The organism is Persicobacter diffluens (assembly GCF_036244895.1).
In the GTDB taxonomy this organism is placed as follows: Bacteria; Bacteroidota; Bacteroidia; order Cytophagales; family Cyclobacteriaceae; genus Persicobacter; species Persicobacter diffluens.
This window is the reverse complement of sequence record NZ_BQKE01000003.1, coordinates 749,731-803,428: the sequence shown is the minus strand read 5'-3', so window position 1 is coordinate 803,428 and position 53,698 is coordinate 749,731. Positions and strand designations below refer to the sequence as shown.

The window sequence follows — 53,698 nt, the reverse complement described above, 5'->3', positions numbered from 1 at the left end:
TTAATTTTTGGCATAAAATGTAAAACGGATTATCTATAGTTTATGCTTTAATTATAGTTTTAAGTTATGGGAAGAAAATACCAAATAGTAAATGATGAGTATTTTTACTTTCTTACCTTTACTACGGTTTATTGGCTAGATATTTTCAGTCGGGAAATTTATAGTCAAATACTTATTAATAGTCTTCGTTATTGTCAAAGAGAGAAGGGGCTTAAGATTGGTGCTTTTTGTGTGATGCCTTCTCATGTTCATTTTATTTGGGGATGCCAGGAACAAGGGACATTAAGTGGGATAATAAGGGATTTTAAAAAATATACCAGCAATAGGATTTTAAAAGAAATTCAACTTCACCCGCAAGAGAGTCGACGAGAATGGCTTTTGTGGATGATGGAAAGAGCCGCAAAAAAGAATAGTCGTAATAAGAATTATCAATTTTGGCAGCAACATAATCATCCAATTGAATTGAATACGAATGATAAAATAGATAGTCGTTTGCATTATATTCACAATAATCCGGTTGAAGCGGGTTTGGTGTATGAAGCGACAGCTTGGAAATATAGCTCCGCATCGGCTTATGCCGGTAGGGAGTCACTTTTAGACTTAATATATTTAACATAAAAATATTGAACATTTGATGAATGATTTTTTGAATAGTAGACTAAACAGGGGTCTAAACACTGGTCGTAGTCTTCGCTTGCGGAACTCAGCGGTTTGGTGTGGAAAGTCCAGCAGCGACTATGACCGAGTCCATGGAACTTAGTGGTAGTAGGTCTTAGTGATGCTCGCACGGCTCGCTGTAACACTAAGACCAGGCCTAAGACTAAACAGGGGTCTAAACACTGGTCGTAGTCTTCGTTTGCGGAACTCAGCGGTTTAATGGGAAAGCCCCGCGGTGACTACGACCGAGTCCATGGAACCGAAAAATTCAGTGGTTGGTCTTAGTGATGCTCGCACGGCTCGCTGTAACACTAAGACCAGGCCTAAGACTAAACACTGGTCGTAGTCTTCGCTTGCGGAACTCAGCAGTTTAGTGTGGAAAGCCCCGCGGCGACTACGACCGAGAGCACAGAATGAAAAAATTCAGTGGTTGGTCTTAGTGATGCTCGCATGGCTCGCTGTAACACTAAGACCAGACATAAGATGGAACACTGGTCGTAGTCTTCGCTTGCGGAACTCAGCAGTTTAGTGTGGAAAGCCCCGCGGCGACTACGACCGAGTCCATGGGACTTAGTGGTAGTTGGTCTTAGTGATGCTCGCACGGCTCGCTGTAACACTAAGACCAGGGATGAGCTCGCTGTAACAAAAGACCAGAGATTAGGCGGCGACCAAATTCACCGAATCGATTCAAAAAAATATTAGACAAATAAAGAATTAATAACACTATAGAGAATTGTAGAAAAGAGAAATGGATTATCAACGGTAGAGGTTTTAATGACCTTTCCAAAATGTTAATCCCATGAATCTATTTTGACAATTTGATTAATCCGTTTTACAATTAAATTTTAATGCCATGAAACTTCATGAATTAAAGCCTTTTGCAGCCGGGCTAATGGCCGCAGCGATGATGTTTTCTTCCTGTGGAAGTGATGATGAGCCGGTTAATCCAACTCCTCCTCCGGTGGATGAGGAAAAGGTAGTGCCGACCTTAGCAGTTGCTATCCCTGAGCATATGCGTTCTGGTGATTTTGACCAGGAGTTGACGCATGTTTATTTATATGCTGATTCTGCTCGTTTAGAGTTCAGTTGGGTGCTGGAGGATGAAACTAACTACTATGAAGTTGGAGACGAATTGAGCCTGACCATTGGCGATCAGGAATACACACTGAATGAGGTGGATGGGAAATTTACTACTGACCTTCTAATGGCCGAGTTCAATGACCAGTATTTGGAAGATATTACAGCTTCTGCTAGCGTAGAGATTACGGATGCGAGCTATGAAGAGGAAGGTGATGCTGTGGTGCCACTTGACTTTACGATTACTACGGGTAAGTTTGGTTCTGTGGTGTTTGATTTTCAAACGGACTACCGTTATAGCACAGTGCAAATCTGTGATGCAGCAGGTGAAAATTGCCAGGTTTGGATGGCCGAGAATTTGAGATGGGAAGGAAAAGACGGCAGTATTGGAAGAAGGCTTTATAATTTAATGGGAGAAACAGAGGCAATCCCTAACTATGTGGAGCAATTTGGACATATGTATAGCTTTGATGAAAAGGCTGAACTGCTACCTCTTTTAAGTTCTTCAGATTGGACTTTACCTACTTTTGATAATTGGGGTTCACTATTTATTAATGTTGGAGGATCCGAAGATAATGGCGTTTATTCCAATATTTTTAATGCTCTTTGTGAAGGGGGAACTTGGGATGATTCTATTTATCAAGATCAGGATGATTGGGAGAACCAATATTTATTTTCTGTAAGGGGTGGTGGTATTTACCGAGAGCAAGACAATGGTATTAATGCTTTTGGAGTCCATTCATGGTTTCATTATAATTATGAAAATAGTAATAGCGATTATATAATAAGATTTTCTGATTACGAGACTGAGTTTGTTTACACATTATCATCAGGTAGAAATTTTATTAGATTAGTTAAGTAATTAGAGTTATGACTAAGAGAGTATTATTGTTTTCTATATTTACTTGGTGGAATTTTGTGGCTTTCGGCCAATATGAACTTTCCATATCATCTTTTTCCATTGAGCGAAATACCATTAGTTTGATTTCCCAAACTCAGTTAAAGGTTGAAACAAATTTTAATCCGATAGATGGAGATTATTTAGACAGTTTCCAATATACTCTCTTAGCCCCTTTACCGGATATTGATTTATATAAAAGGACCAATAATTCTTGGTCAAAAATACTACAAAATGGCCAATGGCTCGAAAGGGATATCAGGGAGGGTAATATTTCCGTTTCTACCTTAAATGAAAATGTAAACCCAGGAGATTCTTTTGAATTTTCTTTGAAAGTGGATTACATCGGGGATGATGTTGTTACTATCGATCCTTCTACCGGAAGATTGACGGTTACAATTGGTGCGGTTTCACCCACTTATCATACCGTTCACCCCACTGGTCGTAGTCTTCGCTCGCAGAACTCAGCTGTTTAGTGTGGAAAGTCCAGCGGCGACTACGACCTAGTCCATGGAACTTAATGGTAGTAGGTCTTAGTGATGCTCGCACGGCTCGCTGTAACACTAAGACCAGACATATATTTAGCTGTTTAGTTGGAAAGTCCAGCAGCAACTGCGACCGAGTCCACGAAATGAAACAAATTTGGGTTTGGTCATTTAATGCTCGTACGGCTTGTTTTAACCCTAAGGGCAGATTAAATTGTTTGAGGTACTATCAAAAGCAGGAAAAGGAAGAATAATAACAAATTAATTTTTGGCATAAAATGTAAAACGGATTATCTATAGTTTATGCTTTAATTATAGTTTTAAGTTATGGGAAGAAAATACCAAATAGTAAATGATGAGTATTTTTACTTTCTTACCTTTACTACGGTTTATTGGCTAGATATTTTCAGTCGGGAAATTTATAGTCAAATACTTATTGATAGTCTTCGTTATTGTCAAAGAGAGAAGGGGCTTAAGATTGGTGCTTTTTGTGTGATGCCTTCTCATGTTCATTTTATTTGGGGATGCCAGGAACAAGGGACATTAAGTGGGATAATAAGGGATTTTAAAAAATATACCAGCAATAGGATTTTAAAAGAAATTCAACTTCACCCGCAAGAGAGACGACGAGAATGGCTTTTGTGGATGAGGGAAAGAGCCGCAAAAAAGAATAGTCGTAATAAGAATTATCAATTTTGGCAGCAACATAATCATCCCATTGAATTGAATACGAATGATAAAATAGATAGTCGCTTGCATTATATTCACAATAATCCGGTTGAAGCGGGTTTGGTGTATGAAGCGACAGCTTGGAAATATAGCTCCGCATCGGCTTATGCCGGTAGGGAGTCACTTTTAGACTTAATATATTTAACATAAAAAAATTGAACATTTGAATGAATGATTTTTTGAATAGTAGACTAAACAGGGGTCTAAACACTGGTCGTAGTCTTCGTTTGCGGAACTCAGCAATTTAGTGTGGAATGCCCCGCGGCGACTACGACCGAGTCCATGGAACTTAGTAGTAGTAGGTCTTAGTGATGCTCGCACAGCTCCCTGTAACACTAAGACCAGACATAAGACGGAACACTGGTCGTAGTCTTTGCATGCGGAACTCGGCGGTTTAATGGGAAAGCCCCGCGGCTACTACGACCGAGAGCACAGAATGAAAAAATTCAGTGGTTGGTCTTAGTGATGCTCGCACGGCTCGCTGTAACACTAAGACCAGACATAAGATGGAACACTGGTCGTAGTCTTCGCTTGCGGAACTCAGCGGTTTAATGGGAAAGCCCCGCGGCGACTACGACCGAGTTCACAGAATGAAAAAATTCAGTGGTTGGTCTTAGTGATGCTCGCATGGCTCGCTGTAACACTAAGACCAGACATAAGATGGAACACTGGTCGTAGTCTTCGCTTGCGGAACTCAACGGTTTAGTGAGGAAAGCCCCGCGGTGACTACGACCGAGTCCACGGAATGGAAATTTCAGTGGTTGGTCTTAGTGATGCTCGCACGGCTCGCTGTAACAAAAGACCAGGCCTAAGACTAAACAGGGGTCTAAACACTGGTCGTAGTCTTCGCTTGCGGAACTCAGCACTTTAGTGGGAAAGCCCCGCGGCGACTACGACCGAGTCCAGGGAACCGAAAAATTCAGTGGTTGGTCTTAGTGATGCTCGCACGGCTCGCTGTAACACTAAGACCAGGGATGAGCTCGCTGTAACAAAAGACCAGAGGTTAGGCGGCGACCAAATTCACCGAATCGATTCAAATAAATATTAGACAAAAAAATAATTAATAACACTATAGAGAATTGGAAAAAAGAGAAATGGATTATGAACGGTAAAGGTTTTAATGGCCTTTCCCATACCTTAATCTCATGAATCTATTTTGACAATTTGATTAATCCGTTTTACAATTAAATTTTAATGCCATGAAACTTCATGAATTAAAGCCTTTTGCAGCCGGGCTAATGGCCGCAGCGATGATGTTTTCTTCCTGTGGAAGTGATGATGAGGGAACGCCGGATCCAGGACCGGGACCAGAGCCGGAAGAGATTATTTTACCGGAATTGACCGTTAGCCTGGTAGATGGTTTTCAATCTACTGAAATGAACAGTACGGCAGATCACCTTTACCTACATGCCGATTCTGTTCAGTTGGTATTGAGCTGGGAAAAAGAAGCGGATAAAAAGTACGCTACCATGGGGGATCTGAGTCTGAAAATGGGCGATGAAATCTATGCCTTGACTGCAACCGACAATGGTTTTGAAACCGCCGTTCTAAGAGATGATTTCAATGATGCCTATTTAACCGATTTTGACTTATTGGCTGAGGCCGCTGTAGAAGATGAAGAATATGAAGGCGATGAAGAAAAAGTAAGCCTTGACTTTACCCTAACGACCGGTAAGTTTGGTTCTGTAGTGTTTGATTTTCAAACGGACTACCGTTATAGCACGGTGCAAATCTGTGATGCAGCAGGTGAAAATTGCCAGGTTTGGATGGCGGAGAATTTGAGATGGGAGAGTAAAGATATTGAGGATAATGGTAGAGAGTATAAACTAGAGGGTGAGACGACCGCAATACCAAATTATGTCAGTGATTTTGGGCATTTGTATACTTATCAGGAGAAAAGGGATATTATTTCATTACTAAATGGAAATGATTGGAATATCCCTGAGGGAGAAAAGTGGTATTCTTTATGTGAGTTAGTTGGAGGTGAGCTAGGACAGGGAGATAATGATGATAGATATTTTGATGTTTTTGAAAAATTTAATGACCCCCTATATTGGAATGATGATTATCAAAAGGAGGATTGGACTAATAAAACAGGTTTAAGTTTAAGAGCAGGGGGAAGATATATGAAATTTAGTCAATCTGAAGGTGTTTTTAATTTCTATAAAAGTGCAAGATTTCATGCTATTACATCAGATGGATTTCAACGGCATATTAGAGTAGATGACGAATTTTTGTTGTTAACAAGTTGGGGTAACGGAGATGATATGCTTTGTATAAGATTATCTAAAAAGTAATTTTTTATGAAGAGGATATTAGGTTTATTTTTGGTTTTATTTAGTACCAATGTTAAAGCACAGTATGTAGTGTCGCTAACTGAACAAAAACAGGATCAGTTTGAAATAAATCATGTTTTAGAAGATTATTTGAAAATAACACATATAGATAATGGTGACATTAATGGTAGTTTACTCGATGATTTCCAATACACCCTAATATCCCCCCACTGGTCGTAGTCTTCGCTTGCGGAACTCAGCAGTTTAGCGTGGAAAGCCCCGCGGCGACTACGACCGAGTCCACGGAATGAAAAAATTCTGTGGTTGGTCTTAGTGATGCTCGCACGGCTCGCTGTAACACTAAGACCAGGCCTAAGACTAAACACTGGTCGTAGTCTTCGCTTGCGGAACTCAGCAGTTTAGTTGGAAAGTCCAGCAGCAACTACGACCAAGTCCACGGAAAGAAAAATTCAGTGGTTGATCTTTTGATGCTCGTACGGCTAGTTTTAACCCTAAGGGCAGATTAAATTGTTTGTAGTACTATCAAAAGCAGGAAAAGGAAAAATAATAACAAATTAATTTTGGCATAAAATGTAAAACGGATTATCTATAGTTTATGCTTTAATTATAGTTTTAAGTTATGGGAAGAAAATACCAAATAGTAAATGATGAGTATTTTTACTTTCTTACCTTTACTACGGTTTATTGGCTAGATATTTTCAGTCGGGAAATTTATAGTCAAATACTTATTGATAGTCTTCGTTATTGTCAAAGAGAGAAGGGGCTGAAGATTGGTGCTTTTTGTGTGATGCCTTCTCATGTTCATTTTATTTGGGGATGGCAGGAACAAGGGACATTAAGTGGGATAATAAGAGATTTTAAAAAATATACCAGCAATAGGATTTTAAAAGAAATTCAACTTCACCCGCAAGAGAGTCGACGAGAATGGCTTTTGTGGATGATGGAAAGAGCTGCAAAAAAGAATAGTCGAAATAAGAATTATCAATTTTGGCAGCAACATAATCATCCCATTGAATTGAATACGAATGATAAAATAGATAGTCGCTTGCATTATATTCACAATAATCCGGTTGAAGCGGGTTTGGTGTATGAAGCGACAGCTTGGAAATATAGCTCCGCATCGGCTTATGCCGGTAGGGAGTCACTTTTAGACTTAATATATTTAACATAAAAAAATTGAACATTTGAATGAATGATTTTTTGAATAGTAGACTAAACAGGGGTCCAAACACTGGTCGTAGTCTTCGTTTTCGGAACTCAACGGTTTAGTGAGGAAAGCCCCGCGGCGACTACGACCGAGAGCACAGAATGAAAAAATTCAGTGGTTGGTCTTAGTGATGCTCGCACGGCTCGCTGTAACACTAAGACCAGACATAAGATGGAACACTGGTCGTAGTCTTCGTTTGCGGAACTCAACGGTTTAGTGAGGAAAGCCCCGGGGCGACTACGACCGAGAGCACAGAATGAAAAAATTCAGTGGATGGTCTTAGTGATGCTCGCACGGCTCGCTGTAACACTAAGACCAGACATAAGATGGAACACTGGTCGTAGTCTTCGCTTGCGGAACTCAGCGGTTTAATGGGAAAGCCCCGCGGCGACTACGACCGAGAGCACAGAATGAAAAAATTCAGTGGTTGGTCTTAGTGATGCTCGCACGGCTCGCTGTAACACTAAGACCAGACATAAGACGGAACACTGGTCGTAGTCTTCGCTTGCGGAACTCAGGAGTTTAGCGTGGAAAGCCCCGCGGTGACTACGACCGAGTCCACGGAATGGAAATTTCAGTGGTTGGTCTTAGTGATGCTCGCACTGCTCGCTGTAACAAAAGACCAGGGATGAGCTCGCTGTAACAAAAGACCAGAGATTAGGCGGCGACCAAAGGCACCGAATCGATTCAAAAAAATATTAGACAAAAAAATAATTAATAACACTATAGAGAATTGGAAAAAAGAGAAATGGATTATGAATGGTAAAGGTTTTAATGACCTTTCCAAAATGTTAATCCCATGAATCTATTTTGACAATTTGATTAATCCGTTTTACAATTAAATTTTAATGCCATGAAACTTCATGAATTAAAGCCTTTTGCAGCCGGGCTAATGGCCGCAGCGATGATGTTTTCTTCCTGTGGAAGTGATGATGAGGGAACGCCGGATCCAGGACCAGAACCAGAGCCGGAAGAAATTTTTTTACCGGAATTGACCGTTAGTCTGGTAGATGGTTTTCAATCTACTGAAATGAACAGTACGGCAGATCACCTTTACCTACATGCCGATTCTGTTCAGTTGGTATTGAGCTGGGAAAAAGAAGCGGATAAAAAGTACGCTACCATGGGGGACCTGAGTCTGAAAATGGGCGATGAAACTTATGCCTTGACAGCAACCGACAATGGTTTTGAAACCGCCGTTCTAAGAGATGATTTCAATGATGCCTATTTAACCGATTTTGACTTATTGGCTGAGGCCGCTGTAGAAGATGAAGAATATGAAGGCGATGAAGAAAAAGTAAGCCTTGACTTTACCCTAACGACCGGTAAGTTTGGTTCTGTAGTGTTTGATTTTCAAACGGACTACCGTTATAGCACAGTGCAAATCTGTGATGCAGCAGGTGAAAATTGCCAGGTTTGGATGGCCGAGAATTTGAGATGGGAGAGTAAAGATATTGAGGATAATGGTAGAGAGTATAAACTAGAGGGTGAGACGACCGAAATACCCAACTATGTACGTGATTTTGGGCATTTGTATACTTATGAAGAAAAAGCTGATATTATATCCTCCTTGAATAATAACTCTTGGTCTATGCCAACACAGGAAAATTGGTATAGGTTATGTGAAAATGTTGGTGGAATCGACACAGATGGTATTTATACCAATGTTTTTGAAGCTTTAGCAAATAATACTTATTGGGACGAATCTTTATATTCCGATAAAGATAGTTGGACTAATGACCATGGATTCAATTTAAAAGGAAGTGGTTTATTCATTGTTTCTTTGGATTATATTGGGGGATATAATTTGCATTCCAGATTTCATTATTTATCGCAAAGTGATGGCTTTAGCTATTTTGGTTTTTATAATTATGAAGCCAAAATTGATACATCTACGAATAGTTTTCTTTCTATAAGGTTAATTAGGTAGGGATATGAAAAAAAGAGTATTTTTGAATCTTATCTTGTGTTTTTTTATACTTGATCATTGTTTTGCTCAATATTCTTTTCAGAGCAATGCGAAGATCATTAAGGATTATAGCATTGTTAATATTAATGAAAATGACGTTCATATTTTTGATAGCAATTTATTGAAGCCGGTAGAAAATGAATATCTTGATAGCTTCAAATATACTCTCTTAGCCCCTTTACCGGATATTGATTTATATAAAAGGACCAATAATTCTTGGTCAAAAATAACAACAGATGGACAATGGTTAGAAAGGGATATCAGGGAGGGTAATATTTCCGTTTCTACCTTAAATGAAAATGTAAACCCAGGAGATTCTTTTGAATTCTCTTTGAAAGTGGATTACATCGGAGATGATGTTGTTACTATCAATCCTTCTACCGGAAAATTGACGGTTACAATTGGTGCGGATTCACCCACTTATCACTCCGTTCACCAAGGTGCGGCCGCTTCCTTTCAAGATCCTTTTGATTTTACTTATTCCGGGAATCCCAGTGGGGACGATAAAAAATATCGCATTTTATCGTTTTCTCCGGAGTTTACTAATGCGCAAACAGCCTTAAAATTATTTGATATTACCATTGGGTGGCAAACGTTACAAATTGGGGATGAGTGGCTTTATCCTCAAATGCAAGGGGAGCTTGTTGCTTTCTTTACTGAAAGTGCTAGTCCAGTAAAAAGGTACGCGATTGAGATTGAAGGTTTACAGAAAAAAGGTTCTAATTGGAATTCACTAGGAAAAGAGTGGATGTATTTTTCGGTTGAAGACCTGTCCGGGCAGAACCTCTACAACCTCAGTGATTTACCCACCGGAATGAACCAGGCAGTACCCACTGATGCCACGGGTGCTGAGACTCATTTTAAAGGATTTAATTTTTTAGCCTATAGCGCCGACACTTCCAGGCATTTGGTTAGCAAGGTAAATATCAATGGTCAGTTCAATACCACCAATGGCCATCAATTTACTTATTCGGGCTCCAATGAATATGGAATTTCTCTTACTCAAGATGGTAATAATTGGACCTTAACCGCTACAAATCCTGCACCTGTTGCAAAGATGAATGAGGTGATTGAAGATATTGAATATTACCGAACTTGTGAAGGGCAGGGCTCTGTACTGGAGGGGCTTTCTATGGAAGTCGTTGCGCCTAATGATCAAACTCAATCCTCGGCAGGGCAATTGGATTATGTCTATACCCCTGAGATTACCACTGAGTCAGACCATACCCTTATTATTCAAAATTATTTCGAAATTTATCTGGATGCTGAAAATGATTGTGATTTTTCAAATCAAGACCTTATTCCAGAATTTGCGGTTGATGCCTCCATCGATAACGTTGATTGGTTGTTTTTTGATGAAAACACGAATAAAATATTTGGATTTCCCTTTAAGCCTACCACTGCTGACGTTACATTAGATGTTTCTGTGAATTATACCGGAAAGAATGAGAGTACTACCACCACATTTACTTTCCGTGCCATTGATGCAAGCTATACGATAGATGCTGGGCAGAATTTAAATATTTTAGGTTGTCATGAGTATACCATTTCGGATGTGGTGTTGCAAGGTGCTTCAAATACAGCATTTATGAAGGCCAATAGTTATCAGATCCAATTACCTGATGGTTATATATTTTCGAATCGGAACGTGGATCCAGGTCTGGAGGTTCAAAAAGATAATGGTGATTGGCAGAGCACCGATATCTCTGGAGGGAATGATTATGCTTATATTAATAATAATCGCACGCTAGAAATAAGGCACAATAGAGGGGGAGAAAGTGCTGGAAGAGGGGCTTTTAAGATTGGAAGCCTTTCAATAAAATATACCGGTACAGCGGAAGTTGTACCAAGCCAGGGCATTTTTAAACTTTTTCAAAGGGATACAAATGGGACATCAGAACTCGCGGTAAGCGATGTTCATCAAATCTCTTTTTTCCGACCTTACTGCTATATCAACTATTTCCCCAACCCTTCCTGTGTAGGGGAACCGGTGCAGGTTAATGTATTGAATCGTAGTGATGAATATTTTTGGTTAGAGATTTGGGATAACGAAAATAACTTTGTGGCTGAGCAGTATATCGAAAGCACTGATTTTCCCATTACCACCAGTTTAGATGCAGGGGAATACCAATTGCGGATCGCTCATCGGTTAGATATTAATGATGACCACGGTAAATCTTGTTTTGTGGGTAATCCTTACCCCTTAACGATTAATGAGAGTCCAGCTTTGGAAGCTAATGCTATTGAGGAGCATCAGTTTAATAACACCGATAATACCGAATATCCTTTATTTGATGAGTTCTTTTTAACCGAAACTCCTTCTTTTGGTACTGACATTTTATTATTGGCAGATGGAGAAGGTGTGGTGAAAAGAGAGGATGATTTTTACTTCCGGCCCTCTCTGGTGAATGGGGAGACTGGAAGTGATTTAGTAGAGGTGGTGCTTACTGCAGTTAATAGTAGTACAGGATGTTCGGCCTCTGCTACAGTGACCATGCGTGTTATTTCGGATCTTTATGCAAATAATTTTATTTGTTACTCCGCTAGTGATGAATACCAATTAATCAAGGAAGAGGTGGATGCCCTTCCCCAGCCGGATCAGATCACGCTGAATGCAGACCAGATACTGGATTGGGTCATGCAGGATTATGATCGACAGGCTGCCAGTGCCTCTTATATGCAAAAGGCCAGAACGCACGCCATGAATAATTTACGGAGCAGAATCAACAGCCTGATTTCTACCCGGGATATACAAGCTGAAATAAAGGAGGGCTTTAGAAAAAACGGATTTGAGCTTTCTTATCGTTATAAAGACTATGTGGATATTCAACTAGATGTGCTTCTTGAGTCAAGAACACTTGGTTATGTTAGAAGTAGGTTGGATGGGACGGAGGATCTTTTCTTTTTTGGAGTACCACCTAGTAATCCATCAGATACCTTAACTTTTGTCAGAAGACCGGTAAAGTTAAATGTCCTGAATTATGCGGACTCCCTAGATTTTTCTTTTGTGCTGGACGGTGTAAAAACGGATTTAAAAATTGGAGCAACTCAGGATATCGATTTTTCATTCTTGCCAACAGGTTATTGCAGTACTCAGAAACCACTATGGGTATTCAATAGATTCATGAATATTACCGATATCCGGACAACTGTTGATGGGGAAATAGTTGCAATTGCTAATCCGGATGATGAAAATACTTCGAATACTACCATTTATAAGCTTGATTTTTCTGAATTGGATTTTAGTGAGGGGGTGAATCAGGTACAGGTGGAGATTGACTTTGATCAGGGAGGCTGTTCCGATACCTATGAAATGATCATTTCTGTTTCAGCGGGTGCATTTAGGCCAACCTTGGCATATGATGGACGTGTTTATAGTGCGGATGATGACAATGCGATCACTTTGAATTATTGTCGTGGAGAGGAAACTTTGCCTTTCCAGGTCCCAAATGCGGCTTTTGATGTGAATTGGTATTATAACGGTGGGGAAAGAGATGAGGATCGACCCGGTAATGATATCTTTTTATTGGCAACGGTTCCCGGATCTCAGGCTTTAGAAGTGAGTTATATTGGAGGCTGTGGTGATGGTGTGGATAATCCGGTACTTTCGGTAAATATCAATTCCACTCCGGAAATAAATCTTCAGCCTCAGGCAGAAGATTACTATATTCCTTATGGGGAGGAACCTATGGTGAATTTGAATGATTTTTTACCGGTAGACTTCACCCTCATGGCTAATGATATTCTTGAGGCGATCATTTTTCTAGACGGAAATGAAGTCGATAGGGTGGGTACGCATGAATTGCATTTCTCGAACTATGAGATTTTGGAATCCGGTTATTACGGGATCCAATGGCAGTTGCAAAGAGATCAGGTGGCTGATGGTAGTCAGGAAACCTTTAGTTGTGACTATAATGGGCAAACGGAAAGTTTCATTTTTTATCGACTTCCTGAAGTAGTAATAGCGGATCATTATATGTGTCCAGATGAGGTTTCCATTGATTTATTGGACATCACTACTTTGAATTATCCATATGAAAAGGCAGAAATTGAAGGAGCCTTCCTGTTTTCTTATCGCTTAACGTCCAATTCCGAGTGGATACCTTTAAATGAGAGTACTGTTTTGACGCCACCGGAAAAAGGAGTGTTCGATATTAAAGTAAGTTTTCAGGAAACCGGTTTTGGGGAATCGGCTTTGGTTAATTCAAATGAAGCTTCTCTTCGATATGATAATATCGTCGTGACACTTCCCTATTATGAGGAAAGTGGGGAGTCTTTGAAAAAACTTTGTATCAATACCGAGGTATGGAAAACGGCGCCCTCCTTATTTTTGAATGATGAGGAACAGCCTGCCAATATTGGATATTATACTTTTAAAATCATTGAGAAAGTTACGGGCGAAATATTTAATGATTTAGTTTATATAGAAGATGATAGTGTGGTGATAGCTCCGATCAGAGGTGGGGAATACGAATTGGAAATAACGACGCATACTAAAAACATTGACGCTACTTTCGGTGAGTGTGCTGTTATCCATACATTTGATTTCAATATTTATCAAAGCCCTATAGCGCTGATGGATCACATTACCGATAATTATTGTTTGGATGAGAATGGTACAGTGGAATTAAATACAATGGCTACTGACTATTTAAATAATGAAATACCTTGGGGTGATTTAGCGGATATTCAATATGAAGTGAAAGACCATCTGGGGACTGTAGTCGAAGGCCTCCTTTCTCCCGGAAATGAAGCTAAAAAGTTTTATACCACTGAGGTGGGCCATTTTGAGGTTACTTTTTTCATAGAAGATGAACATGGTTGTTACGCTTCTACTCAAACACCTGTCAAAGTTAAGGCCGTTCCTCATACGGAATTCACGCTTGTGAATGATTCTCCTTACTTATGTGTAAATGATGATAAACCTTTTGAATTCAAGAATTTATCTGAAATTCCAGAATATGATGGGGTTGACTTTGGGGGTGAAATTGTGCGCTATAGCTGGGATTTTGGAAGTGGTTATTTTGCCGATAATGATACTGCTGGAAAAGGAATTGAGGATGAAGTTGGGGGAGAAGGTTCCGAGTTTAACACCTCAGGAACTTACAAAGAGCCTAAACATACTTATTTGGTTCCCAATGCTTATGAGGTCACTTTACTTGCAGAATCGGAATTTGGTTGTAGTACGAGCTACTCCACAACGGTGGAATTAGGAGCTAATCCAGTGGCTGATTTTTCATATAAAAATATGACTTTAACCAGCCCAACTATTTTTATTGATGCTTCTGAAATTGCCAATACCACTATGCTACGAAAAATAGAAAGTTGGGAGTGGGATTTTGGAAATGGAGAGACTATTACTTATTTCGATAATAACGAGTTCGAATATCCAAACTATCTTGATGCGGGAACTTATGATGTGAGATTAATTGTTAAGTCTCAAGTGGTGGGTTGTCTGGACACCGTGCAGTTTACCATCCCCATATTCCCACTTTCCAGTCCGACACGTGAAAATGGTTACTTTACCGATTTCAGTGAAGGTAACGTTGGTTGGCTGCACTCCGGCCAATGGGATACGCCGGATAGTTTAAGTTCCTGGAGCATTGCGGAGGCGCGTTGGCAAACCAATATGGGTTCCCATGGATCACAGGAGCATACCTATTATGCCGCGGAGAATTCCTGGGTGGAAAGTCCAACTTTTGACCTGTCGAATTTGGATCTGCCGATGTTGGCCCTTCACATGCAGTTGAATAGTGCTAGCGGGGTTGATGGATTGTCTTTGCGCTTTACGACGGATGAAGGTGAAAATTGGTATACGGTCGGGGAGGTAGAGGCTGGTATTGACTGGTTTAGCCATCAGACGGTATTGAGTTTGCCACAGGCCGCAGATAATAAGAAGGAGGGCTGGTCCGGCATTACCGAAGACCTGTATGCCCGCATTCCACTGGACGTAGTGAAGCAGGCGGCATTGGCCGATGATGGTGATGGCCGCGTGCGTTTCCGTTTGTGGTTTGCCTCCAATGCGGAGGTGGATGCATCAGCCGGATTCACGGGTGTGGTGATTGAGGATGTAGCGATTTCTTCCCGAAATCATATGGTGGTGACCGAGCATTTTATACATGATTTGTACGGTAAGGAAGAAACGGAGGCCATTAAACAGACGGCGCAACAATCGCCGGAAGAGATGGTGCTTTTGCAATATCCTTTCCAGCTTTTGAATGAAAGTGAAAACAATTTGTGGGATTATTCCTGGAAGCCTGCCAGTGCCAGAGGATTGCATTATAGCATTCCGAAGCCGGAGCGTGCGATGGTGGATGGCCGCTGGTATGAGGATGAAGTGTGGTCCAAAAGCTGGGGACCTCTGGCGGTGAGTCAGCGGAAGCTTCAAAAAGCCAGGGTGGTGATAGATGAAATAGAGGAAGGTGATTTTGAACTACTTCCGAATAATCAGCTTCAAATCAATTTAGGCTTTGAGCAAACCGCTTTGAGCTTTCAGGAAGAAGAGGAATTTTTATTGGTGCATACCTTATTGGTAGCCAAAGATTTTCAATTGCCGGGAGGAGAGCGATATGAGCAGATCGTTCGACAGATGCTTCCTGATGCTACCGGGCAGAAAGTCAGCCTTGCCGAATTGGCCTCCGAGCAGCAGAATGGTCGCTGGGAAGGTTCGGTGAACTGGATTCCGGATGTGGCCTGGGCTTATGCCGATGGGGTGCAGCTGGTGGTATTGGTGCAGGGCATGCAGACGGATGAGATTTACCAGGCGGCCACTTTTGATATTCCGGCTTATCTGATTCCGGAAGCCCCAACCGATGCAGAGGAGTTGGCCAAGGCTTTGCGTTTATTCCCTAATCCGAACGATGGTCGTTTTGTTTTACAGTGGCCATCGGAGGGACAGGCAGATAGCTGGGCCTTGTATACGACTGCGGGTGTTCGCGTAGCGGATGGAGATTTCCAATTTCCGGCCCATGCAGCGCAAAAATTTGATATAGAAGATTTAGCGGATGGCGTTTATGTCCTGATGTTAATGAAAGATGGAAAAGTACTGACCTCAAAACGGATGATGGTTGCGCATTAGCGATCGCATCTGATGTCAGTGATTACGGTTGTAAAATGGATTTTGGGCCCGGGAGTTATTTCCGGGCCACTTTTTCGTTTTTGACCTTTATGTTTTTTAAATTGAATTTATTTAAGATATTTACATATTGTTTTTAAAATATTAGCATACGCTAAAATGTATACCTATGATTAAAAGACTGCTATTGGTTCCCATATTGCTATGGAGCAGTTGGAGTGCTTTTGGGCAATCTAAGGATTGCGCCAACCGCTTGTTAGATGCCCGGAATGAGTTTAATGCCGGTCGATTGGAGAAGGTCGCCCCGATGTTGGCGCCCTGCCTGAAAAATGGGGGCTTTACCGGTGCCCAGGAAATTGAGGCGAATAAATTATTATGTCTTTCCAGTTTATATAATAATGAACAGGAAAAGGCAGAGGAATATATGTTGCGTTTTTTAACATTAAATCCGGAATATAAAATTAACGCGGCTATTGATCCACCGGAATTTATTCATATCTATAATCGTTTTCGAACCCGACCGGTTTTGGTCTGGGGAGTGGAGGCCGGCTTTTTGTCCGGTTTTATCCAGCGGGATCAGTTTCATAGCTTATCCTCAGATTCGGAGCAGGAAAGAGGAGAGTTTTCCCAGCTTTATGGCTTGAATGTACAAGTGGCTTTTGAATATTATCTGAATGAAAAATGGGCGCTGCATTCCGGCTTGGGCTATCAATATAGTCAGTTTTTATATCAACAGAAGGATAGATTTAATATCAGCGGAGATTATCAGGGGTATTCTACCCTTGATTTTAGCCAGAGCCAAAGCAGTATTTTACTGCCGTTACACCTGCAGTACGTTTTTGGGCCACGCGAACAGCAAGTCTTTCTAAGAGCGGGGGGAAGTTATATGTTCAATTTTATTAATTCTGCGAATGCTTCCCGGGATGATCAGTTAGGGAATATTAATTCAAAAATTGAACAGGCGGGCATTGATATTGGCAGTATGCGCAATATGCACAATGCCTCTTTGGATGCCAGTGTTGGTTTTAGAAAGAAGAATATTTTAGGAAATGGTTGGCTCTCGGCAGAACTGGGCTTTTCCTATGGAATGCTGTTAGAAAATAATCCGGATGGCCGATATGATAATACCAAACTCATTTACGAATATGGTTATTTAGATTCGGATTATCGGCGACATAATATTTGGTTGAAATTTGCTTATTATCTTCCGGTCTATAAGCCGAAGTTGGTACGATAGTTTTCTTCGATCGCCTTCTTTGGCCATTTGTTGTTTTAGCGCGTTTTTAAAAGCGTATTCTCCGGCGGTAAATTCGAATTAAAGGGAGTGATTTTGGATAATTTCTCAACATTAGCGCTGCTATTTTATCCAAATAATTACGTTTCTCTGCTGCAATAATCAAATTTTCGCTGCGAATATTGTCTTTAAACACGCTCTAAGTGATCAGTCATTTTTACAGTATTATTTTGCTGATGGAGCGTTTGCTAATTGGAGCGAATAGGGCTTGATCAAAAAAATAGCCTGGATTTATTTTTTTCCAGCGTCCACGATAGTCACAGTATTTTGAATAAATAGTAATTAATTTCATTTGTTTAATTCGTGTTATTCAGGCAAAAAATAATTGAAGTCTATTGCACGAAAAATATTTGCAGGAAATGAATAAAATATTTAATACCCTTTCCTTCTCGCTTCTGTTAGCTTTAATGGCCTGCGGGGAACAGTTGGAACTTCCCGAATCAGCCTTCTTTATGCGGATACTGGGCAATAACGGTCATGATGAAGCTGTTGCCCTGCAGACCAATGCGGCCTCGGAGATCTATTTGGCCGGTAATCTCTCCGATGGGGATAAAATTTTCTGGAGTAAGCTGGATCAGTATGGGGTCGCTACCTGGGATTATATCTGGGGAGATAGTAGTCAGCAAGAGATGGCCAACTGGACCCTGGTGGATGGAAAGATGTTGGCCACCGGTAAAGTGGTGGATGATAGTGGTCAAAGTCATCTGGCATTATGGCAAATGAACAGTAGTTCCGGCGCGATGGAAGCGGCAGGCTTTCCGGTGGTTTCCACCGCGGATAGCTGGGGACAAAATGTTATTCAAACGGCCAATGGGGGTACCTTCATTGCAGGCAATTTTCGTAATGCCAATGAGACGCATGAGGGCTCCTTGTATATGTTGTTGAATAGCGCAGAGGAGGTGCAATGGACACATATGTATAGTCAATTGCAGCCTTTTGATCAAATTATTGGCATGCGAGAGGTGGCCGATGGTTATCAGGTGTTGGGAAATGTGATCTCCGAGGGAAGGCTGACCGTTCGTATTGTGCAATTGAATACGGATGGTCTGGTGGCATGGAGCCAAACCCTGCGTGATCAACCGGTCTTAAATGCTGTGGCGATTTCCTGGGAAGGCGCCCTTATTCGTGTACTGGCAACGCAGGGCGTAGGAAATGAGGCGCAAAAGGTGATTTTGAATTTTAGTGAGGAGGGAAAATATTCTCATAAAACGGAATTGCCCCAAGATTATCCTTCCACAGCCGCAGATTTATTATTGGATCCGCAGGGATTTTATTTTGTCCTGAGCAGTGCGGTGGTAGACGCCCGCGATACGGATTGCGTGATTCAGAAGTTTGATGCTTCTTTTGAGCTTATTTGGGAACAACAATATGGATCGGATTGGCAGGATAAAGCCAATAAATTATTTTACCGTTCCAGTGGCCCCGGCTTTTTGGCGACCATCAACTTTGATAATAAAAATGAAAATGCCAATACTAAAATGGCTGTGTATGCCCTGGATCAGGAGGGCGTGTTGAAGTAGCTTTTTGTATATTTCCAAAGCAACGGTCTAAACGGTGGTCGTAGTTTTGGTATTTGGCGTTTGGCGGTTTAGTATGAAAGTTACCACTGGTCGTAGTCTTCGCCCACGGTGTTTGACGGTTTAGTTTGGAAATTCCAGCGGTGAAACGACCGAGTCCATTGGATTATAAAGTGTTGTGGTTGGTCGTAGTGATCTAAACACTGGTCGTAGTCTTCGCCCACGGCGTTTGACGGTTTAGTTTGGAAATTCCAGCGGCGAAACGACCTAAGTCCATGGGATTATAAAGTGTTGTGGTTGGTCGTAGTGATCTAAACACTGGTCGTAGTCTTCGCTTGCGGAACTCAGCTGTTTAGTAGGGCAGTCCAGCGGCGACTACGACCGAGTCCATGGAATTATATAGTGTAGTGGTTGGTCGTAGTGATCTAAACACTGGTCGTAGTCTTCGCTTGCGGAACTCAGCTGTTTAGTAGGGCAGGCCAGCGGTGACTACGACCGAGGCCATGGAATTATAAAGTGTTGTGGTTGGTCGTAGTGATGCTCGCATGGCTAAACACTGGTCGTAGTCTTCGCTTGCGGAACTCAGCTGTTTAGTAGGGCAGTCCAGCGGCGACTACGACCGAGTCCATGGAATTATATAGTGTAGTGGTTGGTCGTAGTGATGCTCGCACGGCTCGCTGTAACACTACGACCAGGCATAAGACAAAATACTGGTCGTAGTCTTCGCTTGCGGAACTCAACGGTTTAGTGGGAAAGTCTCGCGGCGACTACGACCGAGTCCATGGAATGAAAAAATTCAGTGGTTGGTCGTAGTGATGCTCGCACGGCTCGCTGTAACACTACGACCAGGCATAAGACAAAATACTGGTCGTAGTCTTCGCCCACGGTGTTTGACGGTTTAGTTTGGAAATTCCAGCGGCGAAACGACCGAGTCCATGGAATTATAAAGTGTTGTGGTTGGTCGTAGTGATGCTCGCACGGCTCGCTGTAACACTACGACCAGGCATAAGACAAAACACTGGTCGTAGTCTTCGCCCACGGCGATTGGCGGTTTAGTTTAATAATTCCAGCGGTGACTACGACCTAGTCCGTGGAATTATAAAGTGTTGTGGTTGGTCGTAGTGATGCTCGCACGGCTCGCTGTAACACTACGACCAGGCATATGACAAAACACTGGTCGTAGTCTTCGCTTGCGGAACTCAACGGTTTAGTGGGAAAGTCTCGCGGCGACTACGACCGAGTCCATGGAATGAAAAAATTCAGTGGTTGGTCGTAGTGATGCTCGCACGGCTCGCTGAAACACTACGACCAGGCATATGACAAAACACTGGTCGTAGTCTTCGCTTGCGGAACTCAACGGTTTAGTGGGAAAGTCTCGCGGCGACTACGACCGAGTCCATGGAATGAAAAAATTTAGTGGTTGGTCGTAGTGATGCTCGCACGGCTCACTGTAACACTACGACCAGGCATAAGACAAAATACTGGTCGTAGTCTTCGCCCACGGCATTTGACGGTTTAGTTTGGAAATTCCAGCGGCGAAACGACCTAGTCCGTGGAATTAAAAAGTGTAGTGGTTGGTCGCAGTGATGCTCGCACGGCTCGCTGTAACACTACGATCAGGGAAGAGGATTTCTTTGCCCATGATTTTAATCGTGGGCAAAAAGGTTAATCTAGGTCGTAGTCTTCGCCCACGGCGTTTGACGGTTTAGTTTAATAATTCCAGCGGTGACTACGACCTAGTCCGTGGAATTATAAAGTGTTGTGGTTGGTCGTAGTGATGCTCGCACGGCTCGCTGTAACACAACGAACGGAGAAGAGAGAGAAAAAGGAACAGGACATTAGGAAAATTTTCTTTGTCCATGATTTTAATCATAGGCAAAAAATGGCATACAATTTTGAATGTAGATAGATGGTAACGACAACAACAACGGATTTTATAACCAGCGAATTAGCGTGGTTAGAACGGTGTATTGCACAACGAAAGTTGGCTTTAAAATCGGGACTTCCCCATTTGGGCTTCGAAGCCACGCCCTGTGAGGGAGAGGGTTTGTATGTTGATTTTATTAGGGAACATCATTTGTCTGCAGAGGAGCGACTGGTGATGATTTTGGCTTTAGCCCCTCATGTCCGCCCGGATATTATGGATCAGTTATTAGACGATCAGGGGAAATTAGCCCAATTTCGATTGATTCAATCGGCCTCCAAGGCTCAGGTATTACCTACCGCAGAAACTGCCTTGCAATTGATTGCGGGGACGGATTTATCCAGGCGGCTAAGGGTTTGTCGTTATTTTGAAGCGGAACATTTCTTTTTTCGAAAAGGGGTTTTAGATATCGTAAAATCTAAATCTACGGGTTCTCAATTTGATGGTGAGTTGCGGTTAAATGCGGATTATGTGGACTGTTTCCTGTTCAATGCCATCCGAAAGCCAAAATATTCGCCGGAATTTCCAGCGCATTTATTGCAGACCAAAATGGAGTGGGAGGATTTGATTTTAAATGACACCACTGCCGAGAAAATCAGTGAAATGCGGGATGCGATCAATCTTCATGAAACGCTAGCGGAGGAATGGGGCTTGGGTAAACATATAAAAGCGGGATATCGTGCTATTTTTTATGGTCCTTCCGGTACCGGAAAATCTTTAACAGCGACCCTCCTGGGCAAAGCACTGGGGCGAGATGTCTATCGGGTAGATCTTTCTGCTGTGATATCAAAATATATTGGGGAGACCGAAGAAAATATTGCCCGGCTGTTGAATAAATCTGAAGATAAAGGATATATTCTTTTTTTTGATGAAGGAGATGCGCTATTTGGTAGTCGTGCTAAAGATGCTCAAAACAGCAATGATCAGCATCATAATCAGTTGATCGCCTATCTTTTACAAGCTATCGAAAATTATAATGGCATCATTATTTTAGCCACCAATTTGAAAGCCAATTTGGATGAGGCTTTTGCGAGGAGATTTCAATCCAGTATTTATTTTGGAGTTCCAAAACCAGCACAGGGACTGGCATTGTGGAAGATGCTTTGGCCTGAACAGCTCAAAGCGGATGCTTCTCTTAACTTCAAAATGCTGGTCACGACCAAACCTTTTACCGCGGCCATGATTGTCCAAATTATTCAAACCCTCGCCTTGCAGGCGATTCGAAAGAATAATTTTTCGGTCGGACTTGGAGATATAAAAAGAGTCTCCGACGAATTAATGAAAAAGTAAATCATTGTTTTTATAACCCCATAGGTATGTCTCATATATTTCTTGACCGGCCAGATTTAGATTATCATTCTGAGGAGGATCAACAAACAGCTTATCAAGCGGCTTACGAGCGTGTTTCCTCAGAGCATGATGTTTCCGAGTATAAGCAATTTATATTCTTGTCGTTAGAAAATCCCTCCAGAAATGTACTTAGAAGGCAGCCCGGGGGATCGGTCATTTTCGACCTGAATCAAATGGGGAAAAATGAATTCGAAGTAAGTCTATTAGGGATTACCGAGGATTGGGCCTGGGTGCAATTTAATTATGGAGGGGAACTCCAAAGGGGCTATGTGGAGGCAGATTTAGTGTCACAGCTATTAAATGAGGTAGAGGTAAAAACCTATCGGATCATCAATAACCGGTCGGCTGTCAAAGTGAGTGCGGGTACCGGTTTTTATCAATCAGAAGGAGAAGGGAAAATCAAAACACTGGAATTTGGGGATGAGGTGTTTGTGGTTGATGTTATGCCTAATGATTGGGCGAAAGTCATTCATGACCAACAGGAGGGGTATGTGAATGTCACACATTTGGCGACCAACACACCGATGCCGGGGACAGGCGCGAAGCTATACAAAATTAAAGCGGGCGAAAGTGTGGAGCAATTGGTGAACCGGTATTTCATGACAGGGGATGATCAGGAGGACAGACGATTCTATGCCAATGTCCTTTTGTATGTGAATAATCCTACCAATCTTGAAAACCGGGGGATAGTGGTGAGGGATCAATTTGACTTATTAGAATCCCTGACTATTAATTACGATCGCTTTCATTTGAATGAAGGATATTTAATTTGGATTCCTACCAAAATTTATGCTGACAGCCTAAAGGATAAAGTTAATTCAGGTTCCTACCGTAAGGAGTTAAAAAATCAAATTGATGCTTTCAGTAGTGTTGTTGGGGAAAAAGTTGATGAATGGTGGCCGGAGGGTTTTGGCGTTTATTATGGCGCAGAAGTGGGTGCGACCTTTGCTATTCCCATAGGGGCAGATGTAAAAATGGAAACTTTTTTCTATCGAAAGAATAAGGATACGATTGCCCTTCGTAAATATGACAAGATAGCCGTTGGTTTGGATACGGGAATTAGTGCGGGTTTTCATATCGGTAATTCTACCGGCAAAAAAGGAGGTACAACATTTGGCGCACAAGCCGGGGCCAATGCAGAAGTAAAAAGGTATGGATTGGGGATGGCGGAGTTTGAATTTCCAATTCATAACGAGGGTATTTTGAGCGCTCTTTTTGCGATTTCCGGAATGAACAATAGTATGGTAGGACAGGCGGCGACCCTGTTTTTAGATGCTTTTGCGGGATCTCAGTTGAATCCCATGCATTATGTGACCAAACAAAAGCTCGCGATGGGTATCCATGCCCAGGGAAATGCGAATGTAAGTGTGGGTTTGAAGCAAGCTTCCAATGAGAAGGGGGCAGATGCTTTTGTGTCCAAGGGTTCTCATGCCGATGAACGAATGGCAGACAATTTTGGAGGTCGATGGGTGGATATGATTTTGCCCTCAAAGGGAAAGACCCGTAAGCAGACCTTCAAAGATATCTTAAAGAAAAGTGCCAATATTGGTGTAGATGTACTCCTGAGTGGAGATCTCTCTGCCGGAGTGGAATGGGAACGGAAATTGAAAGAGGAGGAGGGGCAAATGGTTCCCGAGAAGGAAGTCATGACGGTCAATTGTGAAATAGGGGTGGCGGCGATGGCAAAGGCAGATCTGTCCATTTTGGGAAGATGGGGTCCTATTTTTCAAAGAGGCTTTGGAATGAAGTTTATTTTTGATTCCAGCAAAGAGGACTATGAGACGGTTTTGTATACCGTCACCGGTGATTTTGACCTGTATGAAGGAGCGGCCTCTGAGACAGAATTATTAGGCGGGAAATCTCCGGTAGATGCCATCAAGGATATTGGTAGCCTGAACTTTGAGCGAATCTTTGATTTGATCCGTCACCTCAAATATAAAAAGCGTATTCATTTGTTGAATTGGATGCCAGGAAGCTTTAAGGCCAATGTTGCGCGTGCAAAGCAGGAGGAGAAGCAGGCATTGACGAAAAATGACTATAAAGAAAACTTTTATAATTTTGATGCTTATTTGGAGTTTGAGTTGGATTTTGGTCAGTTGGAGGAGTCGGTGATTAATGATTTAAAGCGATTTGTTCAAGTTAAGTTTTTACCATTTGTCGGTGAAAACGCAGAAACGGCTCTTTTGGAGTTTATTCAATGGATGGATAAAGGAGAATCCTCAGAATTAAATAAGTTTTTCCTTAAACCGGAAAATAATGAGTTAGATTTATTTAATTACGGCAACGTTTTGCCATCCATGATTGTCCATGCAAAATTAGGAGCGGGTGTTGCTGCTGGCGCCAATTTGTCTTTTGGGGCCAAAGTGAAATTATTTGGTGATGTTCATGGTGGTCTAATGTATCAAGTGGATGTAAGGGATGCCTTTATATCCAAATTTGAATCTCTTCTCGGACTAATATTAGCACGTAATTTTTCGACATCTGATATTCCTGATAGGATGTGCGAATTATTTGAGGGAGAGATGTTTAATTAAGGGTGTTTTAATAGTCAGCATTTTTATGCAAGTAGGGAAAAAAAGGCTGTCTCATTATATGGACAGCCTTTTTTTATTGAACAAATTCATTTCCGTTGAAGCTAACATAATAGTGCTTATCATTTTTATATACCTGTAGTAAACCGTCCTCAATAAAAAATTGTGTATCAACGGGTAATTTGTGGTATTTATTTTCTATGACAGTTTTTCCAAATAAGTCAATGATTCCGTGAAGGTTATTGCTATTATGATTTATAACTAGAAAAGGGATGTTATTTTTTGAAGAAAAACTAAATAATTTACCTGGAATGAATGTCGACTTTTGATTATTTTCAATGAAATATAATTCACATTCATCGACTGATCGGTCTATTTTTTTTATTAGTTGTAACACACCATTATTTTTTTGTGTAATGTAGATTCTATCAAATTCTGAATCCAATAGAATATTGCCTTTTCTATCTATTATACCATGCTTTGATCCCCTTTTAAGTCCAAAAACATCAAATAATTCTGGTTTGGTATAAAGAGAACCAATTCCTGCATATTTCATTTTTTTGGGGTCAATAATCATTTCATTGGTAGATATTTTAAATAAACCAGCTGAGCTTTCATAAAATTCCATCCAGTCTACTGATTTTGAAATATCTAAAGATACTACGATTAAATCATCGCCTGCAACAGTTAAATCCTTGTATTCACTTCCATCAAAAATTGTTTCTCCTTTGTTATTAATCACCAGATTTTTTCCATCCAGATTGACGACAGCCATACCAGACCTGAAACCAGGGTCTAGTCCAATACTCGTATAAATAAAGTCAGTAATAGGGCTAAAATCTTTATCCAAATACCCCACTTTCCCATTTTTCACCGCCCTATAAGAATCTCCATCATAGCAAAGAGACAATTTATCAAATTCAAAAGGAAGGAGGGTTTTGGCATTTTCATCAATGATGCCATACTTACCTTCATACTCCGCGATGTAAACGCCGGTGCTTTTATAATAAAGCGTTCTGAACCCGATTGGGATTTGCTCTTCTCCTTTGGTATTTAACGCTCCCCATTGTAAAGATCTGCCGAAAACCCTTCCCAGTCCGTTTTCATCAAAGGGCATGATTTCCTTATAGTCATAGTCCGTCAGTAATTCGCCTTTTCGATTTATGAGGGCATAAAACTGCCCATCATCGAAAGTCTTTGCTACTGCTGCAACTCCTTGCTTAAAAGGGAATGCATCCGTCCACTGAGGACTAATGATGATGTTTTTATCTTTATCGCAATATCCAAATAGATCCCCAACGCGATAGGGAATTAAGATATCATCTGCTAATTGAAAATCTTTTAAATATTCAGATTCTGAAACGAATTTGTCTTTTTCCTGTGCCATGGTGAGGGAAGTAATAAGCATCATTGCGCTTATTAAAATGCTAAGTAAAGATTGATTTTTCATATTAAAGGTAGTTCACCTCAAAGATATAAATATTTATTGAAATAGGTATTTTATACCTGCTCTTGCAGCATAGAAAGGCTAATAAACCTGTTTCTGATGGTTATTTTTTGCCCCAAACAGCTGCTACGCAAGTCGTGCAAAACCTTTTCCAACTTCCTGATAGACATTAAAAACGGATCTGCCCCATCTTTTTTGAGGCTTTCGATCTGATCTTCCTATTCCACGATGGCGGCAATTTTACCTTTAAAACCTAAGCGCATGTTTAATAGCGCATCATCTGACTGCAAATTTGAATTATTGGAAGCTATTTTGGATAATTCCGCAACACTAGCATTACTATTCTCTCACAACAATCCTTTAACGCTTCTGCAATAATCAAATTTTTGCTGCGAATTTTGGCGTTTAAACCGCTTTAAGTTGGATGGTTGTCCGAGTATATGCATCATGATGGCACATTGCTGAAAAAAAATTGTTAATCTGTTGAAATGCCTCCTTCCTTTCTGTTAGGAAGTGAATAATACCGGTCTATTTGTGCTGGCAAATTGGAGGCTATATATTCCTCACATCTCTGAAGTACTGATAAGTAATGACATCTTTCTTTCATCCAAAGTGTGCAGGCATCACTATGCTTTTCAGCTATAGTGTTTATTATGTCTGCTATGATTTTAGGGCTCCAAACTGCTCCTTCACATGGTGGGCAAAACCCTTTCCTGCTTCCCTGTAGACATTAAATACCGCATTGGCGCCTTCTTTTTGCAGGCTTTCGATTTGGTCCTCATATTCTACAATGGCGGCAATTTTGCCGGTGTAACCTATTTTTCTTAGTTGGATAGTGGCTTGGGTGTTGGCATCATGATGGGGCATGGCCAGGAGCACAGTGCCAATTTGGTTTAGATTTTCCAGTCTTTGCCAGAAGTCCTGACTGACAGCATCTCCCAGATGTACTTTTCTACCTTTTCTTTTGTGCCGTTCAATGGAATTTTCATTGATTTCAATTCCCGCTACCGTTTGATTTTGACTCATTTCCTCATATATACCGGTACCAATTCGTCCCATTCCGACGATCAGCGTTTCGGGATTCCCTATTGAAATGGGCCTTTCCATTTGATTAAATAATTCTCCTTCCTTGAGGAAGTTTTTAATCGTTAGATAAATAGTATCGTTGTATTGGTTCAGTGGGGCAGCAAAAAGGAAGGAGATGGACACGGCCAGGGCGATGGCCACTAATATCTCGGCAGGGAGCCAGCCTAGTTTTAATCCAAGTCCGCCAACAATTAATCCGAATTCACTATAATTCGTGAGGGTTATGGCAGCATATATCGATGTTCGCTTTCTGAATTTAAATAAATCAAAAAGTGTATAGTATAATACTGTTTTTATGGGCTGTAGTAGAATGAATAAAAATGCTAAGATTATGGCAGACAGGGAAAGCGCTGTAGATAAGCCAATTTGAAGGAAAAAGCAAACCAATAATAGCTCTTTTAAATTGAATAGGGATTTCGACAATTCTGAGGCCTTTTGATGCTCTGCCATGAGGATTCCTAATATTAATGCTCCTAAATCTGGTTTTAGCCCCACATACTGAAATAATCCTGCACCAAGAACAAAAGTGAGAAAGATGCCATATAATACAAGTAATTCTCCGTGTCCGACCATATCCATTATTTTATATAGGAGGGGGCGGATCAGTGGAAGCACAAAAAGACTTAGGGCCCATATTTCCGGCATTTTGCCCGAGGAAATGGTCATGAAGATTACTGCAAATATGTCCTGCATCACCAATACGCCAATGGCTAGCATGCCATAAATGGCATTCATCCCTCCTTTTTCCTGCAGTGCCTTGATGGCGAATACGGTACTGGAGAAGGAAAGCGCGAAGGCAATTAATGCCAGTTGATGGTATTGCATTCCGGATAAAATGGGCAGTCCGAAAAATTGAAGTGCGTAGAGGGCTAAGAAAAAATAAAGGGTACTGCCCAAATTATGCAATAGTGCACTTAACCAAATCTGCTTTCCCACTAACATTTTAATGTCCAGTTTCAGGCCTATACTGAAAAGAAGAATGGTAACTCCGGTATCTGCCATCCACTGGATATATTCATTGCTTTCAAAGCCCAGGGCATGAAGAATAAAACCAGCGATTAGAAAACCGACCAAGGGAGGGAATTTTGATTTAAAGGAAAGCAGACCGGCCGTGAATGTGGTAAATATAAGGATGATGTTCTCCATGAAAAGGGGATTGATTAAAGGACTAATATAGTCATTTGAATTTATACTTTTTGAGTCAAATGATAATCTGTTACTGGATAGGTATTTTTCTCCATGGGCTTTAGGTAGCTAAAATAGGCATGCTTAAAACCTTGTTATCAAACCCGTATTATCCAGCCGCTAATTCCAATTAATGGGAGTGAATTGGGACTATTTCCGCCCTATTGATTTTTCATTATGAATTTTAAATTTTTAAACGACCTAAAAATCTTCTTTTAGTTACAAGCCGATAACAAAGAATAGATAGTGGTCTTTTGCCATTATTTTTCCATGAAGCGGGTTAAGGTGGAGACCACAATTTTGGCTAAAATAGGTTGAAAAAATAATCAGGAATTGCACCTTCCGTGCGATGAAAATAAGGCCTCGTAAGTCTTATTGACTCTGGTGTTGCATAAATCGGTTTAAATCTGTTTATATTATAAGTGCGTGTTTATCAGTACAACTCCGGCTGCAAATTCGAATTGTTGGAAATGCTTTTGATTCATTTTTCAACGATAGCGATGCTATTCTCTCCTAATAATTGGGTGTCGCTTCTGCAATAATTAAATTTTCGCTGGGAATTTAGGCTTTTAATCACGCTCTAAAGGAAATAAAAATCGGTAATGATGAAAGGGGATATGAAAAACAGAATGAAAGAGGGACTGGCTTATCAAGCAGGTGATGGGGAACTGGTAGCTGATCGTCTGGCAGCCAGGAAAGTGGTGCATGCCTTTAATGGCTCTTCGCCCGAGGAGGAAGAAAAACGGAAAGACTTATTAAAAAGTTTATTGCATCCCGAATCTGAAATTCCCTTTATTGAACCGCCTTTCCGTTGTGATTATGGCTATCAAATCCGCATAGGAAAACACTTTTTTGCCAATTTTAATTTGGTGATTCTGGATGTGGCTCCGGTAACTTTTGGGGATCATGTTTTTATTGGTCCGAATGTCGGGATTTATACCGCGGGCCATCCGCTTGATGCTGATTTACGAAATGCTGAATGGGAGCATGGGGATGCAATTGAGGTGGGAAATAATGTGTGGATAGGTGGTCATGTGGTGATCTGCCCCGGCGTGACGATAGGGGATAATACGGTGATCGGGGCAGGGGCTGTGGTGACCAAAAGTCTTCCCGAAAATGTAGTAGCTGCAGGGAATCCCTGTAAAGTTATTCGAGAAATCAGTGCAGAGGATCGGGACCAATATATTGCACTACGGTTTCCCGATGGGGAAATAGGCTAAGTATAGATTTTACGATTAAATTGGGTTCGCTTTAATAGCTTATGTTTGTTCACTTATCTAGAGAGCAAAATGCAGATTTTTTATATGGGAAGATAAGGGGCGGAAAAGCTCGCCCTTTTCGAGGAGGGTTTCTGCTAAATCAAGCCGCCATCCCGATAATGAGCAGGGGTCATTCCTGTTTTACTTTTAAAGAGTCTGCTGAAATAGTGGGGGTAGTTAAAGCCGAGCGTGTAAGCGATTCCACTGATAGAGTCTCGACTATTGAGGAGCATTGTTTTGGCTTTCTCAATGATAAAATCATTAATGTGATCTTTAGCGGTTCTTCCCGTTTCCTTTTTGAGTAAATCACTCAGATAATTAGGGGAAAGGTTGACTTGTTCTGCACAGTATTGGATGGTAGGTTGCCCTAGTTCCGCGATCTTTTCCTGCTCGAAATAATCATTTAGGATATGCTCTACCGAGGAGACTACATCTGAATTTTCTGCCGCCCGCGTGTTGAATTGCCGGTCATAATAACGCGAGCAGTAACTCAACATCAAGTCGAGATTATTAACCAATACCTGTTCGGAATGAGCATCTATCCGACCATCAATTTCTTCCTGTATTTTTGTGACACAATCCGTCAGGGTTTTCCTTTCCTGATCGGAAAGGTGCAGAGCTTCATGATTATCGTAATGGAAAAAGTTATACTTGGTAATATTTTGCCCGAGTGGGTATTTACGGATCAGGTCCGGATGGAACACCAGCATCCAACCACTTTCTCCTGCGACTTTTCCCATTTCTACAGTGGCGGCCATCACTTGTTGAGGTGCTGTGAATACCAAAACTCCATCGGCAAAATCATAATGTTTTCGTCCATAGCGCATGCCACAACGGCGGTCCTTCAGGCCGATATAATACATATCATACATGAATTTTTGTCCCACCATTTCCTTGGTAATCTCCACCTGGGAAGGATCCAGAATGGTGATCAAAGGGTGTTTGGCCGGTGCATAGTGGATGATCTGATGCAATTCACTGATGGATTTTATATGTATTATTCCTTCGCTCATACCGATGTCTTTTGTGCAATAAAGCCATTATTGCTGATTTTGACTAACACAATTAACGTCAGAAGGAACACTTTTTCAGGAATGGGAATTCATTTAACATAATGCGAGGTAGGGGGTATTCAAAAAGGGATGAAGCACATCCCCTGAATTGTTACATTAATTTTCTACCTTTTACTTTTCTACTGGCTTTTTGAGAAGAAGATTTTTCATCAGGCTTAATCATAAGATCTGCATTGGAGCCTTCCATAACCTGATAAAGGTTTTCGCCATAATTGATTTCCTGAAGGCCTTTTTCTTTAAAAACCAACCAACCTTCCTGATCGGCTATTTTGTAGGCGGTTTTGGCTTTATCGCCCCAGAATCTAATATTTAGACTATCATCAGTATCGAATGAAATTAAAACCCAATTGCCATTATCCTGAATGCAAACACCGGGAGTTTTTTTCGGGATGGTGATGGTTTCCACCATTTTACCCTCTTTTATTTTAATTTTTCCCTTAGCGGTGGCCATCTGGGTAGAGGAGATGGTAGATTGTAGCACAATCTTTTCGTTATTATAAAACTGAATATCTTTTAAATCACCCCCAGCAGCTTCAATTTTTTCCCGGTAGGCCTGGGTAAATTTTGAAGTGGAACTACAAGAAGAAAATAACATACAAGATCCTACCGCCATTGCGCCCAGGTAGGAGAATAATAACTTTTTCATCAGCACTCTTAGTCTATTTATTCTTTGATGGATGCAAATATCTATTAAATTTATGGAGTTTGCACGTTGATTAACGGATATTTTTCAAAATACTGTTTGAAGTAAAGATAAAAATGCATATTAAAAAAGCATGAGTAATACTCATGCTTCATGTTTACCAATTAATTTTGGTTTTGATCACCTCCCGGGTCTTTTTATTGATGCCCCAGAGTATGGTGGGATCGGATTCATCAAAAGCAATTCCCTGACCGCGAATAGGGGAGGGAATGGTTTTTTCCCAAACCAGTTCGGAGCCCATTTTAGGAAAGGATAAAATGTATAGTTCCTCGTGATGATGATGGGTGGCGAGAATTTTTCCATTTTCCATAAAGATGCCACCAGAAATAGAGTAGGGAGTGACGCGCTCTACTAAAGCCTGAGGTAATACCCAACCTTCAAGGCGACGCCATTCGGTATCGTATTTTACTAATTGGGTCCAGCTCACGTCTCGATTGGTTTGCATTTTACCCTCATTGGCATAATGTGCAAACATGACATAATAGTGGCCTTCATGAAAATCTATCCAGGTACAAGAACCATTTTCAATGCCAAAGCTATGGCTATCGATATGTTGCATCGTCTTTGGATCAAATATTTCAATGGAGGAATGCATGGGGATTTCCGGATAATTGGAGTGAGCGCAATATAACTTGCCATCCTTAATCACCGCAGAATTCATGTGGTGAAGGCCCTCTTCATTCCAGCGACTCACTTCAGCTCCATCTGTTTTTTGGCGTTTGACAATTTGGGCATTATCCACTACATAAAAATGGTCCTGATCCGCCGCTACTGCCTGCCTTGCTTCAGGCGCCTGGTATCTTTTTAATTCCGTATTGCTTTGCGCTACAGCTATGGTTCCTAAAGCGATGGTCGCTATTGTTAAAATTATTTTTTTCATAAATTAAAATGGGAGACAGTCTTTACTGCCTCCCGATCCCATATAATAATTGGTAGATTAGAATTCAAAACGAGCACCCACCGTAATGGTTGGTCCGTACTGTTCGGTTTGGTGCAAAATATGCCCTGCCTGATAAGGGTTTCCAAATACTTCTCTTTCCATCTGATTCGTCAGGTTGTTCATCTGAGTGAAGACGGTAAAGTTATTATTGAAGGTATAGGCAGCGGATAAATCTAAGTGGAACTGCTGAGAAAAATAGACATCTCTTTCTTCACGATCTGCCATTTCAATAAGCAGTGGCGCACGGTAGTTTCCGGATAAAGAGATCATTAAGCCATTGTTTGGATTATCATAGGTTAAGCCAAGGTTGAATATATCTCTTGGAGAATTACCCATGCGTGTCTTACGGATGATCGGGTCTCCCACTACCAGGTTGCCGTCATCGTCGATGGAATTACCGTCACGGATAATGGTTTGCTCTGACCAGGTGAAAGTGTAGTTGGCCATTACGGACATCCACTGAATCACCGGAGTACCGGAGTCAATGAATTTTTTGGAATAAGCCACTTCAAAACCAAATAGTCTGGCCTGATCCGCATTGACTGGTTTAGAGATCTCCCATGGTAGTCCGTCTACCATATGATATTCCTTGGTCGAAACGATTTGACCGTCAATGAATTTGGCAAAAGCACCTGCGGTGAAATAACCCATATTGGAAGTGTATTTCTCGAAAATGATGTCCAGGTTGGTCGCTGTAGCAGGCTTCAGGTCCGGATTGGAGATGGACATTGTACGACCTTCTTCATCAATGACCTCTCGTGGAATAAGGCTGGTAAATGAAGGGCGTGCGATGCCCTGCGTTACGGCTGCTTTTAAACTGGTTTTGCTGTCAAAACGATAGACGGCATTAATGGAGGGCAGGATGTTCATATAAGACGAACGATCATCCAATGTTTGCACAAATTCACCATCGTCATATTCATCAAAGATATAGTGGTTAGTGGTGTGCTCAAATCGTGCACCAATTAAGGTATTGAATTTGGATGTCCAAGGAAGATCGGCCATTAAATAGGAGGCATTAATCATTTCCGCCGCATAATAATTATTATTCAGTACGGAATTAGTCGTTTTAAATTCTCCTAGTGGTAAATCATGAAATGCCTGATCACGGAAAGTTATGCCTTCATAAAAGAAGTCCGGGACATAAATATTGATATCTTCTGTCGGGTCTGCCGTATGGCGATAAGCTGTCTTATCTTTTGATTTATGCCACATTTTGTATCCCCCCTGAAGGAAGGTTCTGCTTCCCATAAAATCAAAAGGTATTTTGGCATTAGCTACGAAAGAATTATCGGTTTCAAGATTATAACTTTCATCAATACGAACACCCTGTTTTTGGCCTACACCGCCGCCCATGCTCAATGGAACATCTGTTGCGATGGGTGTTTTAGCCATTAAATCCCAGGGATTTAGGCCCGCAATATCATTCACGTTCAAATCTCTTCCGAAATAGTATTGGGTACCATCCGGCTCTGTAACAGCGGTGCGGATATGGCTGTATTTGTAGTCAAATTCCAAACCGTTATTGAATTTATGCTCTCCGCCGATTTGATATACATCCATTTGGGTTTGCTTCAATCGGTTTTGTACTTCTCTTACTTCGTCGTAATCAGTGATCATTCCACCATCTATTTGGTCACCCTCTTCATCCAAACGGCGGAAGTTAAAGTCTGCTCTTCGGCGGATACGGTGATCCTGATAATGATTTCTGCTATAACTTGCCCGAATGACGTGGTTATCATTAAAGCGGTAGTCAGTGGCGGCGCTATAACCATATCTTACCCGGTGCACGTCATAATCATTGTAACGCTTTTGGGTTAAGGAGTCCGCATCATCAATCAGGTATTGGTTAAGTTCGGTACCTCGGTTGGTTTGGTAATAAGATCCATTCACCAATACCCCTAATTTGTTATCGAAAAAACGATTTCCAATAAACATATTGTGCTGCTGCAGTCCTAATCCATGTCCGGCATTATACTCATCGACGTGGAAGTTTTTACCGCCGGAGGTAGACGCTTTAATGGTCAACTGTTCCGGTGCATCTTTCATGGTAAAGTTCACCGCACCACCAATGGCACCCCCGTCCATATCCGGAGTAAGTGTTTTCTTTACTTCAATATTGTCCATCAAATCTGCTGCAAGGAAATCCAGTGAACCTCCACGTGAATCTTCTCCACCAGGCATTGGCGTTCCATTGACCTGCATTTGGTTATATTCGGAAGAAATCCCTCGAATCTGGATCCCTGCCCCCTCACCGCGGTTACGGTCAATCGAAATACCGGGAATTCTTTGTAGCGCTTCCGCACCATTTCTGTCCGGCATGGTCCCGAATTGCTCAGAGGACACCACATTTTTAATAGAAATGGAGTTCATTTGCTCATTCAATGCTTTGGCCTGACCGCGGGAAGCGTCGCCATAAACCATTACGCCATCCAGCTGCATGACATTTTCTTCCATGGCCACCTCCAGGGTGGTGGTTTGTCCGGCAGTGACCGTACAGGCTAATTCGGTATCTTCATAACCAATATAGTGAGCAATTAAGGTATAGTTTCCTTCCGGAATACCACCCATAGAGAACTTGCCGGAAATATCTGAAACGGTATTGAATTTGGTGTCTTTCAAATAGATCTGCGCAAAGGATAATTCATTTTTTTGCGCATCCGTCAATCGCCCGCTAATGCGGCCTAACTCTTGCGCCCAAGCCATATTCCCCATAACCATCAAGGTCATGAACAACATAAGATTGTAAACTTTATTCATTCTACTAATAAATGTGGTGTGTTAAGCGTTATTGCTTATTTGCCACAAAAGTAGATCGCTAATATTATTTGGAAGCGATATGGAAATTACCCTTCGGTATTCAAAAAATGAAGAAAGGATTGGGGCGTTTAATGTCCGTGCAATAAGTTGAGGGATTTATAATTTTTAGTATAAAACAGCTAAAGTTTTTGCAATATTTTTATTTTGAATTCAAACAAAGTAAGAAGAATAGACGCATCTAATGTTTTCTATGTTATGTGCATATTACGCTGTGTTTATTGATATGGAATTATAATAGTCACTCCTCAAATTATCTAATCAAAAAGGACGAATTGAGCGCTGTTTGATCATTTTTCCTTTTGGAATTAATTTTATTTTAAATTTTGATTTTCATCAGTCATTATGGAGTAATTGTTTTCCGTAATCGGCTAATGACATCTGCCTTGTTTTTGTTCCAATAACTATATTGAAGTGGGAATACTTTTATTCCACTTCTTTCCAGTGTTTTATAACGCTCCATTGAAAAGGCTCCTTGATAATCCCCAGGATAACCTATTAAGTCAATAAAGACCGCCTGTTTTGGGCTAATCCATAATATATCCAATAGCATTCCAGCTAGCGGATAAGCCATTTTGGCTTCTCCCAGTTGGTTTTTACTGATGGCAGTCGCTACCTCTAATTGGAAGGCATCATGTGCTTCGGTTTCTTCCTGTTGATATTTGTAATTATTTAAAAAGGATATATAGGGCTTGATGTAGTTTTCTCCTTTAATAGATTGTGGATCAAATGATTGAAATATATATTGAAATGATTTTGCTCGGGTGATGCCCACATTCAAGACTTCCGCTTTTCCGGCATGCTGGAATGCCGCAGCATGGCTCTGATTGCAAAGGCCGAAAGAAAAAAGGATGATGTCTCGCTCTGATCCCTGAAAGTGAAAGGGCGTTCCACAAAATATTTGAAACTTTTTTATGGTTTCTAATTCAAAATTATTTTTAAGCAATTTATTGAGGAAGACCACCTGACTGTTAAATGGTGAAATAATGCCGAAAGAAGGGGGCTGTTTTTCATTTTGATATTTTTGCACCAATGCTTTTAGTTCCTGGATCAATGCTTCCGCTTCTTTTTCATTCACTCCTTTTTCGTTTCGATGGCCATCGGTTCGGATGATGGCCCATTGCGCATTTTGGCTGAATTCCGGAGTGGACCTGATCACTTTTAATGCGCCCTCATAAAAAGCCTCATTACTGAAATTAATCAGAGAGGGAGTAGACCGAAAATGTTCCCGCAGAAAGCTGACCTGCTCTTGTTGTTGAGCTTTTGAAATGAATAAGTCCAAAATACTTCTATTCCGGAAATCATAGATTTTTTCATTGGGGATATTGAATTTCTCCCGAAGCTGAAATTGTTGCATTTGAGAAATGAAAGAATAATGTCTTAACTGGTAGGGGTCGCCCACCACTACCGCTTTTTTGGCCCTGTAAAGTGCAGGAAGAGCGGAAGCGACATCGCATTGGGTGGCTTCATCGATGATGACTAAATCGAATAAATCGGGCTGTAAAGGTAAAACACCATTGAGTTCATTTAAATGGGCAAGCCATAGCGGGAATATCTTAAGCATCTTTTGGTGATCGATTTTTTCCACCCTTTCTTTATAATCCGTAAAGCTTTGGCTATCGATCGCATCATAGAATGCTGATATTGATTTTCGATATTTATTGACATTGGCTGATTGGGTGCGTCGAATTTTTTCTTTTGAATATTGCCCAATATCCTTTTCTAATTGAGCAGTAACTTTAGCGCTGGCCTCTAAAATTTCCCATATTTCAGTATGGTTCCTAAAATTATTTCTCCACCACCACTTTTGGATTTTTTCCTTAGTAGACAATTTTTCTGAAAAACTTAAAGATCCCAACTTTTGCTCTCGGTCAGTAATGCGCTCAAATTTTTCCTCAAGTTGCTGCAAAGTGGCAGATTGCTGTTCCAGTTTTGTGGCATGGATATGGCTTCCCCGGGATTGATGAATGCCATTTAAACATTTGCGTAGTTTAGCTTTTAAACTGGATTTATATTGGTGGCCCGAGGTGTGAATTAAATAGTCTTTCAAATCATAATCAGAAATCATCATCTGTCGAATTACTTCAACCGCATGTTTAGATTTGGAAACCACCAGGACAGACTGGTTTTTCATGATCGCATTGGCCACTATGGCGGTAATGGTATAACTTTTTCCCGTTCCGGGAGGGCCAATGATAATGGAGTTATGAAATTGTTGGCTGTTTTTTAAGGCCTGCTGTTGCTCTACATTTAGTCGGAAGTCGTAAATGGACGGACCGGTGGTAGCCTTAGTGGAGGGATTTGTTAAAAGGTCATTTAAACAATTATTATAAGCCTTTTTTTGAATCATCTGCTCCAAATCAAAACCGATTCTTAGCGCATTCTGAGATTTTTCGACCAATAGGGTACCGGCTGCCGGAATGAGGGTAAATTCATTTTCCTGTGGATTTTGCTCTTTGAAAAACTTTCGAATCTTACCTTCATTCCAAACTCTTGGAAATAGCAATAGCTCGCTGGAATGAATATTATGAAAGTATTCCTCCAGTAAAAGTCTAAGGTCTGCATGAAAATCAGGCTTCGGAACTAAAGCCAGTATTTTTTCCGCAATCTCCCCCTTTGAAATATTCTCATTTTTCAGGATGAACTGGTGAAGCAGACTGCGATTGACTTGCGGATTATCCCGATCAATTGATATAAAGTATCCTTCTTCTGTAAGGGAAATACTGGCAGGGAAAAGAATTAAAGGGGCACAAAGCCGGTTGTCCCTGCTTATACTATTTTCCTGCTTGCTTAATACATAACATAGACCATAGAACAACTCCTTTTCCAAGGCTTCCAGTGTCAATGTTTTTTGCAAAGATTCTGCGTAGCGGGAATCATAAGGAAAGACAGGGTAGCGGTCCACAAACAATGCCTCCTTTTCTTTAACGAACCAGTTGTATTTATATTTGCTGGCAAAGATATTCTCTATTTTATTGCCTTGGTGATTGAGTTGATGACAGGCATTAAAATAGCCGAAGAAATCCTGAGGAAGGGCTTGTGACATTCTGCTGAAATGAGATGATGACCTAAAATTCTTGCGCGAAGTTAATAGCTGAAAGTATTTTAATGCAGGGAAACCTTCATTTTATTAATGTATATTATCATTGGTCGTACAAAGGAGGATGCATTCTCAGGAAGTTGCTTAACATAATGCACATTTTTTCAAATACACTAAGTTCTATATTTCTAATGGCTAGCACTAATAAGGTGTCCAGCATCAGACTTTTACGAGAGCAGCCTTCAAGGCCTGAGTATTATAGAGCGTGTTTAAATCCGCACCATCAGACTCCAAATTCGAATTATTGGAAGTGATTTTGGATAATTTCTCAATAATAGCGCTGCTATTCTCTCAAAATAATCGGGTATCGCTTCTGCAATACTTCAAATTTGCGTGACGAATTATGGCTTTTAAACACGCCCTTTGCCTGAAAAATAGCTGCTTAATATCAGGTGGGATAAATGAAAGAATAGCGTGCTCTTTCGAGTTTTTTGTACGAAGCAGATGATAGAGGAGCGGGTAGGTTTAGCCAGATTAGGCTTATCAAAAATCACAAAAAGCCTACAATTGGCATAATTTCCTCCCCTGTCAGTGTGTAATGAAAGGTTGGGGAATATATCTAATCCGAGTATGGAAAACTCCAAAGTATGGAGAACATAGCAGTAGGCTCGTGAGCTGAAAATTGCGAATGAAAATAAGGCCAGTCTGATTTCAGATATGCAGCAGTCTCATTTGCCTTTTGGAGATAGTATACCTTCGCTAAATTTTGGTGCTCAAAAAGTAAATTTTGTATCCCTCCAAAGAAATTAGGGTAAAGGAAATTGTCCATTTTTGACATTTCAAATTCGGCTAAAGCGATCCATATCGTCCGATTCCCAGCTGCCCACGAGTCTGTGATCAAGTACCACTTTGCCTGAATGATCAATGATGATCATTTGAAAAATTCCAGAGGGGGGAAGTGATACCGTGGTGTATTTTGCTAAGGGTAATTAGTTAACCCAATAAATGATTTTTGAGCCTTTCTCACTATTTCCAAAGAAATCGCCTCCAATGTCATTGTTGGACTTCATGTTGTCCGCTATCTCATTCAAATATAAGTCTTAGAATTCATTTGAATGGATGGGTTAATAATTATAAGGTTTTAAACTTTTCAGGAGGGTACTAATGATGGGTGTTGGTCTGGATTAAGTGGAGTTTGAAAAGATGAAGTTGATGAACGGAGTTCTGGTTTTTTGGGGTCTTGGCGCGAACACTAAAACCAGGCTTTGTGTGGATTAATTTTGGTAAAGTTGAGGCCGCATGAAAGCGGCGGCATTATTATCCTTTGGTTATCGGTTAAAAGTATTTTTTGCGTATGAAATAATACAGCATGCCCACGGTCATGAAAAACATCAAGCCTAAAATTCCAAAGTAGCCCCATTTTAAATTTAATTCGGGCATATAGGAGAAATTCATTCCATAAATACCGGCGATAAAAGTAAGCGGAATAAAGATGGTCGCCACGATGGTAAGGGTTTTCATGACCTGATTCATGCGGTGTCCCTGTATGGAAAAGAATAAATTGGAAATACTTTCTAATTTCATTTCCATCCGCTCACAGTTGTCAGACAACGAAAGATAGTTGTCTTGAATTTCGTAATAATACTTGATGTTTTTATCCAGTATCGATTTGAATTTTTCTCTTTCCAGCCGGGCGACAAAGTCCCGAAATGGGGAGATGTTTTTTCGGATCAGGTGAATCTTGTTCCGGAATTTTTCAATGGTATTGATGATATCCGGGGAGGGGTCTTTGCTGATATCCAGCCGTCCTATTTGATCAAGTTCGGCATCCATTCGGGCCACTTCCTGAAAATAGTTGTCCATGATGGCCTCCATCAATAAAAATAAAAGATAGTCAACGCCCCGTTCTCTGACAATACCGAGATGCTTATGAAGGCGCTCACGGATATGCTGAAAATGATCTCCCTGTCTTTCCTGAAATGAAATCAGGACGTTTTTATTTAAGACAAAGCTTAATTGTTCCTGTTCCAGCGACCAATCTTTTGAAGGCAGGGTGGATTTTAGATTGAAAAACCAAAAATCATTATAATCCTGTACTTTAGGTCTTTGGTATACATCTAAAATATCCTGAATATATAATTCGTGTATATGCAAGGCGTTCCCAATCTGTTTTATTTTGTCAACCTCATGTATCCCATGAATATTCAGCCAATAATAATGATCATCCTCCGGAAATCCGGAAAAATCCCGGAGGTCAAAGTCTTTATATTCAATCAATTCCTTGTCGTTATATTTGAATAGCTGAATACTTGTTTTTTCTAATATTTTTTTTCCGGTAAATATCGGGGTGGAGGGGTTTACTTTTTTCCGATTGAGTATTTTGGGAATCATAATATAGGGCGACTTTTTTATCAATATATGTAAAAAATAGTAGGCGGTGAGCGATTAGGCCTAATTTTTTGTTGGCCGTACTGCTCCGAAGAAAAGGAATTGGAAACTTATGAAGCCTTATGTATAAAATTCGAAGCACGGTACCCCCGGGCCAGGGATGGAGGCGGAGGCGTAGCCGGTTGTGGAGCTCTTTTCCGGTTGACTGGTCTTTGGGAGTTTTTTTGGTTTTTCTGCCGGAAAAAGCGACCGCCGAGAGCCCGGTGCGCATTGCGCAGGCCCCAGAAAAGTGAATGGAGTCAGGAAAATCATAAAGGTCCAATTTTTTGGCTTTACCAATCCCGCTGATCCTTTCTTTACGGTTATCATCTGCAATTAGCATAAGGCAAATTCCGGAGAGGGTAAATGGGACCGGCATTGTATTTTGCTAAGGGTAAATAGTGAACCCATTCCAAGATTTCGGCTCCTTCTGTTGTATTTCCATTTTAGTTATAATTAGTTTTAGTAATGCCCCCAAGCTTGTTCAAACAGGAAGCAGAGGGTTGTTTGGAAGTAGTTTAATTTGTGAGGGTTTCATCTTTGTCGGAGCTTGGAATTCATTGGAGGTAGGAGACGGAATGGAGTTAGAATAGGATAAGCTGATGGGCGGCCCCTCTTGTGGTTTTGGGTCTTAGCAGAGACGCTAAGACCAGAGAGAAAATTTAATAAAAAAAAATGGGTATATTGTTTTTGCTAAGAGCGACTGGTTGTATCAAATTTTATTTAGAAAACCATTCTTCAAATTTTTTAAAGTCATCCGGATGTTCGTCGATCCATTGGAAGATTTCCTCACCTATGCTGAGTGAAATATAATAGCTATAGATTTCCGTTAAATCCTCCTTGGCCAAATCATGAAAGAAAGGAACATAAAAGGACCACATGAAATCCTGCTGTTCTTTTTTTAATTCTCCCAGAATTTTAAAAATTTGGTCATTGTTGGCTGAAAATAATTCCAGTGGGGTTTTGCCCTCCTTCTTCTCCTGTATATTCGTAGCAGCGGTCAGGCTGATCATCATTTCGGCAGCGGAAAATTCAGATTGCTCCCTTATGGGAATGCTGATATTGATATTTTGCTCCGAAGTTTGCTGCACCCCGAAATTAAGCAGGCGGTTAAGGGTGCCGTATTCGACCTTAGCCCGATCTGTATTAGGTTCCAAAAGCAGGAAATAATACAGCGGCAGCATGGCTTTGATGCGTTCCCCACTTTTTTCCATGATTTTACTTAGGATCAGGTGACTGCTTGCATGTGAAGGGTTGTTATTGATTGCTTTTATGGCGGATTGCTTTGCTTTGCTCATTTCTCCCTGATTGTAACAGGTCAGCGCATGGTTATAAGAAAGCAAATAGTGATCATTATCCTGCATTCCCTTTTCATACGCTTTGATGGCTTTTTGCGCTTTGCCCTGCATGTCCAAAGCGGTACCGTAATTCATATAGCCATGTAATACATATTCATCATTACTTTTGATGACTTTCTTACTGTATTTTTCTGCCTTTTTATAATCCTCCAGCGATAAATAGGTTAGGGAGAGCTCGTAATTAGCCAGGCTGGAGGCGGGGTCTATCTTTAATGCTTTTTGATAAAATTCAATGGCTCTTTCGTATTCCCCTTCATCGTGAAAGGCAATACCTTGTTTAATCAATTCGATCAGGGAGGAATCCTGACCGTAGTTTAGAAATGGGCACCCCAGGAGGAGCATGCTGAGGATCAAAAAAAATCTATTCATTGGAAGGTTAATTATGCCGAAAATCGTGGACTTAGGGTGACGTTTTCGGCTGTATAAAAAAAAAGTAATATCGAAAAAGATAATAAGTTAATGGCAGAATAATGAATAGGTATTTATCTACCAGTAATGCCGGCCAAGGCCAGAACCGTTATGAGGCAACCATAAATACAAAAAAACAGCAAGTATTGATCATGCTCATATTGGGAATCCGTTCCAGGAGAAAGGTTAGGAAATTTCTTTTTGATGGAGGAGGGGGCCTTGAAATAATGATAACCACTCACCCACATAAATGAGGTAATCGCCAACATTAATAGGTTAAAACCACTAAACAAAAAGGCCTTGAGGTAGGCCGTTTGGTAGGTGGTGACATTCAGCCAGCATTGTCCTGCAATGATAAAAAGGAGGGAAGGGATCATGATGGCCTTTCGGTATTGTCGGAAATAAAAAAGTAGGGTATCTACCATATTTGACAAGCTCAGTTAAAATACGAATATTTAAATGCTAATTTGCAGAAAATAGTATAAAAAACCTCAGCAGAAAATTCAATGTAGGTTTAATATGGACAACTATTTAAAAAATTATTTTCCTTATTCTTCGATCAGATCAATCGTTAAGCTTTTCAATAAGCCGGTATACTGATTGCTTTGAAAGTAAAGGTGTCTTTTTCCTGGCCCTGTTTTTTTTAATACTTGTTTTGGCATGCTTGTTTTGAAATTCTTCAATTTACACTGGCTGGAGGAAGCTCACCGGCAGGTAAAATACTCCGGGAAAAACCTGGTGGAGATCGGGACTGACTTGGGTTATTTGATCCAGGCTCATTTCAGTAACGCTTTTAAAAAGCAATTTGGGCTTAGTCCAAAGGCCTTCAGAGAGAAAGGTTAATTCGCTTTGATGCAAGGCCCAAAAAGCGGAAAGAGAAAATGTATGCACTATTCTTGGGCGAAAAGGTGCATGGCCACTGGCTACTAATCGGACTCAAGGTCATTTTCTATCTTGTCATTTTCTTGTATTTCGATTTTGACCTCATGCAATTCGCTAAGCTCTTGTACTTTATCATCCATTTTATTTTTTATTAATTGGGCTACTGACATTTGAATCACATCTTGACAATCCTGAAACCAGGGGTGGTTGGGATCCGGATATCTTTTATGGGCTTGTAAGGCATGAGCCAATGCCATTTCCCATTTTTCTTGTAAAAGCGCCATGGACGCAACCCCAAAATACCCTTCCGGACTGTCCGGATGATAATCAATGATTTTTTGATAAGTGGAAATGGAATATTCAGGCTTATCCATCATGCGATAGCAAACGGCTAAATTTTGTAAGGAAATAATCCCCTTTGGGTCAATTTCCAATGCCTTTTTGTAGTACTTTGATGCTTTTTTAAATTTATTCATTCGGCGGTAACAAATGGCCAGATGATCCCATGCCCATGCAAATTCCGGATCCAGTTTGACCGCCTTTTTTAAAAGTGGAATGGCTTTTTGAAAGGAAGCAAGTTCCATTTCTAAATTCGCCTTTTCGTACAATAATTTCGCCTGAGGATGACTACTTTGTCCCAAGGGTGCTTTTGGCGAAAGGATATCCTGAACAATGGAACATCGGCTAATCAGTATTTCCTGTACATTTTGGGCCAAAAGTTGCACTTTATTTACCGAGGCCATTTTTTCAAGTTCCTCTTCCTCTTGCAAAATTTTTACGCTGGCCTGTCCGAATAATAATTGAAATTGTTGATCAAGTTCTTCAGCGCTTTCTACTCCTTTTAGTTCGGCACATATTTGATCGGCAATTTTCTGCTCTACCTTTTGTGCGATAAGCGGAGTGGTAATAAATAGCAATATAAGAGCGTAAATCTTTTGCATAGGTGAGTTTTCTGGTAAACTATGAATAAGCAAATAAAACATTATATAATCAAATCATAGATAGCGGTTCGGGACTTACTTTCCACATTAGCTCCGTTAAACTCATTATTTTTTAAAATTAAGTGTTCGGAAATAAATTCTTTTATTAAAGCACGCTAATTCCTGCATCAGGGCTGGCGAAAAAGCGAAAACAGGTGGTAAAGGCTATCAAAAAGTAGGAGTTCACCATTTGATTTTCAAAATATCTTCCCGCAATCATATCCGGTAACAATTAGGTATTTTATGAAATCCGATAACAGATTTGGGTCCTTTTCCATGCATCCGATAGCGCTACTTACTCCTTGTAAAATTCGCCATAAAGGGGAGCATATGAAAATAAATGCACGAAAAGGCCAATATTGCTTTGTGGGAAAGTATTGATTATATGTTTTTTTGAAAATATAATATGTAAACTGATTTTAGTAATACTTTTTTTGATTTAAAAGTACTATTTAGAGGAATTATAAAACTTTTTGATAAGTTCCTATGAGATACCTTTTTAGCCTATTTTGCTTGCTTTCCTTTCCTCTTATGCCCTAGATGCTAAGGAAATTGAGGTGAAATCCAATATACAGGAAGTCACCGTTTTTGTAGAAAATGCACAAGTCTTCCGGAAGGCAAGTAAAGAACTTCCTGCCGGTGATATTCTCCTGAAATGGACAGGTCTCAGTAAAACCATTGAAGCGAAAACGCTTAACTTTAGAGCCAGGGGCGCAATATCCGTCAAGAGTGTGAATCATTTTCAAAATTATCTTTCGGATAAAACCAACCCTCAGGAAGAGGCTGCCTTGCTGAAAAAACGACATGCCCTGCAACAACAAATGCGAGAGGAAGAAGTCCACTTGAAGGTGATTAAGGAAGAACTGGATTTTCTTCGGGCTAATAGGCAAATGGGCGGGAGTCAGGGGATTACCGCGGAGGGTTTTTCAACGGTGGCGCCCTATTATTCAGAAAGAATGAAATCGCTTATTTTCGAGGAGGAAAGTCGCTCGAAGAAATATGAACAATTCAAGAAGGAAAGTAAATTGCTTTTGAAGCAGTTAGATTAAATGAGTCGTCCTTCCGGGAGTATTTCCGGGGAAGTATGGGTAAGGCTGCATTCCGATAAAGCGCAGAAAATTCAGATGGAGCTGGATTATATCGTAAAAGGCGCCAGTTGGTTTCCTACTTATGATATTAAAGCCGAAAGTATTGAAAAACCTATTGAGTTACGTTATAAGGCCAATATTCAGCAAAATACCGGCGTAGACTGGTCCAAAGTTAAACTGACGCTTTCTTCCGGTGATCCTTCATTATCGAATCAACTACCGGAACTAAAAACCTATTTTCTGGATTATAATAGAACTGCACCCCAATATAATAAGGAGATCAGCAAGGTTTCTGGTATTGTCAGGGATCAAGATAATAAACCGCTGCCCGGAGCGAGTGTCCGAGTAAAAGGTAGCACTATTAGCAGTATTTCTGATATCAATGGTTACTATCAAATAACGCTACCTCAAAATGCCAGGGAGCTGGAGGTGAAGTTTATCGGTTATGAGCCCAATGTAAGGAGGATCAATGCTGAGCGGATGGATTTTAAAATGATGGAAGATGTACAGGCCTTGGAGGAAGTGGTGGTGGTTGGGTATGGGACTCCTTCCCAAGGGCAATTGGCCGGTGCTGTGAGTGGAATTAATATCCGTAAATCATCCTCAGAAACTTCACGCAAAAAGGCTAAAGCGTCCAATATAAAAATGGAAGATAGTGCACAGGAGAGAAGTATTCATCTGGAATATACACTTACGAAACCCTATTCCCTGAAGTCTGATAACTCGAAGTTAACGGTCGATATGGTGACTTATGAATTACCCGTGGAATTTCAATATCATGCGGTCCCTAAATTAGATCCAAATGCCTTTTTGATCGCCAGAATGTACAATTGGGAACAATATAATTTTATGCCAGGGGAGGCGAGCCTTTATTTTGAGCATACTTTTATTGGTACGACGGTATTGGATACACAATTTGCAAAAGATACCCTGGAGTTTTCCCTGGGGCGTGACAAAAGCATATTTATAGAAAGGAAAGCCGTTTCGCCGAAATCCACTAAAAAAGTGTTTAACGCCAGAAAGCAGGAATTAAGGGATTGGGATATCTCGGTAAAAAATAATAAAAGGCAAGACATTACACTTTATCTGAAAGATCAAATTCCTGTTTCTCAGTCTTCGGAAATTGAAGTGGAATTACTGGACAAATCCGGGGCAAAAATGAACCCTGAGAATGGGGTGTTACAGTGGGAACTTAAATTGGCGGCAGGGAAAAGTAAAGATTTAAAAGTAAAATATGTTGCAAAATTCCATACAGCTAGACATTTTTGCCTAAAAACGTAAAAAGCGAATCAACAATAGTAACTTTGGGTTCCAACGCCAACAAAGATCTATGTTCGATTCGCTTCACGACAAACTTACGCAACAATTTCCAAAATGGGGCAAAGCTTGCTGGAAAAATGTACTCGCTTTAAGTTTAGGCATCATCCAAAAAGGAACCGTGTGTCTTAATAAAGTGAAAGATTGCATCGGTAGTATTTTAGAAAATCAGAGTACTTCCGCCTCTGGCCATTACAAACGCTTAACCCGCATATTTACGGAATATTCTGACACCCATTTATGGAGTGATCTATTGCAATTATCCGCCATGCATATGCACAAAGGTGGGGATTTTTTGATGGTCGATGGCACCAGTTGAAAGCAAGGGGATCGCACTTTTCATTTCATGACCTTGGCCATTTTGTATAATGGAGTAGCGGTGCCGATCTATTTCATGAATCTGGAAAAGAAGGGCATCAGTAATCAGGAAGAAAGAATTCAGTTGCTTGAAGAGGCGTCAAAGTTATTCAATCTTGAAGGTAAAATTCTCTTGGCTGATCGTGAATACGCAGGACAGAAATTCATCAAATACCTTGAGGATAACGGCTTTAAATATGTGCTTCGGGTAAAAGAATGTAACTTCAAGAATCAGTGGGATGAAAAATCTATGACGAAAGCGCAAATGATTTCAAAAGTCACCAATAGTAAGGTGAAAGGTAAAACGATGTCCGCTAAAATGAAGTTTGAAGCCGGAGACAATTGCCGGATAGTCATCAAGAAAAGCGAAGATGCGGAAAAGGAACCTGTGATTTTCCTTCTGACAAATCTGTCTAAAAACGCCTATAAAGTAGCTGAGGACTATCGGAAGAGATGGCAAATAGAGACATGTTTCAGACATTTGAAGACCAATGGTTTTGACCTTGAAAAAATGAATGTTCAGGGAGCAGATAGATGCCGGTTAATGATGGCTATTGTCGTTTTTGCATATTCGGTATCCATAGCTCATGGGTTAAAAAAGTACAAAAATGTTCGTCTGAAAACTTATGCCAATGGTAAAAGGTACAGATCCATTTCCGTTTTTCGAAAAGGAGTCGAATGCATCGCAGAAGCTGGTTACAGAATAGAAAATTGGGGCGAGTATATCCTAAATCACTTCTTGAGTCATGATCAGAAAATTAGCCCCAAATCAATAAATGTCTAGTTGTATGGCAAAATTCCCTAAAAATAGGTCGTTAATGGTGCAATAAAAGCCAGGCTTGAGATGCGCAGATGCAGTGCTTTTGAATATCCTCTAAAACGGTTTAAAAGGACCTGGACAATATCCAGGTCCTTTTTTTTAATAGCGTTTCCTGTCCATTTATGTTATTGGTGATCTAGATGAAGATGCAGCGTGTGTGGCTGTTTTCTCCTAGATTATTTATGCTTAAATCCTCCTTTAGCTGCCAAGCGGAAAAAATGAAGGAATTTTTCCTATTTCGAGTTTTTTTCAACGAAGCAGAAAAATGGGGAGAAAGCAAGTTTGATCAAATTTGGGCTATAAAAAAAATCAGTTAACGTGATAAAAACGAAATGATAATAAGTTATTTAAGGCGAGTCACTAAATTTAACGGTGAATAATTCGGGTTATTTATTGATAAATTGAGGGTGCGGTTTAAAAATCGGAATGATTCCCCGCCAAATTCCATAAATCCGGTGAAGGAGTATGGCACCAAAGTTTTGAGTTGTATCACGCTAACTTTTTCAGATCCCGGATTCCGTTGAGCTTACTTTGTCTTCATTCACCTGTTTTCGCTTATATTAACGATAAGAGTTTGTTTTTTAGCAGAATTCGCAGCGAAAACATAAAGTAATACAGAAGCGCTATCCGGTTATGTTTAGAATAGTATCGTAATTGTTGAGCAACACCAGATTCGAACTTGCAACAGGATTTTGTGCTTTCAAGTTTGCTCTAAATAAGCTACTATCCCTTCTTTTTTTCCTACGGCCAGCTGATCGAGGTTTAATGGTGTAATTATTCAGCTTAATTTCGTTTTGTTAGATATAGTGAATTAGAGCTTTGGAGCAAAGTTCTCGGGAGCTCTTTCATTTTGAATTCCGATTTAGCTTTTTTTATTATCTTAACGGGCTAATTAATATCGAATATGACTAATTATTTTAAAGCCTTTCTTTACCTATTTTTTCTTTTATACGCTACCACCTTATTGGCTCATGGCTTTCAGGAGGCCGATACTCTTTTGGGAAAAAATGGACCTTATCGTGCCTGGTGGGACGCTCAACATTATGCATTAAAATTGACTGTGGATGTGGAGGGAAAAGGAATTTATGGAACGAATGACATCACTTTTATGGCCATAGATGCAGGGCATAAAATGCAGATTGATTTGCAGGAGCCCATGAAGGCAGAGGCCTTTATTTTTAATGGGGAGGAATTGCCCTTTGAAAGAATAGCGCCAGCGTATTTTGTAACTTTACCTACCACGCTTTCTGCAGGGGAGTCCTATACACTGCAGGTGAAATTTAGGGGCAAGCCTAAAATAGCCAAAAAAGCCCCCTGGGATGGCGGCTTTGTCTGGTCCGAAGATAAATCGGGCAATCTTTTTATGGCAACCGCCTGTCAGGGAGAAGGTGCCAGCAGTTGGTGGCCGTGCAAAGACTACCCTGCAGATGAGGTAAAGGGGATGGACATTTATGTCAGTGTGCCCAAAGGCTATATGGATGTTTCCAATGGCAGGTTGATTTCACGTAAAAAAGATCAAGGTGTATGGACTTACCATTGGCAGGTGAAGAATCCTATCAATAATTATGGGGTGAATTTGAATGTGGCGAAGTATGTACATTTTGCCGAACAATACCAGGGAGAAAAAGGGGAATTAGACCTGAACTATTATGTATTGCCGGAAAATCTGGAAAAGGCAAAAAAGCAGTTTCAGGAGGTGCCCCGGATGTTAGCCGCTTTTGAACATTGGTTTGGGCCTTATCCTTTCTATGAGGATGGATTTAAATTGGTGGAAGTACCCTATCTGGGGATGGAACATCAGTCTTCAGTGACTTATGGCAATCAGTATGCAAATGGCTATTTGGGAAGGGATCTTTCCGGTAGTGGATGGGGTTTGAAATTCGATTTTATCATCGTCCATGAGGCCGGACATGAGTGGTTTGCCAATAATATCACCAATAGTGACATTGCTGATATGTGGATTCATGAAGGTTTTACCACTTATTCCGAAGCTTTATTTGTTGATTATTATTGGGGAAAGGAGGCCTGCAATGAATATATGCGTGGAATTCGAAAAAGGGTACTGAATGATCAAAATGTTATTGGGGAATATGGAATGAACCAGATGGGTTCTGGCGATATGTATGTAAAGGGGGCATTATTGGTGCATAATTTAAGGCTTTGGGTTAATGATGACACCGTATTCCGGAATATGTTACGGGAGATGAATAATAAATACTATCATCAAACGATTAGTTCTGCCCAATTGGAAGCATTTATCAGCAACTATCTGAATTTAAACCTTTCAGGTTTCTTTGATCAATATTTAAGAAGTACCATGATTCCCACACTGGAATATGAAGTAAGGGGGAAAGTATTATTTTATCGCTGGATCAATGTAGTGGAGCATTTCCAAATGCCTGTTGAGCTTCATATTAATGGCGAACAGAAACGATTATTCCCTGCTGCGAATTGGCAAAAATTACCATTAAATAATCCTTCTGTTCCTATTGCGCATGATTCCGATTTTTATTGTGGATTTCAATTTAATGGGCAATTCCCACATTAAGATATTTTTGATTTGATTGTGTCTGATATTTATCATTGAATTTTATGATTGTTTCTGAATTCATAAAAATAGCCATAAAAACTTATGGATATTTTTAATTATGGCAATATATTCGATAAAAGTCCAGAAGGAATTAAATTCCATTTTTTTTAACTATCCAGTTTGACTATGCAGGTTTTTGAGGTGAGCATTCCCCTAAAGGGAAAACGCATAATTAATTTGGCGATCGCGAGTATTTCGATGCTGGTGATTTTGTCCGCAGTGGAAGCACAGCCCATTTGGTATTGGGTGTGTTTGGCCGGTGTTTGTATCGGTAGTCTATTTTTTGAGTTTGGGATTTTAAATGCCAAAATCAGGATAGATGATTTAGGGATAGAAAAAAGTGTACTAGGCTTTAAAAAACGAATAAACTGGAGTGAAGTCCAGAAGTCAGGCGGAATGGTAGAATATCAATATAATCTACGTACTTCCTATGAAGAATATGATCATCCGGAGCATTTTTGTGATGAGAGTAGTGAGAGTTATTTATACTTCACTGATGATCAGAATTTCAATTTAGGTGGGCATCCGCAAAAAGGTAAGAAGGTTGTTTACATTCCTTGCCGGGAAGTTATCCAGCAAGCGATTCAGTTGTATCGACCTGTTGCTTAATTCCATATTGAAATGGTTCGGGCCGTCACGGTCCTGTTAATTTGGTTTTCTTTTGTAATCCTTTGTGGCAGCTGGTGCGAGTTGCCGCAAGGGATTTTTTTTTATCCCAATAACTGCTATTTTTAAAGGGTGTTATCCCGAAGGAAGCCTACTTATAGCTGCAAGGCAGTAAAAGAAAGGCATAAAGTCTTGGAGGGTGCATAAAAGTCAAGATTCGCAACGAAATTTTAATTTATGCAGAGGCGAGACCTGAGTTTTTGATAGAATAGCAACCTTATTATTGAGAAATTATCCAAAATTGCTTTCAATCATTCGAATATGCAGGTGGATGGTGTGGATTTAAACACGTGCTTTATTCAAGTTTTAATAAATCTGATAATGAGGAGCGTTAAGCAGTGCCAAATCCAGGGCATTCCATCCTTAGCATATATTCGGATAGGTGTCCGAACTTGGAGAAACTGAATAAGAATAAGGAAGCCTTGAATATTGCTGGTTAGTAATATCTGAAATTATATGCAACACTACGACTATATCATCATTGGCTCCGGATTTGGAGGAAGTGTCTCTGCCATGCGCTTATCGGAAAAGGGCTACCGTGTTTTATTGATTGAAAAAGGTAAAAGATTTGAGGATCAGGATTACCCAAAATCGGATTGGCAATTTTGGAAATTCCTTTGGATGCCTGCATTAAAGTGGTTTGGTTTTCAAAAAATCAATTTTTTTCGAAAAGTGTTGATATTATCCGGTGTGGGATTAGGGGGCGGAAGTAATGTTTATGCCAATACACATATGCAGCCTGAAAAGCAATTTTTCACCCACCCTAGCTGGGGACATTTTAAACCCTGGCTCAAGATTCTTCCTCATTTTTATGATACTGCCCGCCAGATGCTGGGCACCACACCGGTTCCTGAATTACACCGGGAAGATCAAATATTGCAGGAGGTAGCGGCAGATATGGGCGCATTGGATTCTTTCAAGCGGACAGAGGTGGGGGTCTATTTTGGAGAACAGGGAGAAGATGTGGACCCTTACTTTGAAGGAAAGGGGCCCAAACGACAAGCTTGTAAGCAATGTGCGGGCTGTATGGTGGGCTGTCGGCATGGAGCGAAAAATACCTTATCGAAAAACTATCTTTACTTTGCCGAAAAGGCCGGGGTGGAAATATTGACACTCTGGAAGGCAGATAAAATTGAATTTTTGGAAGGGAAGTACAGCGTTCGCTGTCAAAGTTTAAAGAGCGGACATAAGGCCATTTATACCAGTGGTGGTCTTGTCGTTGCAGGGGGAGTACTCGGAACACTGGATTTGCTTTTCAAGCAGAAAATTCAATATAAAACATTGCCCCTTTTAAGCGATACGCTGGGCAGTAATGTCATGACCAATTCGGAAATGCTTTGTGGCATTACCCAAATTCCGGAGAAGGTGAATCATGGGGTTTCCATTTCCAGCGTTTTTAATGCAGACCCTCATACGCATGTGGAAATTGTTAAATATAATAATGAGTCGGGGCTTATGGGCAGATTGGCGGTTTTAGCCGCCGGAGGAGGAAGCATTGGCCTTCGTTTACTTAAATTATTAGGGGCCATCATTTCCCATCCTATAGATTTTCTTAAATCAACCTTTGGCTTTAAAAATTGGGGGGAGAAAACCATTATTTTACTGATTATGCAGTCTCTGGAGGAAACTTTGAATATGGAATGGCGCAAGGGGCGTTTCAAAGGGCTCCGGTTTAGCCGAGAGAAGGGCAAAAGAGTGGAAGCTTTTTTGCCCATTGGTCAGGAAGTGATGCATAAATATCAACAAAAGGCCGGAGGAATTGCGCAAAATGGTATTTCGGAAGTGTTTTTTAATATCCCGACCACTGCGCATATTTTAGGGGGGTGCCCCATGGGAGAGCATGCAGAGCAGGGAGTAGTAGATGCCAACTTTAAAGTTCATGGCTACCCTAATTTTTATGTATTGGATGGTTCTATTATCCCCACCAATCCCGGGGTTAATCCGAGCTTAACCATTACGGCCCTTTCGGAATATGCCATGAGCCAAATTCCGGAGAAAAACTGAATATTAAATTATTGAATATCCAAAAATTATAATTTCCAGCATCTTTAAAAGCCACAATTCGTGGCAAATATTGAAATATTTCAGCGCCGATAAAGCATTATTTGGGGAGAATTGCATCGGTATTGTTGCGAAGTTATCGAAAATTGATTTTTCAAAATTCGATTTTTCAGTATGATGCTGTACTTTTAAACACGCTTTTGGATCGATTTTTTGAATAATGGTATCCGCTAATGGATACCAG

Annotated in this window: 30 protein-coding genes and 2 pseudogenes; 21 read left to right on the top strand and 11 right to left on the bottom strand. The window is 40.6% G+C overall.

Annotated elements, in window-relative coordinates; all coding sequences use genetic code 11:
• Nucleotides 1-66 precede the first annotated feature (66 nt).
• From AAA970_RS22425 to AAA970_RS22370, 12 genes are all read left to right on the top strand, one after another.
• A complete protein-coding gene (locus AAA970_RS22425; RefSeq protein WP_338239113.1) occupies nucleotides 67-618 on the top strand; it encodes an REP-associated tyrosine transposase in 552 nt (183 codons plus the stop codon).
• An 892-nt stretch (nucleotides 619-1,510) separates the two neighbouring features.
• Nucleotides 1,511-2,596, top strand: a complete 1,086-nt coding sequence (locus tag AAA970_RS22420) for a fibrobacter succinogenes major paralogous domain-containing protein (protein WP_338239112.1) — start codon at nucleotides 1,511-1,513, stop codon at nucleotides 2,594-2,596.
• An 8-nt stretch (nucleotides 2,597-2,604) separates the two neighbouring features.
• Nucleotides 2,605-3,108 carry a hypothetical protein gene (locus AAA970_RS22415; RefSeq protein ID WP_338239111.1) on the top strand — a complete coding sequence of 168 codons (504 nt, stop codon included), beginning with the start codon at nucleotides 2,605-2,607 and terminating at the stop codon, nucleotides 3,106-3,108.
• Nucleotides 3,109-3,444: 336 nt separating this feature from the next.
• Nucleotides 3,445-3,996 carry an REP-associated tyrosine transposase gene (locus tag AAA970_RS22410; RefSeq protein WP_338239110.1) on the top strand — a complete coding sequence of 184 codons (552 nt, stop codon included), beginning with the start codon at nucleotides 3,445-3,447 and terminating at the stop codon, nucleotides 3,994-3,996.
• 1,049 nt (nucleotides 3,997-5,045) lie between these two features.
• A complete protein-coding gene (locus tag AAA970_RS22405) occupies nucleotides 5,046-6,143 on the top strand; it encodes an FISUMP domain-containing protein (RefSeq protein WP_338239109.1) in 1,098 nt (365 codons plus the stop codon).
• Nucleotides 6,144-6,762: 619 nt separating this feature from the next.
• A complete protein-coding gene (locus tag AAA970_RS22400) occupies nucleotides 6,763-7,314 on the top strand; it encodes an REP-associated tyrosine transposase (protein WP_338239108.1) in 552 nt (183 codons plus the stop codon).
• 889 nt (nucleotides 7,315-8,203) lie between these two features.
• The gene (locus tag AAA970_RS22395; RefSeq protein WP_338239107.1) at nucleotides 8,204-9,280 is read left to right on the top strand and encodes a fibrobacter succinogenes major paralogous domain-containing protein; all 1,077 of its coding nucleotides are present in this window, start codon (nucleotides 8,204-8,206) and stop codon (nucleotides 9,278-9,280) included.
• 4 nt (nucleotides 9,281-9,284) lie between these two features.
• Nucleotides 9,285-16,397 carry a PKD domain-containing protein gene (locus AAA970_RS22390; RefSeq protein ID WP_338239106.1) on the top strand — a complete coding sequence of 2,371 codons (7,113 nt, stop codon included), beginning with the start codon at nucleotides 9,285-9,287 and terminating at the stop codon, nucleotides 16,395-16,397.
• A gap of 166 nt (nucleotides 16,398-16,563) precedes the next feature.
• Nucleotides 16,564-17,631 (top strand): outer membrane beta-barrel protein, encoded by a 1,068-nt coding sequence (locus AAA970_RS22385; RefSeq protein ID WP_338239105.1) that lies wholly within the window; start codon nucleotides 16,564-16,566, stop codon nucleotides 17,629-17,631.
• A 416-nt stretch (nucleotides 17,632-18,047) separates the two neighbouring features.
• Complete coding sequence (locus AAA970_RS22380) at nucleotides 18,048-19,208, top strand: hypothetical protein (RefSeq protein ID WP_338239104.1); 1,161 nt, start codon at nucleotides 18,048-18,050, stop codon at nucleotides 19,206-19,208.
• A 1,906-nt stretch (nucleotides 19,209-21,114) separates the two neighbouring features.
• Nucleotides 21,115-22,419 (top strand): ATP-binding protein, encoded by a 1,305-nt coding sequence (locus AAA970_RS22375; protein WP_338239103.1) that lies wholly within the window; start codon nucleotides 21,115-21,117, stop codon nucleotides 22,417-22,419.
• Nucleotides 22,420-22,445: 26 nt separating this feature from the next.
• Nucleotides 22,446-25,013 carry a hypothetical protein gene (locus AAA970_RS22370; protein ID WP_338239102.1) on the top strand — a complete coding sequence of 856 codons (2,568 nt, stop codon included), beginning with the start codon at nucleotides 22,446-22,448 and terminating at the stop codon, nucleotides 25,011-25,013.
• Nucleotides 25,014-25,086: 73 nt separating this feature from the next.
• Here AAA970_RS22370 and AAA970_RS22365 read toward each other — a convergent pair whose 3' ends face one another.
• Both AAA970_RS22365 and AAA970_RS22360 read right to left on the bottom strand, forming a co-directional pair.
• Nucleotides 25,087-26,460, bottom strand: a complete 1,374-nt coding sequence (locus AAA970_RS22365) for a WG repeat-containing protein (RefSeq protein ID WP_338239101.1) — start codon at nucleotides 26,458-26,460, stop codon at nucleotides 25,087-25,089.
• A gap of 657 nt (nucleotides 26,461-27,117) precedes the next feature.
• Complete coding sequence (locus AAA970_RS22360) at nucleotides 27,118-28,689, bottom strand: cation:proton antiporter domain-containing protein (protein ID WP_338239100.1); 1,572 nt, start codon at nucleotides 28,687-28,689, stop codon at nucleotides 27,118-27,120.
• 656 nt (nucleotides 28,690-29,345) lie between these two features.
• Here AAA970_RS22360 and AAA970_RS22355 point away from each other — a divergent pair.
• On the top strand, nucleotides 29,346-29,948 hold the full coding sequence (locus AAA970_RS22355) for a sugar O-acetyltransferase (RefSeq protein WP_338239099.1): 603 nt from the start codon (nucleotides 29,346-29,348) through the stop codon (nucleotides 29,946-29,948).
• A 134-nt stretch (nucleotides 29,949-30,082) separates the two neighbouring features.
• Here AAA970_RS22355 and AAA970_RS22350 read toward each other — a convergent pair whose 3' ends face one another.
• From AAA970_RS22350 to AAA970_RS22315, 8 genes are all read right to left on the bottom strand, one after another.
• Complete coding sequence (locus tag AAA970_RS22350) at nucleotides 30,083-31,000, bottom strand: helix-turn-helix domain-containing protein (protein WP_338239098.1); 918 nt, start codon at nucleotides 30,998-31,000, stop codon at nucleotides 30,083-30,085.
• A 151-nt stretch (nucleotides 31,001-31,151) separates the two neighbouring features.
• On the bottom strand, nucleotides 31,152-31,706 hold the full coding sequence (locus AAA970_RS22345; RefSeq protein ID WP_338239097.1) for a hypothetical protein: 555 nt from the start codon (nucleotides 31,704-31,706) through the stop codon (nucleotides 31,152-31,154).
• A gap of 154 nt (nucleotides 31,707-31,860) precedes the next feature.
• Nucleotides 31,861-32,643 carry a hypothetical protein gene (locus AAA970_RS22340; RefSeq protein WP_338239096.1) on the bottom strand — a complete coding sequence of 261 codons (783 nt, stop codon included), beginning with the start codon at nucleotides 32,641-32,643 and terminating at the stop codon, nucleotides 31,861-31,863.
• 57 nt (nucleotides 32,644-32,700) lie between these two features.
• Nucleotides 32,701-35,463, bottom strand: a complete 2,763-nt coding sequence (locus tag AAA970_RS22335) for a TonB-dependent receptor (protein WP_338239095.1) — start codon at nucleotides 35,461-35,463, stop codon at nucleotides 32,701-32,703.
• 400 nt (nucleotides 35,464-35,863) lie between these two features.
• Nucleotides 35,864-38,566, bottom strand: coding sequence for a DEAD/DEAH box helicase (locus tag AAA970_RS22330; protein ID WP_338239094.1), 2,703 nt, complete (start codon nucleotides 38,564-38,566; stop codon nucleotides 35,864-35,866).
• A gap of 1,329 nt (nucleotides 38,567-39,895) precedes the next feature.
• Nucleotides 39,896-40,951 (bottom strand): magnesium/cobalt transporter CorA, encoded by a 1,056-nt coding sequence (gene corA / locus AAA970_RS22325; RefSeq protein WP_338239093.1) that lies wholly within the window; start codon nucleotides 40,949-40,951, stop codon nucleotides 39,896-39,898.
• Between the two features lie 755 nt (nucleotides 40,952-41,706).
• Entirely contained in the window at nucleotides 41,707-42,714 is a 1,008-nt protein-coding gene (locus AAA970_RS22320; protein ID WP_338239092.1) for a tetratricopeptide repeat protein, read from the bottom strand.
• A 113-nt stretch (nucleotides 42,715-42,827) separates the two neighbouring features.
• The gene (locus AAA970_RS22315) at nucleotides 42,828-43,178 is read right to left on the bottom strand and encodes a hypothetical protein (protein ID WP_338239091.1); all 351 of its coding nucleotides are present in this window, start codon (nucleotides 43,176-43,178) and stop codon (nucleotides 42,828-42,830) included.
• 229 nt (nucleotides 43,179-43,407) lie between these two features.
• Between AAA970_RS22315 and AAA970_RS22310 the strand changes: the two are divergent.
• Nucleotides 43,408-43,596, top strand: a pseudogene (locus tag AAA970_RS22310) (helix-turn-helix domain-containing protein); the annotation flags it as partial.
• 83 nt (nucleotides 43,597-43,679) lie between these two features.
• Here the strand turns inward: AAA970_RS22310 and AAA970_RS22305 are convergent.
• Nucleotides 43,680-44,576 (bottom strand): tetratricopeptide repeat protein, encoded by an 897-nt coding sequence (locus tag AAA970_RS22305; RefSeq protein ID WP_338239089.1) that lies wholly within the window; start codon nucleotides 44,574-44,576, stop codon nucleotides 43,680-43,682.
• Between the two features lie 548 nt (nucleotides 44,577-45,124).
• On the opposite strand from AAA970_RS22305, the gene AAA970_RS22300 reads away from it, so the two are divergent.
• From AAA970_RS22300 to AAA970_RS22270, 7 genes and pseudogenes are all read left to right on the top strand, one after another.
• Nucleotides 45,125-45,664, top strand: coding sequence for a DUF4140 domain-containing protein (locus tag AAA970_RS22300; RefSeq protein ID WP_338239088.1), 540 nt, complete (start codon nucleotides 45,125-45,127; stop codon nucleotides 45,662-45,664).
• The gene (locus AAA970_RS22295; protein ID WP_338239087.1) at nucleotides 45,665-46,984 is read left to right on the top strand and encodes a DUF4139 domain-containing protein; all 1,320 of its coding nucleotides are present in this window, start codon (nucleotides 45,665-45,667) and stop codon (nucleotides 46,982-46,984) included.
• A gap of 49 nt (nucleotides 46,985-47,033) precedes the next feature.
• Nucleotides 47,034-47,339, top strand: a complete 306-nt coding sequence (locus AAA970_RS22290; protein ID WP_338239086.1) for a hypothetical protein — start codon at nucleotides 47,034-47,036, stop codon at nucleotides 47,337-47,339.
• 18 nt (nucleotides 47,340-47,357) lie between these two features.
• Nucleotides 47,358-48,161, top strand: a pseudogene (locus AAA970_RS22285) (transposase); the annotation flags it as partial.
• 940 nt (nucleotides 48,162-49,101) lie between these two features.
• Nucleotides 49,102-50,745 (top strand): M1 family metallopeptidase, encoded by a 1,644-nt coding sequence (locus tag AAA970_RS22280; RefSeq protein WP_338239084.1) that lies wholly within the window; start codon nucleotides 49,102-49,104, stop codon nucleotides 50,743-50,745.
• Nucleotides 50,746-50,913: 168 nt separating this feature from the next.
• Nucleotides 50,914-51,396 carry a hypothetical protein gene (locus AAA970_RS22275; RefSeq protein ID WP_338239083.1) on the top strand — a complete coding sequence of 161 codons (483 nt, stop codon included), beginning with the start codon at nucleotides 50,914-50,916 and terminating at the stop codon, nucleotides 51,394-51,396.
• A 513-nt stretch (nucleotides 51,397-51,909) separates the two neighbouring features.
• Nucleotides 51,910-53,457, top strand: a complete 1,548-nt coding sequence (locus tag AAA970_RS22270) for a GMC oxidoreductase (RefSeq protein WP_338239082.1) — start codon at nucleotides 51,910-51,912, stop codon at nucleotides 53,455-53,457.
• Nucleotides 53,458-53,698: the final 241 nt, after the last annotated feature.

What these genes read in the sequence shown, in the direction of transcription:
- AAA970_RS22275 (WP_338239083.1), top strand. Translation starts at nt 50,914, where the DNA reads ATGCAGGTTTTTGAGGTGAGCATTCCCCTAAAGGGAAAACGCATAATT.
- AAA970_RS22415 (WP_338239111.1), top strand. Translation starts at nt 2,605, where the DNA reads ATGACTAAGAGAGTATTATTGTTTTCTATATTTACTTGGTGGAATTTT.
- AAA970_RS22340 (WP_338239096.1), bottom strand. Translation starts at nt 32,643, where the DNA reads ATGAAAAAAATAATTTTAACAATAGCGACCATCGCTTTAGGAACCATA.
- AAA970_RS22370 (WP_338239102.1), top strand. Translation starts at nt 22,446, where the DNA reads ATGTCTCATATATTTCTTGACCGGCCAGATTTAGATTATCATTCTGAG.
- AAA970_RS22315 (WP_338239091.1), bottom strand. Translation starts at nt 43,178, where the DNA reads ATGGTAGATACCCTACTTTTTTATTTCCGACAATACCGAAAGGCCATC.
- AAA970_RS22360 (WP_338239100.1), bottom strand. Translation starts at nt 28,689, where the DNA reads ATGGAGAACATCATCCTTATATTTACCACATTCACGGCCGGTCTGCTT.
- AAA970_RS22330 (WP_338239094.1), bottom strand. Translation starts at nt 38,566, where the DNA reads ATGTCACAAGCCCTTCCTCAGGATTTCTTCGGCTATTTTAATGCCTGT.
- AAA970_RS22380 (WP_338239104.1), top strand. Translation starts at nt 18,048, where the DNA reads ATGAATAAAATATTTAATACCCTTTCCTTCTCGCTTCTGTTAGCTTTA.
- AAA970_RS22350 (WP_338239098.1), bottom strand. Translation starts at nt 31,000, where the DNA reads ATGAGCGAAGGAATAATACATATAAAATCCATCAGTGAATTGCATCAG.
- AAA970_RS22335 (WP_338239095.1), bottom strand. Translation starts at nt 35,463, where the DNA reads ATGAATAAAGTTTACAATCTTATGTTGTTCATGACCTTGATGGTTATG.
- AAA970_RS22290 (WP_338239086.1), top strand. Translation starts at nt 47,034, where the DNA reads ATGTTCGATTCGCTTCACGACAAACTTACGCAACAATTTCCAAAATGG.
- AAA970_RS22345 (WP_338239097.1), bottom strand. Translation starts at nt 31,706, where the DNA reads ATGAAAAAGTTATTATTCTCCTACCTGGGCGCAATGGCGGTAGGATCT.
- AAA970_RS22395 (WP_338239107.1), top strand. Translation starts at nt 8,204, where the DNA reads ATGAAACTTCATGAATTAAAGCCTTTTGCAGCCGGGCTAATGGCCGCA.
- AAA970_RS22410 (WP_338239110.1), top strand. Translation starts at nt 3,445, where the DNA reads ATGGGAAGAAAATACCAAATAGTAAATGATGAGTATTTTTACTTTCTT.
- AAA970_RS22365 (WP_338239101.1), bottom strand. Translation starts at nt 26,460, where the DNA reads ATGAAAAATCAATCTTTACTTAGCATTTTAATAAGCGCAATGATGCTT.
- AAA970_RS22280 (WP_338239084.1), top strand. Translation starts at nt 49,102, where the DNA reads ATGACTAATTATTTTAAAGCCTTTCTTTACCTATTTTTTCTTTTATAC.
- AAA970_RS22355 (WP_338239099.1), top strand. Translation starts at nt 29,346, where the DNA reads ATGAAAAACAGAATGAAAGAGGGACTGGCTTATCAAGCAGGTGATGGG.
- AAA970_RS22375 (WP_338239103.1), top strand. Translation starts at nt 21,115, where the DNA reads ATGGTAACGACAACAACAACGGATTTTATAACCAGCGAATTAGCGTGG.
- AAA970_RS22400 (WP_338239108.1), top strand. Translation starts at nt 6,763, where the DNA reads ATGGGAAGAAAATACCAAATAGTAAATGATGAGTATTTTTACTTTCTT.
- AAA970_RS22270 (WP_338239082.1), top strand. Translation starts at nt 51,910, where the DNA reads ATGCAACACTACGACTATATCATCATTGGCTCCGGATTTGGAGGAAGT.
- corA (WP_338239093.1), bottom strand. Translation starts at nt 40,951, where the DNA reads ATGATTCCCAAAATACTCAATCGGAAAAAAGTAAACCCCTCCACCCCG.
- AAA970_RS22320 (WP_338239092.1), bottom strand. Translation starts at nt 42,714, where the DNA reads ATGAATAGATTTTTTTTGATCCTCAGCATGCTCCTCCTGGGGTGCCCA.
- AAA970_RS22305 (WP_338239089.1), bottom strand. Translation starts at nt 44,576, where the DNA reads ATGCAAAAGATTTACGCTCTTATATTGCTATTTATTACCACTCCGCTT.
- AAA970_RS22420 (WP_338239112.1), top strand. Translation starts at nt 1,511, where the DNA reads ATGAAACTTCATGAATTAAAGCCTTTTGCAGCCGGGCTAATGGCCGCA.
- AAA970_RS22385 (WP_338239105.1), top strand. Translation starts at nt 16,564, where the DNA reads ATGATTAAAAGACTGCTATTGGTTCCCATATTGCTATGGAGCAGTTGG.
- AAA970_RS22425 (WP_338239113.1), top strand. Translation starts at nt 67, where the DNA reads ATGGGAAGAAAATACCAAATAGTAAATGATGAGTATTTTTACTTTCTT.
- AAA970_RS22390 (WP_338239106.1), top strand. Translation starts at nt 9,285, where the DNA reads ATGAAAAAAAGAGTATTTTTGAATCTTATCTTGTGTTTTTTTATACTT.
- AAA970_RS22405 (WP_338239109.1), top strand. Translation starts at nt 5,046, where the DNA reads ATGAAACTTCATGAATTAAAGCCTTTTGCAGCCGGGCTAATGGCCGCA.
- AAA970_RS22295 (WP_338239087.1), top strand. Translation starts at nt 45,665, where the DNA reads ATGAGTCGTCCTTCCGGGAGTATTTCCGGGGAAGTATGGGTAAGGCTG.